Origin of the sequence: Serratia bockelmannii, from assembly GCF_051803255.1 — a bacterium.
Lineage (GTDB): Bacteria > Pseudomonadota > Gammaproteobacteria > Enterobacterales > Enterobacteriaceae > Serratia > Serratia bockelmannii.
This window is the reverse complement of sequence record NZ_CP196512.1, coordinates 1-57671: the sequence shown is the minus strand read 5'-3', so window position 1 is coordinate 57671 and position 57671 is coordinate 1. Positions and strand designations below refer to the sequence as shown.

The 57671-nt window shown below is 61.5% G+C and carries 51 protein-coding genes (1 of these 51 running past the window's edge); 22 read left to right on the top strand and 29 right to left on the bottom strand.

From position 1 onward, the window contains the following. Positions 1-966 carry the 3' portion of an MFS transporter gene (locus ACSJLU_RS00255; RefSeq protein ID WP_049204735.1) on the top strand. The gene continues 282 nt to the left of window position 1, outside the view, so only the last 966 of its 1248 coding nucleotides appear in the window; its start codon lies beyond the left edge, outside the window; it ends in the stop codon at positions 964-966. Positions 967-1020: 54 nt separating this feature from the next. Here the strand turns inward: ACSJLU_RS00255 and ACSJLU_RS00250 are convergent, their stop codons facing one another. Then, positions 1021-1647, bottom strand: coding sequence for a LysE family translocator (locus ACSJLU_RS00250; protein WP_043140788.1), 627 nt, complete (start codon positions 1645-1647; stop codon positions 1021-1023). A gap of 121 nt (positions 1648-1768) precedes the next feature. Between ACSJLU_RS00250 and ACSJLU_RS00245 the strand changes: the two genes are divergently transcribed. Further along, a complete protein-coding gene (locus tag ACSJLU_RS00245) occupies positions 1769-2680 on the top strand; it encodes a LysR family transcriptional regulator (RefSeq protein WP_164068297.1) in 912 nt (303 codons plus the stop codon). Here ACSJLU_RS00245 and selB read toward each other — a convergent pair. The 8 genes from selB to fdnG form a co-directional block, all read right to left on the bottom strand. Continuing rightward, positions 2670-4526 (bottom strand): selenocysteine-specific translation elongation factor, encoded by a 1857-nt coding sequence (selB, locus tag ACSJLU_RS00240; protein WP_043140781.1) that lies wholly within the window; start codon positions 4524-4526, stop codon positions 2670-2672. The genes ACSJLU_RS00245 and selB overlap by 11 nt on opposite strands. Then, positions 4523-5917 carry an L-seryl-tRNA(Sec) selenium transferase gene (selA, locus tag ACSJLU_RS00235; protein WP_173889410.1) on the bottom strand — a complete coding sequence of 465 codons (1395 nt, stop codon included), beginning with the start codon at positions 5915-5917 and terminating at the stop codon, positions 4523-4525. Before selA ends, selB begins: the two co-directional genes overlap by 4 nt. 69 nt (positions 5918-5986) lie before the next feature. Continuing rightward, positions 5987-6592 carry a glutathione S-transferase gene (locus ACSJLU_RS00230; RefSeq protein WP_060434893.1) on the bottom strand — a complete coding sequence of 202 codons (606 nt, stop codon included), beginning with the start codon at positions 6590-6592 and terminating at the stop codon, positions 5987-5989. Positions 6593-6632: 40 nt separating this feature from the next. Further along, positions 6633-7280: a DcrB-related protein gene (locus tag ACSJLU_RS00225; protein WP_025304791.1), complete on the bottom strand. Its 648-nt coding sequence runs from the start codon at positions 7278-7280 to the stop codon at positions 6633-6635. A gap of 114 nt (positions 7281-7394) precedes the next feature. Further along, positions 7395-8324 carry a formate dehydrogenase accessory protein FdhE gene (gene fdhE / locus ACSJLU_RS00220; RefSeq protein WP_043140774.1) on the bottom strand — a complete coding sequence of 310 codons (930 nt, stop codon included), beginning with the start codon at positions 8322-8324 and terminating at the stop codon, positions 7395-7397. Beyond that, on the bottom strand, positions 8324-8959 hold the full coding sequence (gene fdoI / locus ACSJLU_RS00215) for a formate dehydrogenase cytochrome b556 subunit (RefSeq protein ID WP_004934017.1): 636 nt from the start codon (positions 8957-8959) through the stop codon (positions 8324-8326). The genes fdhE and fdoI overlap by 1 nt, the downstream gene beginning before the upstream one ends. Next, complete coding sequence (gene fdxH / locus ACSJLU_RS00210; protein ID WP_004934014.1) at positions 8956-9858, bottom strand: formate dehydrogenase subunit beta; 903 nt, start codon at positions 9856-9858, stop codon at positions 8956-8958. The genes fdoI and fdxH overlap by 4 nt, the downstream gene beginning before the upstream one ends. A gap of 12 nt (positions 9859-9870) precedes the next feature. Then, entirely contained in the window at positions 9871-12918 is a 3048-nt protein-coding gene (gene fdnG / locus ACSJLU_RS00205; protein ID WP_142591322.1) for a formate dehydrogenase-N subunit alpha, read from the bottom strand. Between the two features lie 417 nt (positions 12919-13335). On the opposite strand from fdnG, the gene sodA reads away from it, so the two are divergent. From sodA to ACSJLU_RS00185, 4 genes are all read left to right on the top strand, one after another. Then, the gene (gene sodA / locus ACSJLU_RS00200) at positions 13336-13956 is read left to right on the top strand and encodes a superoxide dismutase [Mn] (RefSeq protein WP_004934003.1); all 621 of its coding nucleotides are present in this window, start codon (positions 13336-13338) and stop codon (positions 13954-13956) included. Between the two features lie 125 nt (positions 13957-14081). Further along, a complete protein-coding gene (locus ACSJLU_RS00195) occupies positions 14082-16010 on the top strand; it encodes a methyl-accepting chemotaxis protein (protein WP_025304788.1) in 1929 nt (642 codons plus the stop codon). 98 nt (positions 16011-16108) lie between these two features. Then, positions 16109-16780: a 6-hydroxyaminopurine reductase gene (yiiM, locus tag ACSJLU_RS00190; protein ID WP_025304787.1), complete on the top strand. Its 672-nt coding sequence runs from the start codon at positions 16109-16111 to the stop codon at positions 16778-16780. A 102-nt stretch (positions 16781-16882) separates the two neighbouring features. After that, a complete protein-coding gene (locus tag ACSJLU_RS00185; RefSeq protein WP_060448332.1) occupies positions 16883-17662 on the top strand; it encodes a class I SAM-dependent methyltransferase in 780 nt (259 codons plus the stop codon). A gap of 11 nt (positions 17663-17673) precedes the next feature. Here the strand turns inward: ACSJLU_RS00185 and ACSJLU_RS00180 are convergent, their stop codons facing one another. Together ACSJLU_RS00180 and ACSJLU_RS00175 are read right to left on the bottom strand one after the other, a co-directional pair. Next, positions 17674-18036, bottom strand: coding sequence for a YibL family ribosome-associated protein (locus tag ACSJLU_RS00180; RefSeq protein WP_025304785.1), 363 nt, complete (start codon positions 18034-18036; stop codon positions 17674-17676). Between the two features lie 73 nt (positions 18037-18109). Then, a complete protein-coding gene (locus ACSJLU_RS00175; RefSeq protein ID WP_025304784.1) occupies positions 18110-19576 on the bottom strand; it encodes a PLP-dependent aminotransferase family protein in 1467 nt (488 codons plus the stop codon). A gap of 142 nt (positions 19577-19718) precedes the next feature. Here ACSJLU_RS00175 and ACSJLU_RS00170 point away from each other — a divergent pair, with 142 nt between their 5' ends. Next, positions 19719-20327: a LysE family translocator gene (locus ACSJLU_RS00170; protein WP_025304783.1), complete on the top strand. Its 609-nt coding sequence runs from the start codon at positions 19719-19721 to the stop codon at positions 20325-20327. Here the strand turns inward: ACSJLU_RS00170 and ACSJLU_RS00165 are convergent. The 7 genes from ACSJLU_RS00165 to ACSJLU_RS00135 form a co-directional block, all read right to left on the bottom strand. Further along, positions 20324-20875 carry an MltR family transcriptional regulator gene (locus tag ACSJLU_RS00165; protein ID WP_016929575.1) on the bottom strand — a complete coding sequence of 184 codons (552 nt, stop codon included), beginning with the start codon at positions 20873-20875 and terminating at the stop codon, positions 20324-20326. The genes ACSJLU_RS00170 and ACSJLU_RS00165 overlap by 4 nt on opposite strands. Before the next feature lie 94 nt (positions 20876-20969). Then, complete coding sequence (locus ACSJLU_RS00160) at positions 20970-22115, bottom strand: mannitol-1-phosphate 5-dehydrogenase (RefSeq protein ID WP_049209024.1); 1146 nt, start codon at positions 22113-22115, stop codon at positions 20970-20972. Positions 22116-22173: 58 nt separating this feature from the next. Then, positions 22174-24093 (bottom strand): PTS mannitol transporter subunit IICBA, encoded by a 1920-nt coding sequence (locus ACSJLU_RS00155; protein ID WP_025304781.1) that lies wholly within the window; start codon positions 24091-24093, stop codon positions 22174-22176. Between the two features lie 542 nt (positions 24094-24635). Continuing rightward, on the bottom strand, positions 24636-25355 hold the full coding sequence (locus ACSJLU_RS00150; protein WP_025304780.1) for a DUF3053 domain-containing protein: 720 nt from the start codon (positions 25353-25355) through the stop codon (positions 24636-24638). 331 nt (positions 25356-25686) lie between these two features. Beyond that, complete coding sequence (glyS, locus tag ACSJLU_RS00145) at positions 25687-27756, bottom strand: glycine--tRNA ligase subunit beta (protein WP_025304779.1); 2070 nt, start codon at positions 27754-27756, stop codon at positions 25687-25689. 9 nt (positions 27757-27765) lie between these two features. Beyond that, positions 27766-28683 (bottom strand): glycine--tRNA ligase subunit alpha, encoded by a 918-nt coding sequence (gene glyQ, locus ACSJLU_RS00140; protein WP_043140757.1) that lies wholly within the window; start codon positions 28681-28683, stop codon positions 27766-27768. A 731-nt stretch (positions 28684-29414) separates the two neighbouring features. Continuing rightward, positions 29415-31403, bottom strand: a complete 1989-nt coding sequence (locus ACSJLU_RS00135) for an autotransporter outer membrane beta-barrel domain-containing protein (RefSeq protein WP_380827256.1) — start codon at positions 31401-31403, stop codon at positions 29415-29417. Positions 31404-31599: 196 nt separating this feature from the next. On the opposite strand from ACSJLU_RS00135, the gene ACSJLU_RS00130 reads away from it, so the two are divergent. The 8 genes from ACSJLU_RS00130 to ghrB all read left to right on the top strand — a co-directional run bounded on the left by ACSJLU_RS00130 (position 31600) and on the right by ghrB (position 39040). Then, positions 31600-32166, top strand: coding sequence for a DNA-3-methyladenine glycosylase I (locus tag ACSJLU_RS00130; RefSeq protein WP_025304776.1), 567 nt, complete (start codon positions 31600-31602; stop codon positions 32164-32166). Further along, positions 32163-32615: an N-acetyltransferase gene (locus tag ACSJLU_RS00125; protein ID WP_025304775.1), complete on the top strand. Its 453-nt coding sequence runs from the start codon at positions 32163-32165 to the stop codon at positions 32613-32615. The genes ACSJLU_RS00130 and ACSJLU_RS00125 overlap by 4 nt, the downstream gene beginning before the upstream one ends. A gap of 246 nt (positions 32616-32861) precedes the next feature. Next, positions 32862-33524, top strand: a complete 663-nt coding sequence (locus ACSJLU_RS00120) for an OmpA family lipoprotein (RefSeq protein WP_016929583.1) — start codon at positions 32862-32864, stop codon at positions 33522-33524. 124 nt (positions 33525-33648) lie between these two features. Further along, entirely contained in the window at positions 33649-34683 is a 1035-nt protein-coding gene (locus tag ACSJLU_RS00115) for a LacI family DNA-binding transcriptional regulator (protein ID WP_025304774.1), read from the top strand. 172 nt (positions 34684-34855) lie between these two features. Next, the gene (locus ACSJLU_RS00110; protein WP_025304773.1) at positions 34856-35608 is read left to right on the top strand and encodes a sugar phosphate isomerase/epimerase family protein; all 753 of its coding nucleotides are present in this window, start codon (positions 34856-34858) and stop codon (positions 35606-35608) included. A gap of 7 nt (positions 35609-35615) precedes the next feature. Next, positions 35616-36581, top strand: coding sequence for a sugar kinase (locus ACSJLU_RS00105; protein ID WP_049207119.1), 966 nt, complete (start codon positions 35616-35618; stop codon positions 36579-36581). 139 nt (positions 36582-36720) lie between these two features. Continuing rightward, entirely contained in the window at positions 36721-37989 is a 1269-nt protein-coding gene (locus ACSJLU_RS00100; protein ID WP_033639091.1) for an MFS transporter, read from the top strand. Between the two features lie 73 nt (positions 37990-38062). Continuing rightward, positions 38063-39040, top strand: a complete 978-nt coding sequence (ghrB, locus tag ACSJLU_RS00095) for a glyoxylate/hydroxypyruvate reductase GhrB (RefSeq protein ID WP_049204664.1) — start codon at positions 38063-38065, stop codon at positions 39038-39040. 1 nt (position 39041) lies between these two features. Here ghrB and ACSJLU_RS00090 read toward each other — a convergent pair whose 3' ends face one another. Then, positions 39042-39194, bottom strand: a complete 153-nt coding sequence (locus ACSJLU_RS00090; protein ID WP_162837931.1) for a hypothetical protein — start codon at positions 39192-39194, stop codon at positions 39042-39044. 196 nt (positions 39195-39390) lie between these two features. Between ACSJLU_RS00090 and ACSJLU_RS00085 the strand changes: the two genes are divergently transcribed. The 4 genes from ACSJLU_RS00085 (at position 39391) to ACSJLU_RS00070 (ending at position 43516) form a co-directional block, all read left to right on the top strand. Then, a complete protein-coding gene (locus tag ACSJLU_RS00085; protein ID WP_380827249.1) occupies positions 39391-41454 on the top strand; it encodes an alpha-amylase in 2064 nt (687 codons plus the stop codon). A 135-nt stretch (positions 41455-41589) separates the two neighbouring features. Then, positions 41590-42840 carry a valine--pyruvate transaminase gene (locus ACSJLU_RS00080; protein ID WP_089181469.1) on the top strand — a complete coding sequence of 417 codons (1251 nt, stop codon included), beginning with the start codon at positions 41590-41592 and terminating at the stop codon, positions 42838-42840. A gap of 74 nt (positions 42841-42914) precedes the next feature. Beyond that, the gene (locus ACSJLU_RS00075; protein WP_273830814.1) at positions 42915-43136 is read left to right on the top strand and encodes a ribbon-helix-helix domain-containing protein; all 222 of its coding nucleotides are present in this window, start codon (positions 42915-42917) and stop codon (positions 43134-43136) included. After that, complete coding sequence (locus ACSJLU_RS00070; RefSeq protein ID WP_025304766.1) at positions 43136-43516, top strand: type II toxin-antitoxin system VapC family toxin; 381 nt, start codon at positions 43136-43138, stop codon at positions 43514-43516. Before ACSJLU_RS00075 ends, ACSJLU_RS00070 begins: the two co-directional genes overlap by 1 nt. Positions 43517-43526: 10 nt before the next feature. Here ACSJLU_RS00070 and ACSJLU_RS00065 read toward each other — a convergent pair whose 3' ends face one another. The 3 genes from ACSJLU_RS00065 to ibpA form a co-directional block, all read right to left on the bottom strand. Beyond that, entirely contained in the window at positions 43527-45185 is a 1659-nt protein-coding gene (locus tag ACSJLU_RS00065; RefSeq protein WP_127146954.1) for a putative transporter, read from the bottom strand. 166 nt (positions 45186-45351) lie between these two features. Continuing rightward, positions 45352-45780 (bottom strand): small heat shock chaperone IbpB, encoded by a 429-nt coding sequence (ibpB, locus tag ACSJLU_RS00060; protein WP_004933922.1) that lies wholly within the window; start codon positions 45778-45780, stop codon positions 45352-45354. Between the two features lie 106 nt (positions 45781-45886). Next, positions 45887-46300: a small heat shock chaperone IbpA gene (ibpA, locus tag ACSJLU_RS00055; RefSeq protein ID WP_004933919.1), complete on the bottom strand. Its 414-nt coding sequence runs from the start codon at positions 46298-46300 to the stop codon at positions 45887-45889. Between the two features lie 309 nt (positions 46301-46609). Between ibpA and ACSJLU_RS00050 the strand changes: the two genes are divergently transcribed. After that, complete coding sequence (locus ACSJLU_RS00050; RefSeq protein ID WP_016929593.1) at positions 46610-46957, top strand: YceK/YidQ family lipoprotein; 348 nt, start codon at positions 46610-46612, stop codon at positions 46955-46957. A gap of 30 nt (positions 46958-46987) precedes the next feature. On the opposite strand, the gene ACSJLU_RS00045 is transcribed toward ACSJLU_RS00050, so the two are convergent. Together ACSJLU_RS00045 and ACSJLU_RS00040 are read right to left on the bottom strand one after the other, a co-directional pair. Next, positions 46988-48268: a DUF3748 domain-containing protein gene (locus ACSJLU_RS00045; RefSeq protein ID WP_049204656.1), complete on the bottom strand. Its 1281-nt coding sequence runs from the start codon at positions 48266-48268 to the stop codon at positions 46988-46990. Between the two features lie 38 nt (positions 48269-48306). Further along, positions 48307-48708 carry a hypothetical protein gene (locus ACSJLU_RS00040; protein ID WP_197828570.1) on the bottom strand — a complete coding sequence of 134 codons (402 nt, stop codon included), beginning with the start codon at positions 48706-48708 and terminating at the stop codon, positions 48307-48309. 36 nt (positions 48709-48744) lie between these two features. Between ACSJLU_RS00040 and ACSJLU_RS00035 the strand changes: the two genes are divergently transcribed. Continuing rightward, entirely contained in the window at positions 48745-49713 is a 969-nt protein-coding gene (locus ACSJLU_RS00035) for a threonine/serine dehydratase (protein ID WP_089181466.1), read from the top strand. Further along, entirely contained in the window at positions 49700-50641 is a 942-nt protein-coding gene (locus tag ACSJLU_RS00030) for an ornithine cyclodeaminase family protein (protein ID WP_025304761.1), read from the top strand. Before ACSJLU_RS00035 ends, ACSJLU_RS00030 begins: the two co-directional genes overlap by 14 nt. A 25-nt stretch (positions 50642-50666) precedes the next feature. On the opposite strand, the gene yidA is transcribed toward ACSJLU_RS00030, so the two are convergent. The 5 genes from yidA to dnaA all read right to left on the bottom strand — a co-directional run bounded on the left by yidA (position 50667) and on the right by dnaA (position 57671). Then, the gene (yidA, locus tag ACSJLU_RS00025; RefSeq protein WP_025304760.1) at positions 50667-51482 is read right to left on the bottom strand and encodes a sugar-phosphatase; all 816 of its coding nucleotides are present in this window, start codon (positions 51480-51482) and stop codon (positions 50667-50669) included. Between the two features lie 125 nt (positions 51483-51607). Continuing rightward, positions 51608-54022 carry a DNA topoisomerase (ATP-hydrolyzing) subunit B gene (gene gyrB / locus ACSJLU_RS00020; protein WP_025304759.1) on the bottom strand — a complete coding sequence of 805 codons (2415 nt, stop codon included), beginning with the start codon at positions 54020-54022 and terminating at the stop codon, positions 51608-51610. 18 nt (positions 54023-54040) lie between these two features. Continuing rightward, positions 54041-55126: a DNA replication/repair protein RecF gene (gene recF / locus ACSJLU_RS00015; RefSeq protein WP_342096740.1), complete on the bottom strand. Its 1086-nt coding sequence runs from the start codon at positions 55124-55126 to the stop codon at positions 54041-54043. 45 nt (positions 55127-55171) lie between these two features. Continuing rightward, positions 55172-56272, bottom strand: a complete 1101-nt coding sequence (dnaN, locus tag ACSJLU_RS00010; RefSeq protein ID WP_004933892.1) for a DNA polymerase III subunit beta — start codon at positions 56270-56272, stop codon at positions 55172-55174. Between the two features lie 4 nt (positions 56273-56276). Then, a complete protein-coding gene (dnaA, locus tag ACSJLU_RS00005; protein ID WP_071826153.1) occupies positions 56277-57671 on the bottom strand; it encodes a chromosomal replication initiator protein DnaA in 1395 nt (464 codons plus the stop codon).

Genomic DNA, 57671 nt, shown 5'->3' with positions numbered 1-57671 from the left:
TCCTGCCTGGCGATCCTGCTGGTCACCACCATCGAGCAGTTCATCGCCATGCGTTTCCTGCAGGGCATCGGCCTGTGCTTTATCGGCGCGGTCGGCTACGCCACCATCCAGGAGTCGTTTGAAGAATCGGTGTGCATCAAAATCACCGCCCTGATGGCCAACGTGGCGCTGATCGCCCCGCTGCTCGGGCCGCTGGCCGGCGCGGCGCTGATCCACGTCGCGCCGTGGCAGAGCATGTTCGTGCTGTTTGCGGCGCTGGCGGCCATCGCCTTCTACGGCCTGTGGAAAGCCATGCCGGAAACCGCCACGCTGCAGGGCGAGGCGTTTTCCGCCGCCAACCTATGGCGCGACTACCGCCAGGTGTTGGGCAACCGCCGCTTCCTGTGCGGCGCCCTGGCGATCGGTTTCGCCAGCCTGCCGCTGCTGGCCTGGATCGCCCAGTCGCCGGTGATCCTGATCAGCGGTGAGTCGCTGTCGACGCTGGACTACGGCCTGCTGCAGATCCCGGTGTTCGGCGCGCTGATCCTCGGTAACCTGACGCTGGCGCGTCTGACCGGCAAAAACAGCGTGGAGCGCCTGATCAAGCTGGGCGCGGGCCCGATGCTGCTGGGGCTGCTGATCGCCGCGCTGGCGACCCAGTTCTCCAGCCACGCCTACCTGTGGATGACCGCCGGCCTGAGCCTGTACGCCTTCGGCATCGGCCTCGCCAACGCCGGGCTGTACCGCCTGACGCTGTTCTCCAGCAACGTCAGCAAAGGCACCGTGTCCGCCACCATGGGCATGCTGAGCATGATGGTATTTACCGTCGGCATCGAGCTGGCCAAGGTCGCCTACGTCTGGGGCGGCAGCGGGCTGTTCAACCTGTTCAACCTCATCAGCGGCCTGTGCTGGCTGACGCTGGTGGCGCTGTTCCTCGGCAAACGCCGCAACGGCGACCCCACACCGCAGCCGACCGGCGCGGTGTAAACGCGACGATAAAACGCCGGTCCGGTTTCCCGACCGGCGTTTTTTTATGCGGCCTCAGCCGAGCAGCTCCCACAGCGCATACCCCGCTCCCACTACCGCCACCCCCAACAACAGCAACGCCGACAGGACAGAGATCGCCCGCCGCGCGCGCTGCAGCGCCGTTCCCGACAGCAGGGTGATATAGGCCAGCAAGATGGCGAAATCAGCCAGCACCCACAGCGCGGTCAGCAGCGTCAGGCTGGCGCCGACCGAAGGGGTGACGGCGATAAACTGCGGAAAAAAGGCGACGAAGAAGATGATGTCCTTGGGATTGGCGATGCCTACCAGAAAACCGTTTGCGATCGCCGAGCGTTTTTGCGACGGTGCAACGGGCTGCGCATCGGGGGTTCGTGCGGATAAATCCTCATACAGCGAGACGATCGCCATGCGGCCGATAAACAGGCAACCCAGCAGGCCTATCCACTGCAGCAAGCGCATATCCACCGCGAACAGCCCGGTGACAACCAGCGCGGCAATACCGATCAGCAACAAAGAGGCCCCATTGCTGCCCAGCGCGGTCAACAGCGCGCGCCGGGCGCCAAAGCGCGCCGCGGTGTTGGCGACCATCATCACCACCGGCCCTGGCGTGGCGATCAGCAAGAAAATGGCGGCGAAATACGCCGCCAGCAACGACAGGTTCATCTTTATTTCACTCACATTCAGGCGGTTGGCGTCGGATCATTATGATGCCGTAGCCCCCGCCTTGAAAAAGGAGTAATCCTGTCGTTTACTGTGAGCCAGACTCATTCTTAGAGACGCCGCGATGGCCAGTTCCCTTCCGCCGCTTTACGCTCTGCGCGCCTTCGAGAGCGCCGCCCGCACCGGCTCGTTCACGCTGGCCGCCGACGAGCTGCATCTCACCCCCAGCGCCGTCAGCAAGCACATCAAAACGCTGGAGCAGCACTTCGGCTGTCGGCTGTTCCAGCGCAACGGCCCACGCATCGAGGTCACCCCGCAGGGAAAAATCTTCGCCGCCGAGCTGCAGCAAGGGTTTGGCCGCATCGAACAAGCCTGCGAGCTGTTCAGAAGCCACCGCGATCTTCTGCGGATGAAGGCGCCCTCCACCCTGACCCTACGCTGGCTGCTGGACTGCCTGAGCCGATTCCGGCAAACGGCGCAGGCGTTCGAGGTGCAGGCAGCCAGCGTGTGGATGGACATCGACAGCGTGGATTTTTTCAGCGAACCCTACGACTGCGCCATCCTGCTCGGCAACGGCCATTTCGGCGCCAATACCGCCGCCGCCAAGCTGTTCGACGAATGGCTGATCCCAATTTGCGCCCCCGCGCTGCTCGCCGACGCGCAGCGCGATCTCGCCACCTGCCCGCTGATCCATCCTTCGCCCGATCGGCGCGACTGGCGGCGCTGGCTGCAAAAAAGCGGCATCGCAGCCCCGATCGATCTCACACGCGGCCAGGTATTTGATTCACTGGAACAGGGCAACGCGGCGGCCATCGCCGGGCACGGCGTTTCGATCGGCGATCTGGCGCTGAGCCTGCGGACGATTGAGGAGGGGTTATTGGCGCTGCCTTGTGACGCCGCCGTGCGTACCGGCGACGGTTACTATCTGGTTTGGCCGGAAGAATCGGCAAAACGGCCGCTGATCGAACGTTTACAGGCGTTTCTCACCGCCCAAACGCCCGACATCAGCCGGGCCGCCGTCAGGTTTATCGGGTAGGGGACTCGCTACCGAACAGCCCGCCGTCGCGCAGCAGATGCTCGTTGCCCTTGCGGCGGGTAAAGCCGCTGCGATCGAAGAACTCCAGCACCTGTATCGCCAGCTTGCGGCCGACGCCGAGCCGATCGCGGAAGTCGGCGGCGTTGGCGCCCCCGCGCTCCGCATCCAGCTCGCGGATCAGCGCCGCGAACTGATCGATGCGCCGGCTGAGGTAGTAGCGATCCACCACCACCGCCGTCACATGGCCCAGTTGAGCCGCCTTGCGCAGCAGCGCCCGTACCCGGCTCTCTTCCTCGCCCAGTTCGCTCGCCAGATCGCGCACCCACCACGGCTCGTCGCCGAACAGCGGTTCGATGCGCGCCCACAGCGGCGCCTCGTCGGCGCTGAACGCCAGGCCGTGTTCCGGCAAGTGCAGCCAGCCGCGCGTATTGCGCAGCGCGCCGGCCTTCAGCAGCCGATCGATCATCATAAACACCAGCGCTTCCGGCTGCTGAGGCAGCGCCATGCGCCGCAGGCGGGCGCGTCCTAAGCCCAGCTGATCGGCGTGCTGTTGGTGATACTCCGCCAGCACCTGCAGCAGGCGGCTTTCCGCCTGCTGCACCTGATCCTGCGCCAGAGCCCGGTCACCGACGATCAGCAGATCGCGGTTCGCCAGCAGTGCCGCCAGGCCGTCGTCGGTCAACTGACGCGCCCAGGCGAACGCCGCCAGAGACAGCGCGCCCTGCGGCAACTCAAGCGCCAGCGCCCGCACGTCGTCTTGCGCCTGCGCCAAGGCCTGCAGCCATGCCAGATAGTCCGGCTGACGCTTGCCGCGCTTGGGCGCATTCAGCCTGAGCACCCGGGCCGCGCCCAGCGTTTGCCGCGCGCCGATATCGCGCAGCACCAGCCGATCGTTTTCCGCCAGCCACAGCGGGCGATCGAGGATCAGTTCCGCCAGTCCGTCGTTCAGCAGCGAAATGCGCCCGGTGATGTGGCTGGCGGCATGGTGCAGATGCAGCGGCTGCCAATGGCGGATCGGCCGATCCGTCTCCAGCGCCACCAGAATGCGTTCCGCCGCTTCGGGCGGACGCTGCGCCAGCAGCCAATCACCGCGCGCGATCCGCTCTTTATCGACATCGCCGCTGATGTTAAGCGCGATGCGTTGCCCGGCCTGCGCCTGTTCCACGGTTTGATTCTGGGCATGCAGGCCGCGCACCCGCACCGGCGCGTCGGCGCCAGTCAGCCACAGCGAATCCCCCACCTTCACCCGGCCGCCGAGCGCGGTGCCGGTCACCACCAGCCCCGCCCCTTTGACGCTGAACGCACGGTCTACCGCCAGGCGAAAACGGCGCGTCAGCGCGTGCTCGCCGGGCGACAACGCCAGCAAATGCGCGCGCAGCGCCTCGATGCCCTCTCCCGCCGCCGCCGCGGTGACAAACAGCGGCGCATCGGGCCAGCCCTGGCGCGCCAGCTCATCACGCACTTGGCGGCGTACCTCGTCAACACGCGCCGCCTCCACCCGGTCGGCCTTGGTCAGCGCCACCGTCAGCGCCGGGCGCCCGCTCAGGCGCAGGATCGCCAAATGCTCGCGGGTCTGCGCCATCACGCCGTCATCGCAGGCCACCACCAGCAACGCATGGTCGATGCCGCCGACGCCCGCCAGCATATTGGCGAGGAATTTTTCGTGGCCGGGCACGTCGATAAAGCCCAACACCCGGCCGTCCGGCTGCGGCCAGTAGGCGTAGCCCAGATCGATGGTCATGCCGCGGCGCTTCTCTTCCGGCAGGCGATCCGCATTGATCCCCGAGATCGCCTGCAGCAGGGTGGTTTTGCCATGATCGACATGGCCGGCGGTGGCGATGATCATGATGCGCTCAACGCGTCGATCAGCGCCCCTTCATGTTCCAGACAGCGCAGATCCAGCCACAGCCGGCCGTCGCCGAGGCGGCCGATCACCGGCTGCGGCAGGCGGCGCCAGCGCTCAGCCAACGCTTCCAGCGTGGCGCCGCGGCCGTCGCGCGGCGTGAAGGTCAGCGCATAGCTGGGCAGGCGATCCACCGGCAGCGAACCGCTGCCAATCTGCGACCAGCACGGTTCGGCGCGCAGGTCGAAATCGGCGGTGAACCGTGGTCTCAGCGCCGCCAGCAGCCGCTCGGCCGCCTGTTGCATCTCCTGCTGCGGGCGGGTCAGCAGCCGCAGCGTCGGCAGCTGCTCAGCCAGTTTTTCCGGCTGCAGATAGAGCCGCAGCGTGGCCTCCAGGGCCGCCAGCGTCAGCTTGCCGACGCGCAGCGCGCGCTTGAGCGGATGCTGCTGCAGGCGAGCGATCAGCGCCTTTTTGCCGACGATGATGCCGGCCTGCGGGCCACCCAGCAGCTTATCGCCGGAGAACGTCACCAGATCGACGCCGGCGGCCAGCAGCCGCTGCGGCATCGGTTCGGCGGGCAGGCCGTACTGCGCCATATCGATCAGTGAGCCGCTGCCCAGATCGGTAGCGGTCGGCACGCCCTGTTCGGCCCCGAGCAGCGCCAGTTCAGCCTCGTCGACCGCCGCGGTAAAGCCCTGAATGCTGTAGTTGCTGGTGTGCACTTTCATCAACAGGCCAGTCTGCTCGCTGATGGCCTGGCGGTAATCTTTCAGATGGGTGCGGTTGGTGGTGCCGACTTCCACCAATTGGCAGCCGGCCTGACGCATCACGTCGGGAATGCGAAACGCGCCGCCGATTTCCACCAGCTCGCCGCGCGACACCACTACCTCTTTGCCGGGGGCGATCGCCGCCAACATCAGCAATACCGCCGCCGCGTTGTTATTGACGATGCAGGCGTCTTCCGCGCCCGTCAGCCGGCACAGCAGATCCGCCACAGCCCGATCGCGATGACCGCGCCCGGCGCCGTCCAGATCGTACTCCAGCGTCACCGCCTCTCCCATCACCGCGCTGACCGCGTCCTTCACCGGCTGCGCCAGCAGGGCGCGCCCGAGGTTGGTGTGCAGCACGGTGCCGCTGAGGTTGAACACCGGCAATAACGCCGGGCGTTGCTGCCGGGCCAGCTCCGCCCGCAGCGCCTGCGGCCAGTCGCCGCACCAGGCCGGTAAACGTTGCTGTTGCTTGATAGCGTCGCGCGCCTGGGCCTGCAGCCGGCGCAACAGTTCGCCGATCAGCGTCTGGCCATGCTGAGCCACCAGCGGTTCAATCGCGGGTTCACGCAGCAGACGGTCGATGGCGGGCAGTTGACTGTAAAGAAGGTGGGATTCAGTGCTCATGGTCGCTCGGTTTTCAATTTAGACGTATCGGCATAGCAAAACCCCGCCGCGGCGGGGAGAAAAGAACGTTCAGGGCGGTGCCGTGCGGGCGAAACTTTCGCGGGCGAACAGGCGTTCGGCCAGCTTGACCAGCGCCGGACGTTGGACGCACCAGTTGGGCAGAATGTGGCGGAAATTGAGGTAGCCCAACGCGCAGCCGGTGGCGATATCCGCCAGCGTCAGCCGCTCGGCATTGAGCCACGTTTTTTCCTGCGCCAGCGCCTCCAATGCGTCCAGGCCCTGCGTCAGCTTGTCACGCTGGCGCAGCATCCAGTTTTCGTCCTGCTTTTCCGGCGCGCGCCGGCTTTCGCGGAACAGCGTCGCCGCCGCTTCAGTCACGCCGTCCGCCAGTGCCGCCACCCGGCGGACGCGCAGCGCGGTGGCGCGATCGGTCGGCAAAAACGCCGGCTCCACCGTCAGCAGTTCGAGGTATTCGGCCACGATCGGCGAGTCGTAAAACACCTCGCCATCATCGGCGATCAGCACCGGTACTTTGCCGAGCGGGTTCAGTTCCTTCACCCGGCTGCCGGGCTCATACGGCGGATCGTTGACGAATTCAAACGCGATCCCCTTCTCCAGCAGCATCACGGAAATCTTGCGCACAAAGGGGCTGGTGTAACTGCCGATAAGCTTCATCCGGTCTCCTCCGCTTCGTCCTGGCCGCGGCGCAATGCCCTTACTTCACCGCCAGAGTATCGATAATCCGCTGCACCAGCGCCTGATGCACTTCCGGCGTTTTGGCCGGCGACAGCATTTGCAGCGTCACTACTCGCTTGTTGAACACCGTCAACACCAGGGTGGAAACCACCTTTTGCCCGTTGACGGTCTGCTCGGTATCCACCCGGCGAAACTTTTGTTTGCCGACGGTGAAATTCTCTTCTTTGGTGGTCTGGATATTCTGATAGCGCTCGGCCAGCACCGTGATGGCGCTCTGCGTCAGCTCTTTCAGCATTTTGTCGCTGGTGTTGATCTTCATGCCGTCCGGCGGGATCACTTCGGACGAAACCGCGCTCTGGCGCGACTTGCCATCGAGGAAGCGCTGGATGGTGGAGGTACTGTCATTGACGATGCCGCTGTTCAGCGTTTGATCGCTAAAGCCTGGCGGCAACTCGAAGGTGATTTTGCCCTTCTGCAGCGACACGTTCAGCCCCGGCGGCGCGGGCGGGGTTTCTACCGGCGCAGGCGGCGGTGGCGCGGGCTGCGTCACGGTCGGTTTGGTATCCGGTGGCGGCACCGCCGGTTTGGTGTCGTCCTTGTTGTCGCAGGCCGCCAGTCCGATCGCCAGCACAGCGACCGCGGTCAGTTTTGCCAGGGTATTTAACATCGTGGTTCCTTTCGCTTGGCGCGTCATGGCCTAAACGTAGCAACTCGCCCGGGCGAATGCCAGAAGCCCGTTCTTAAATTGCGGGTCCGGCCCCGCGCGAACGGGGCCGGGCGGTTACTCCGCCGGGAACAGGAACGGATTGATGCTGCTGCGGCCGAAGCCTTCCTCTTCCATGCGGGCGTCCAGCACCAGCGAAGCCAGATCGTCGGCCACCGCTTCAACCTGCGGGTCTTTTTCCTGATAGAGGATCTTCAGGTAAGTGCCGCAGTCGCCGCAGCTTTCCGCCTTCACCGCCGCCTGTTCGCTGTCCAGCGACCAGTAGTTGAGATCGCGAGTCTGCTCACAGTTGCTGCACTTCACCCGCACCACGTGCCATTCGCTTTCGCACAGGTTGCAGTGCAGGTAGCGCAGGCCGTTGACGGTGCCGATATGCACCATGCTGGAGACCGGAATGCTGCCGCACACCGGGCAGAACTGACGCTGCTCGCCGTATTCGGCGCGCGCCTTACCGGGGATCAGGCTGGCCATCTGCGCCCAATAGAGCGACAGCGCGGCCCAGAGGAACGGCGCCTTCTCGCTGCCCACCTTGCCGAACTCGCGGTTGAGCAAAGCGTCGGCCATCAGCTCCAGCTCGTGCGCCGAGGCTTTCTCCAGGTTGTCCAGCACCGTCAGAATGTGCTCCGGCGCCTGCGGGCGCAGCTCGGCGATCAGCGACGTCAGCAGCTTGCGCCAGTGCTCGCTGCGCGGGAACACGCTCAGATCGAGCGGCGGTTTGCCGCTGGCGGCGCCCTGCGCCAACGCTTCGCTCAGATCGAGCGCCAGCGGATTATCGTGCAGCGCATGCTGCTGCGCCTGCGCCAGTTCGGCGGCGAAGTTAAGGTAGTCGCCCAGCGGGTTGTCGACCGCCAGCTGACGCAGACGGTCGGCGCGGCGGCTGTACAGGCTTTTCAGGTTGGCGAAAAGTAACGGCGGGATGTTCTCCGCCGTTGTGGACTTCTCACGCTGTGCCCCTAACTGCTCTTTAGGAACGATGCGGATACTCATCAGGGTTTATCTTCCTGTCGTTTCTCGCGGACCTCACGGTACCAGCGCGGATGATGTTTCTTGGCCCAGGCCGCCGGCACCCAGCCTTCCACCATCGCGGTAATGGTGCCTTTTACCCACAATGCGGCGTAAATGTGCACCATAATCACGATGATAAGGCCGACCGCGGCCAGCGAATGCACCAGCAGCGCGATGCGGATCAGCGGGATGGAGAACGACGGCGCAAAATACGGCCGCCAGATCACCACGCCACTGGCCAGCAGCAGCACCAGGCTGATAATCGCCGCCCAGAACACGCACTTCTGGCCGAAATTATAGCGCCCAGTGTCACCCACTTCCTCGTTCATGGCGATTTTGTGGATGTTCTTGGCCCAGACGATATCTTCCCGGTTGATCAGGTTATGCTTCCAGTAGCGCAGGAACATCAGCAGGAACGCGGCAAACATGATCACCCCGACAAACGGGTGCAGAATGCGCGCCAGCTGCGGCGTCCCGAAGATGTTCATCAGCCAGTTGAAGGAGGGGAAGAAGAACCCCAGCCCGCTGATGGCGGCGAACACGAAGCAAAACGCCACGATCCAGTGGTTGATGCGCTCCGGTGCGCTGTAACGCTGAATGGGCTTTTCCTTTCTCATTTGCGCGTCTCCTCGTCGTGCGACTCGTCGTGCTCGTCCTCATCCTCGACGCGGTTAGGCCCGACGCCGACATAGTGGAACACGCTGGCCGCGAAGGTGGCGGCAAAACCGATGGCCGCCAGGGGTTTCCACACGCCCTTCCAGAAGGTCACCGCCGGGCTGATGCTCGGGTTGTCCGGCAAACCGTGGTACAGCTGCGGTTTGTCGGCGTGGTGCAACACGTACATCACGTGCGTGCCGCCCACCCCTGCCGGATCGTACAGACCGGCGTTCTGGTAGCCGCGGGTGTTCAGCTCGCTGACGCGATCCGCCGCCACCTGCTTCATCGCTTCCTTGGTACCGAAGTGAATGGCGCCGGTCGGGCAGGTTTTCACGCAGGCCGGTTCCTGGCCGACGTCCACGCGGTCGACGCACAGGGTGCACTTGTACACCCGGTTGTCGTCCTTGTTCATGCGCGGCACGTCGAACGGGCAGCCGGCGATGCAGTAGCCGCAGCCGATGCAGTGCTCGGATTGGAAGTCGACGATGCCGTTGGCGTACTGAATGATCGCGCCTTCCGACGGACAGGCCTTCAGGCAGCCCGGATCGGCGCAGTGCATGCAGCCATCCTTGCGGATCAGCCATTCCAGCTTGCCGTTTTCCTCCACCTCGGAGAAGCGCATCACCGTCCACGACTTGGCGGTCAGATCGGCGGGGTTATCGTACACCCCGACGTTGTGCCCCACTTCGTCGCGGATGTCGTTCCATTCGGAACAGGCCACCTGACAGGCCTTGCAGCCGATACAGGTGGTGACATCGATCAGTTTGGCCACTTCTTCCTGGTGGTCACGGGCGCGCGGCGCCGGCGTGAAACCATTGGTGGCGGATTTACGAATGATGTCTTGAGATTGCATGGCCATGATTCGTCTCCGTTACACCTTTTCCACGTTGACCAGGAACGCCTTGAACTCCGGCGTTTGCGTATTGGCGTCGCCGACGAACGGCGTCAGCGTGTTGGCGATAAAGCCTTTCTTCGCCACCCCTTCGTAACCCCAGTGGATCGGGATGCCGATGGTGTCGACTTCCTGGCCGTGCACCTGCAGCGTGCGAATACGTTTGGTCACCACCGCCTTGGCCTTGATGTAGCCGCGGTTGGAGCTGACCTTCACGGTATCGCCCTGCTTGATGCCCTTCTTCTCCGCCAGCTTTTCGCCGATCTCCACGAACTGCTCCGGCTGCGCGATGGCGTTCAGCCGCGCGTGCTTGGTCCAGTAGTGGAAGTGCTCGGTCAGACGATAGGTGGTGCCGACGTACGGGAACTTGTCGGATTTGCCCATCGCCGCCAGATCGTCCTTGAACACGCGCGCCGCCGGGTTGGACACCACATTCGGGTGCAGCGGGTTGGTGCCGAGCGGCGTTTCGAACGGCTCGTAGTGTTCAGGGAACGGCCCTTCCGCCATCTTGTCGGTGGCGAACAGGCGGCCCATGCCTTCCGGCTGCATGATGAACGGCCCGACGTCGCTGCCCGGCGCGGCGGTGCTGTAGTCCGGGATATCGGCCCCGACCCACTTGGCGCCGTCCCACTCCAGCAGCTGGCGTTTCGGATCCCACGGTTTCCCCTGCGGATCCGCCGAGGCGCGGTTGTACAGAATGCGGCGGTTGAGCGGCCATGCCCAGGCCCAGCCCAGCGTATTGCCGAGGCCGGACGGATCGGCGTTGTCGCGCCGCGCCATCTGGTTGCCGGCCGGCGTCCAGCTGCCGGCGAAGATCCAGCAACCGCTGGCGGTGGTGCCGTCGTCGCGCAGCTGCGCGAACGAGCTGAGCAGCTCGCCTTTTTTCACCAGCACTTTGCCGTCGGCATCCAGCAGATCCGCCAGCGCCTTGCCGTTGTTCTCCTGCGCCACCTCTTCCGGCGCCGGGTTGTCCGGCGTCAGGTAGTCCCAGGTCATGTTCAGCACCTGTTCAGGCACCGCACCGCCGTCGCGCGCATACATCTCGCGCAGGCGGCTGAAGATGCCCGCCAGGATCTCACCGTCGTTCAGCGCTTCGCCCGGGGCGTCCGCGCCTTTCCAGTGCCACTGCAGCCAGCGGCCGGAGTTGACGATCGAACCGTTCTCTTCGGCGAAGCAGGTGGACGGCAGGCGGAACACTTCGGTCTGGATCTGCGAAGGATCCACCTCGTTGAACTCGCCGTGGTTCTGCCAGAAGTTAGAGGTCTCGGTGTTCAACGGATCGATGGTCACCAGGAACTTCAGCTTGGACAGCGAAGCCACTACCTTGTTTTTGTTCGGGAACGACGCCACCGGGTTAAAGCCCTGGCAGAAGTAGCCGTTGACCTTGCCCTGCGACATCATCTCGAAGTACTGCAGCACGTCGTAGCCCTTGTCCCACTTCGGCAACCAGTCAAAGCCCCAGCTGTTGTCCTTCTGCGCCTTGTCACCGTAGAAGGTCTTCATCATGCTGACGAAGAATTTCGGGTAGTTGCCCCAGTAGTTCACCTGGCCCGGCAGCAGCGCCTTCGGCGTGTTGGCCTTCAGGTAGGTCTCGAGATCGGTCTGTTTCTCCGACGGCAGCGTCAGGTAGCCCGGCAGGCTCTGCGACAGCAGGCCGAGATCGGTCAGCCCCTGGATGTTGGAGTGGCCGCGCAGCGCGTTGACGCCGCCGCCCGCCATGCCCATGTTGCCGAGCAGCAGCTGGATCATCGCCATGGTGCGGATGTTCTGCGCGCCGACCGAGTGCTGAGTCCAGCCCAGGGCGTACAGGAACGAAGCGGTCTTATCCGCGACGCAGGTTTCGGCGATGTATTCGCACACCTTGAGGAAATCGTCCTTCGGCGTGCCGCAGATGTTGGTCACCACGTCAGGCGTGTAGCGGCTCACGTGCTGCTTCAGCAGGTTCCACACGCAGCGCGGATCCTGCAGCGTGACGTCGCGCTTGGCGAAGCCGTTCTCGTCGAACTGGTAGTTCCAGGTGGTTTTGTCGTACTTGCGGTTTTCCGCGTCGTAGCCGCTGAACAAGCCGTCTTCGAAGGCAAAGTCTTCCCGCACCAGCAGGCTGGCGTTGGTGTAGGCCTCGACGTACTCGCGATTAAACTTGTTGTTGGTCATCAGATACAGCAACACGCCCGACAGGAAAGCGATGTCGGTCCCGGAGCGGATCGGCGTGTAGAAGTCCGCCACCGATGCGGTTCGGGTAAAGCGCGGATCGATCACGATCAGCTTGGCATTGTTGTGTATTTTGGCTTCCATCGCCCAGCGGAACCCCACCGGATGCGCTTCCGCCGCATTACCGCCCATGACGATAATCAAATTCGCGTTCTTGATATCAACCCAGTGGTTGGTCATCGCACCGCGACCAAATGTTGGAGCAAGACTTGCTACCGTTGGTCCGTGTCAGACACGCGCCTGGTTGTCTACGGCAAGCATGCCGAGAGCGCGACTAAATTTTTGCGACAGAAAACCGGTTTCGTTGCTGGCGGCCGAGGCGCACAGCATGCCGGTGGTCAGCCAACGGTTGACGGTAACGCCCTGGTCGTTGGTTTTGATGAAGTTGGCATCGCGGTCTTCTTTCACCAGCTTGGCGATGCGGGTAAAGGCGTCGTCCCAGCTGATGCGTTGCCATTTGTCCGACCCCGGCGCCCGGTATTCCGGGTACTTGAGGCGGCTTTCACTGTGGATAAAGTCAACCAGGCCGGCGCCTTTCGGGCAAAGCGCGCCGCGGTTTACCGGGTGATCCGGATCCCCTTCGATATGGAAAATGCTTTCTTTGGCGTTCTTGGCGCCATCACCAAGGCTGTACATCAACAGCCCACAGCCGACGGAACAATACGTACAGGTATTACGGGTCTCACGGGCGCGCAGCAGTTTGTACTGCCGGGTTTCCGCCAACGCCACTTCGGGGGCAAAGCCCAGCGCGGCCACCGTCGTTCCTGCCATACCGCCAGCGCAGATCTTAAAGAACTGCCTTCTGCTGACCTGCATGGGGGTCTCCTTTACTCTCGATTGTCACATTGTTCAAATGCGCCTGCCCCGCTAGCGCGGCAAACGCGAATGTCACTGTTGTTATGCTTGCTACGAACGCCGGCCATATTACCACAGCGTGCTTGTGGTTGTTACACACTCGTGCTCATTCAGTGAACGCATTGGCACATTTCGATACATTTCGACCTTGGCGCTCCCTACAGTATAGAGAGTAACCCACGTGCCGGGGCGATGGCTTGATGCGGCCACCCGCCGCCCTCTTCTATCAGTATGTTAGCGCATCGATTTGTTCATTAACCACACACTTCACAGGGCATTGATAATCATTTTCAATATCATTTAATTAACTATAATGATCCGACTGCTTACGCGGTGCTCGCCCTTTGCGCCGCCCATACACCACTGGAGATGATGATTATGAGTTATTCACTGCCATCCCTGCCGTACGCTTACGACGCACTGGAACCGCATTTCGACAAGCAGACGATGGAAATCCATCACACCAAACACCACCAGACCTACGTTAACAACGCCAACACCGTGCTGGAAGCCTACCCTGAGCTGGCCAAATACAGCGTTGAAGAGCTGATCCAGGATCTGGATAAAGTGCCTGCCGACAAACGCACCTTCATGCGCAACAACGCCGGCGGCCACGCCAACCACAGCTTCTTCTGGAAAAACCTGAAAACCGGCACCACGCTGGGCGGCGATCTGAAAGCGGCCATCGAGCGCGATTTCGGCAGCGTTGAGAAATTCCAGGAAGAGTTCGAGAAAGCCGCAGCCACCCGCTTCGGTTCCGGTTGGGCCTGGCTGGTGCTGAAAGACGGCAAGCTGGCCGTGGTGTCTACCGCCAACCAGGACAGCCCGCTGATGGGCGAAGCCGTCGCCGGCGCTTCCGGTTTCCCAATCATCGGCCTGGACGTGTGGGAACACGCTTACTACCTGAAATACCAGAACAAACGCCCTGACTACATCAAGGCGTTCTGGAACGTGGTCAACTGGGACGAAGCCGCCGCACGCTTCGCCGCGAAGAAGTAATTCGCCCCCGTTGATGAAGATGCCCGCCGCCGGCGGGTATTTTTTTGCCTGAAATCCGCTAAAGTTTGACCACTTCTTGCCGATGGTTTGTTCAATTGACGTTCGCCCGGAGAAGGAAAAACGCTATGGCGGCATTGCAAGCATTAGCAGGAAAGTTCACTCATCTCACCGTAGGTAAAAAGCTCGGCCTCGGCTTCGCGCTGTTGCTGCTGTTGGCGGTCGTCATCGCCGGCACCGGGGCGCAATACCTGCACATCATCGAATCCCGCGCCGATCGCATCGACTTCAGCAACCGGCTGAACGAGGAGATCAACCAGGCCAAATACAACCGCGCCATGTACGGCCAGACCTACCAGCCGGAGTATCTGCAGAACAATCGCGCCAATATCGATAACGCCGTCAAACTGATAGACCAGGGCCAGGCGTTGGACTGGGACGCCCAAAGCCGCAAGGATCTGCAGCGTCTGGTGACGCTGATTGGGGAATATCAGCAACAGCAAAAAATCTTTGAGCAGGCGGTCTCGGCGAAAGACGCGGTGCGCCAGAGCTGGAACATGTCGGAAGTGCAGGCCAGCCTGAGCCAGGTGGAGCGCCAGCTCACCAACGGCGATCTGCAGTTGGCCTTCATTCAACTGAACCAGAAGCTGACCCAGGTGCGCTACGGCGCGCGCGGTCTGTTGCTGAGCCTGAACAAAGAAACCGAAGCGCCGCTGATGGCGGCCATCGACGACGCACGCGACGCGGCCAACGCCCTGAGCCGCCGGGTCAGCGACGCGCAGCGCCCGCAGCTGCAACCGCTGCTGGCCGCCCTGGACGATTACAAAAACCGCATCGCGGCCTACCTGCCGGCCTATGAGCACGAACAGCAGATCAGCCGGCAGCTCGGTGAACGCGCGCATGAGATCGGCACGCTGGTGAACGCCTTTATGCAGGACGAACTGGCGCAGACGCGCAGCAACATCAACCTGGCGCAGCTGCAGATGGGCATCACCACCCTGATCGCCATCATCGCCGGGATACTTATCGCCTGGCGTATCACGCTGCAGATCACCCGTCCGCTGCACAGCACGCTGGCGATGGCGGAACGCATCGCCAGCGGCGATCTGCGCCAGGCGCAGACCAGCACCCGCCGCGACGAGCTGGGACAACTGCTGAACGCGGTGGCGGCGATGAGCCAAAATCTGCGCACCATGATTGAGAAGATCCAGATGGGGGTCAGCCAGGTCTCCACCGCCTCCGCGGAAATCGCCGCCGGCAACACCGATCTCTCCTCCCGCACCGAACAGCAGGCGGCGGCGGTCGAAGAAACCGCGGCCAGCATGGAACAGCTGACCGCCACGGTGAAACAAAACGCCGACAATGCCCATCACGCCAATCAGCTGGCCACCGACGCTTCGCAGACCGCGCAACAGGGCGGCAAGCTGGTGGAGAACGTGGTCAGCACCATGCGCGATATCTCCAGCAGTTCGCAGCGTATCGCTGAAATTACCACCCTGATCAACGGTATTGCCTTCCAGACCAACATCCTGGCGCTCAACGCCGCGGTGGAAGCGGCGCGCGCCGGCGAACAGGGACGCGGCTTCTCGGTGGTCGCCAGCGAAGTGCGCAGCCTGGCGAGCCGCAGCGCCCAAGCGGCCAAGGAGATCGAAGGGCTGATCGCCGAGTCGGTCAGCCGGGTGAAAACCGGCACCGAACTGGTGGAAAGCACCGGCAACACCATGGAACAGATCGTCCGCTCGGTCACCCACGTGCGCGACATCATGGCTGAAATCGCCGCCGCCTCCGATGAGCAGACGCGCGGCATCGCCCAGATTGGCCAGGCGATCGTCGAGATGGATCACACCACCCAGCAGAACGCCGCGCTGGTGGAAGAGTCCGCCGCCGCCGCCGATTCGCTGGAAGAACAGGCCGACATGCTGCTGCAGAGCGTTTCGGTGTTCCGTTTGGCGGAGCAGACCGAACCCACCGCCGTGAAAACCGCCGCGCCGAAAGCGCCTGCCGTAAAAACCGCGGCCGCCAACGCCGCAGCGGAGGAGAACTGGACCACCTTCTGACGCCACGCCCCCGCCCGAGGATTTTCGGGCGGGTTGTTATGTCCCCCTGACACAACTCAGGCTATGCTGAGCCCTCGACGCGAGACACGGAGGCGCACATGCATCACCCAGACGTTTACATCGGCAATATTCAACCCTATGAAGGCGGGCGCCCCAGCGCCATCGCCAAACGCCAGGTGGATGGCGCCATCCGGCTCACGCCGCTCGGCCTGGAAGGCGACGAGCAAGCCGAGAAAAGCTACCACGGCGGGCCGGATCGCGCGCTGTGCCACTACCCGCGCGAGCATTATGCCCACTGGCGCGAACAGTTTCCGGCGCAGGCCGAGCAGTTTTGCGCCCCGGCCTTCGGCGAGAATATCTCCACCGAAGGACTGACCGAACACAATGTGTTTATGGGCGACATCTTCCGCTGGGGCGAAGCGCTGATCCAGGTCACCCAGCCGCGCTCGCCGTGCTTCAAGCTCAACTACCACTTCGCCATCGAGGATATTTCGGTGCTGATGCAGCAAAGCGGCCGCTGCGGCTGGCTGTATCGGGTGGTCTCGCCGGGTGCGGTCAGCGGCGATCGTCCGCTGGAGCTGGCGGCGCGCAACAGCGACGTGTCGGTGGCCGAAGCCATCGCCATCGCCTGGCACATGCCGTTCGACGCGGAACAATATCGCCGCCTGTTGGCGGTGGCCGGCCTCTCCGCCAGCTGGAGCAAGACCATGCTCACGCGGCTTGCCGAAGGGCGCCTCGAGGACTTCAACCGTCGCCTGCTCGGCCGTTGAAATCGCTGGCGGAAAAGATGAAAAACGTGCGCCGAATGCCGCGTTAACCCTCTTCTTCCGCCTATACTGTAGCCGCGTGTTTTTCAGCCAGGAGCCAGGTATATGACCACCCCGACCCATTCGATTCATCACGCCGCCGCCGAGGGCTATCAGGCCAACGCCGATCGCTATGTGAAAGGCCGGCCGGATTACCCGCCGGAAATCGCCGCCTGGCTGCGTGAGTCTATCGGCCTGCACGCCGGCATGACGGTCATCGATCTCGGCGCCGGTACCGGCAAGTTCACTCCGCGCCTGCTGGAAACCGGCGCGCAGGTGATCGCCGTCGAACCGGTGCCGCAAATGCTGGAAAAATTGTCGGCGGCGCTGCCGCAGGTGAAAACGCTGGCGGGCACCGCCGACGCGATCCCGCTACCGGACGAGTCGGTCGATGCCGTGGTGTGCGCCCAGTCCTTCCACTGGTTCGCCACGCCGCAGGCGCTGGCGGAAATCCAGCGTATTCTCAAGCCCGGCGGCAAACTCGGTCTGGTGTGGAACATGCGCGATGCGCGCGTCGGTTGGGTGCGTAAACTGAATCAGATCGTCGACAGCCACGAAGGGGATGCGCCGCGTTTCTATACCGGCGAATGGCGCAAATTCTTCCCGTTCAAAGGCTTTGAACCGCTGCAGGAGCAGGTCTTTATGCTGGGCCACCGCGGCGCGGTGGAGGACGTGATCTACAACCGGGTACGTTCAACCAGCTTTATCGCCGCACTGCCACAGGCGCAACAGGAGCAGGTTATCGAGCGGTTGCGCCAGCTGGTGGCGGAAGAAGAGGAACTGCGGGGCCAGGACACGGTCACCGTGCCCTATCAGACCAAGGCGTATTTCACCACCAAGGTCTGACGCCCGGGGGTTCAGAACGCTTTCTTGGCGTAACCGGTGACCGCTTTCAGGCCCATCTCGCGGCCCAGCGCGGTCATCGGGTGCACCACAATCAGCCCGCGCGCGCTTTTCTTCAGCGCGCCCATATCGGCCTGCTCTTTCTTGGTGATCTCGCGGCTGAACGGCAGCTTGCTCAGCTTCTGCGCTTCGGCGCTCAGCTTCTCGCCACGCACGTCTTTCAGGCGCTCGATCTCCGTCGCCAGTTTCTCTTTTTCTTTGGTGTGCTGCGCGATCAACTCAGGGTTGCCCTGTTGGATCACTGTCGCGTCTTTGTGGTTCAAGGCGTCCAGCAGGTCGCTCAGGCGCTTGATCTCTGCCTTTTCTTTCTCTTTCATGGTCTCTGGCCCGTTGTGCCCAAAATGGCACGCTAATCAATGATACCGGCATTGTAGCAAAAGGCGCGCGCCGTTACCCGTCCTGCGCAATACCGGGCGGCAGGCCGCTCATCTCGCAGGCCTTGGCGCCGAGCCGGGCCAACGCCTGGGTGTAGCGCGCGTTGAACGGGTAGCAGCAGGAGAGCCGCAGCGCATTGCGGTAGCGCCCGCTGGGGGAATACAGGGTGCCCGGCGTCAAACAGATCTGCTCCTCCAACAGCTGGTGGAACAGCGCCACGCTGTCCACGCCGGGAGGGAATTCGACCCAGAACACGAAGCCGCCCGCCGGCTGCGTGGCCAGCGTGCCGCGTGGGAAATGCCGGGCGATCAGCGCCCGCGCCTCGTCGACCTGCGCCGCATAGCGCTTGCGCAGGTTGCGCAAATGGTGATCGTAGCCTCCGCTCTCCAGGAAGGTCGCCAGCGTTTCCGACAGCAGCTGCGACTCGGACATCGACGACACCGCCTTCAGCTTGCGCAACGCCTCGTGAAAACGGCCGCCGCAGATCCAGCCGACGCGAAAATCCGGCGCCAGCGTTTTGGTGAAGCTGGAGCAAAACAGCACCCAGCCGTCGCGATCGAACGCCTTCACCGCCGGCGACAGCGCGCCGCCGAACTGGATCTCGGCATACAGCCCGTCTTCAATCAACGGCACCTGATGATCGTTCATCAGCCGCGCCAGCCGCTTTTTCGCCGCCAGCGGCATGGTGCAACCCAGCGGGTTTTGCACCGTCGGCATGGCGATCACCGCGTTCAGCCGCTTCTCGTTCAATAGCAACTCGAGCGCGTCCAGCGACAGCCCCAGCTGCGGATCGGTGGGGATTTCCAGCGCTTTCAGCCCCAGGCTGGCCAGCAGCGGCAGCAGATAGAAATAGGTTGGCGACTCCAGCCCGACGCAGTCACCCGGTTTGGTGGTGACGCGCAGCGCCAGCTGCAGCGCCTCCATGCAGCCATGGGTCAGCACTACGTCGCCCGGCTCCAGCAACATGCCCAGCGTCATCGAGCGGCGGGCGATCTGCTGGCGCAGCCGTAGGCTGCCGGGCGGCAACGGATACTGCCCGATCAGATCCGGCTGGCGGCGCAGCTGAGAAGACAACATACGCCCCAGCTTGCCGCCGGGATAGAAGTCGCTGGTCTGCGGGCAGGCCAGCGCAATGTTAGTGAAGGCCGGATTTTGCTGGGCGGCGAATACCGTATCGATCAGCGCCAGCACGTCGTCCGCCGGCGGCTCGATACGGCCGCTGGGCGCCGAGGCCATCTTCAGCGCCGGCAGCGTGCTGCGGACATAAAACCCCGACTGCGGTCGCGCTTCGATCAGCCCGCGATCCTCCAGCGTGCGGTAAGCCGACACCACGGTATTGATGCTGACGCGGTGCGTTTGCGCACAGCGCCGCACCGAAGGCAAGCGGTCACCGGGCAGCAGCGTGCCGCGTCGAATGGCCTCGGCCAACGTATCCGCCAGCTGCAGGTAACGGGTATCCGGGGTTTCATCGAGCAAGGTCACAGTTTCTCTCCAAGTAATGGGTACAGTTTACATTTTGCACAACTGTAACCATGACAATATCCGATTTGTGGTTCTGTCACCATCCCATTGCAGCGATTATGCTGATCCTCTCGTTATCACCGTCATTTTCAAGGAACCTGCCATGCTGGACTCCGCCTTTGTCAGCTACGTCACCGTCATGTCGATCACCCCCGGCCCCAACAACCTGCTGCTGGCCTCGTCGGGCGTCAACTTCGGCCTGCGCCGCACCCTGCCGATGCTGTTTGGCATCTGTGTCGGTTGTGCGGTACAGCTGGCGATCATTATCCCGCTGCTGGCGCTGGCGTTGAGCTGGGCCGGCGTCATCCGCCTCCCGCTGGCGGTGATCGGCTGCGCCTATCTGCTGTGGCTGTCATGGAAGCTGTTTCAGGCGGCCTCGCCGGACGCCAAAGAGCAGGCGCAGCCGATGAGCCTGCTCAACGGTGCACTGTTTCAGGCGGTCAACCCCAAAGCCTGGCTGATGGTGATCAACGTGGCGATCCTGTTCACCCCGCGCGAAGGCGCCACCTTCGTCCATACGCTGTCGGTCATCGCCGGTTTCGCGCTGCTGAACCTGCCGTGCGTGCTGCTGTGGGCGGTGCTGGGCGACCGGTTGCGCAACGCGCTGCGAGTGACCTGGAAACTGCGCGCCTTCAACGGCGTGATGTCCGGACTGATGGCCGCCACCGCGCTGTGGCTGTTGTTCGACGAGTGGCGCGCGGCCTTTGCTTAGCCGCGGCCGAGAGGAGAGAGTCGGGAAGGTTGTTTGGCGCCGATGCCGGCGATCAGATCGGTAATGGACAGCACCATGGTGGAGCGCACCATCTGCTGATAGCGCTGGCGCTGCATGGCGATCAGCGCTTCATCCGCCTCGCCCGGCTGCAGGAAGGTCGGCACCGGCGGCAGCGCGGCCACGCAGTGCAGCTCGCCGAACGGCCCGAGAATTTCGTCATCGACGAAGCGGTATTCCGACCCGTCGTGGTTCAGCTCTTCGCGCATCGCCATCAGCAGCTCGGCGTCTTCATATTCGTGGCGGGAAATCACCCCCAGGCCGTACATCAGCTTCAGGCGCACCGACAGCTCCCCCAGCGGGCCGCTGCCGGACAATAGCGGTTCGACGGCATATTTCACCGCGTAGTCATCCTTGCGGAATACCTGCACCACCAGCACGTTGAGCGCTTCCGCCAGCAGCTCTACCGCTGCGATCAGGAAGCTGCGCACCGTTTTGCCCGCGTTCAGCTTTTCCAGAACCTGGTTTTCAAATGCCTGTGCTTCTTCCATCGTCGCTTTTCGAAAGGCGTGGGGAGGGCCGTCGATGCCGAACTCGGGTTGCAGGAGCGCAGCAAGCTGCGCTCGGGTGTTCATCATCACGATTCTACTTGTGCATGGCGTTATACACAGCAACGGCCTCTTCTACAACCTCGCTTTCCGCCGGCAGGCCGGAAATTTGCGCCAGCGCGGCTTTCGGCCCGAGCGTGTTCAGCAGTTCCGCCAACTCCAGCGCCTGCGGATCCTGTTCGCTACGGTAGCTCATGGCGGCGGCGATGCCCTGGATCAGGTTGGCATGCGGCAGGCCGTATTCCAGCGTACCCAGCAGCGGTTTGATCAGGCGATCGCCAGCGCTCAGTTTGCGCAGCGGCTGACGGCCCACGCGCTCGACGTCGTCGTGCAGATACGGGTTTTCGAAGCGGCCGAGGATTTTGTTGATGTAGGCGGCGTGCTTGTCGGCGTCGAAGCCGTAGCGTTTGATCAGCACCGCGCCGCTCTCTTCCATCGCCCCTTTCACCACGCGGCGGATCGCCGGGTCGAGAATGGCGTCACGAATGGTTTGCAGCCCGGCCTGTTGGCCGAGGTAGGCGGTGATGGCGTGACCGGTGTTGAGGGTGAACAGCTTGCGCTCGACGAACGCCATCAGGTTATCGGTCAGCTCCATACCGGCGATCGCCGGAGGCTGGCCTTTGAACTGGGTCTGATCGACGATCCATTCGCTGAAGGTTTCCACCGTCACTTCCAACGGGTCGTTGCTGTCCGCCGGCGGCACAATGCGATCGACCGCCGAATCGACGAAGCCGACATGCTGCTCAGCCCATGCCTGCTCATCCTGCGGCAGCGCGGCGAACACATGCTGTTTCAGCTGGCTGGTGCCGCGCACCATGTTCTCGCAGGCGATGATGTTCAGCGGTTGCACATTGCCCTGCTGATGACGCAGCACCAGCCCTTTGGCGATCGTGCCGGCGATTTTGGCGAGAATTTGCGGGCCAACGGCGGTGGTCACCAGATCCGCTTCGGCGATCAGCGCCACCGCCGCCTCACTGCCGCTGTTGACGGCGCTAACGTTGTTGACGCGCTCCACGCGTTCTTGCTCGCCCACCACGTGCACCGCGTAGCTTTTACGGCTGTTCAGCAGATCCAGCACCGTTTGATTGACGTCGGCGAAGGTCAGTTCAACCCCGGCGTCCGCCAGCAGCTTGCCGATAAAACCGCGGCCGATATTCCCTGCGCCAAAATGTAATGCTTTCATAACTCTACCTTCTTAATGTCGAAGGGTGCAGCAAGCTGCACCCTTTAAAATGATTCTGTTATCCAGCTTTTTTGCCGCCGAGCAGGTCCAGCACTTCCTGGACGCTGGTGGTATTCGCCAGCCGCTCAATCACGCTCTCGTCATCCAGCGCGTTGGTCAGGCTGGTGATCACCTGAATATGCTCGTTGTTGCGCGCGGCGATGCCGATCACCAGGCGAGCCACTTCATCCTCTTCATCGCCGAAGCGCACGCCCTGCGGGTACTGGCAGAACACCACGCCGGTGCGCAGCACCCGGTCTTTGGCCTCGATGGTGCCGTGCGGCACGGCGATCGACTCGCCCAGGTAGGTGGAGGTGAGCTTTTCGCGCTCCAGCATCGCCGGCACGTACTCCGCCTCGACGTAGCCGCCTTTCACCAGCTGCTCGCCGGCGAAACGGATCGCCTGCTCTTTGTCGCTAGCCTGCAGGTTGAGGAACACATTGCTTTCGCTCAGCTTGAACAGGTTCGGTTCCCCGGCTTCGAAGCTGTCGTCCAGCGCGCCCAGCACCTTCTGCTGGTTGTCGGTGGTTTTGTTGACCGCTACCAAACGGTCGACCAGATCGCTGTACAGCTTGCTGTCGAGGAAGTTGGTCAGCGAGATGTGCTGGGCCTGCGGCGCGTGGCGCATCGCGCGCTCGGTCAGATCGCGGTGCGTGATGACCAAATCCACATCGTCCGGCAGGCTGTTGATGGCGCTGTTAGTCACCGAGATGTTCTTCAGCCCGGCGTCCGCCACTTTCTTGCGCAACACCCCGGCGCCCATGGCGCTGGAACCCATGCCCGCATCGCAGGCGACGATGATTTTGCGCACGGTGCTCAGATCGCCGTCGACCGACGCTGGCGCCGCTGCGCCGCCTTTGGACTGCGATTTCATCTCTTGCATGCGGCGGGTCGCGGCTTCCAGATCGTCATCCTCTTTCACTTTGGAGGTTTTCAGCAGGAAAGCGGACACCACGAAGGAGACGGCAAAGGCTGCGCACACCGCCGCAATGTTGGCGAAGTAGGCGCCTTTCGGCGTCATCGCCAGCACCGCCAGGATCGAACCCGGGGAAGCTGGAGAAACCAGGCCGCCGTTCAGCATCGTCAGGGTGAATACGCCGGTCATGCCGCCCAGGATCACCGCCAGCAGCAGACGTGGATTCATCAGCACGTAAGGGAAGTAGATTTCGTGGATGCCGCCCAGGAAGTGAATGATCGCCGCACCGCCGGCGGATTGCTTGGCGCTGCCGCGGCCGAAGAACATGTAGGCCATCAGCACGCCCATGCCCGGGCCTGGGTTGGCTTCAATCAGGAAGAACACCGACTTGCCGGCTTCCGTGGCCTGCTGGATACCCAGCGGCGAGAAGATGCCGTGGTTGATGGCGTTGTTCAGGAACAGGATTTTCGCCGGTTCAACGAAGATGGACGCCAGTGGCAGCAGGTTGTTCTTCACCATCACGTGCACGCCCGCCGCCAGCAGCTTGGAGAGCACCTCCACCAGCGGCCCGATGCCCAGGAAGGCCAGGATCGCCAGCAGCATGCCGATGATGCCGGCGGAGAAGTTGTTCACCAGCATTTCAAAGCCGCTTTTGATCTTGCCGTCCACCCAGCGGTCGAAATGCTTGATAGCCCAGCCACCCAGCGGGCCGGCGATCATCGAGCCGAGGAACATCGGCATGTCGGCACCGACGATGACGCCCATGGTGGTGATGGCACCCACGACGCCGCCGCGATCGCCGCCCACCAGCCGCCCGCCGGTATAACCGATCAGCAGCGGCAGCAGGTAGGTGATCATCGGGCCGACCAGCTTGGCTAAGGTTTCATTCGGCAGCCAGCCGGTTGGAATGAATAGCGCGGTGATAATCCCCCAGGCGATAAAGGCGCCGATGTTGGGCATCACCATGTTGCTCAGGAAGCGGCCAAAGTTTTGCACTTTAACCTTGATGTCTGGTGAAAACATAAAACACACCCCTATTGTTACGCGCTGACAATAGAGCGCGTGATTATTGTTGTGACGATCCAGCCGTGTTGCCGCTGTATGCGAAACGGACTCTATCACGCTGTTTTTGTCACGCGAACTTCACGAATTTTTTGTGATACAAGTCACACACAACACCCCAGCAAACCCTCATTTATAGTGATAAAGATCACATTTATGACGTGTAAAAAAAGCACAGTGAGAAAAAAGTCGCCACAAAACCCCCAATAAAGTGACTATGATCACATTTTTAAATTGGCGTTTTGTTTTTGAATTGTGACATTAGTCACAATTTATTTTTAGCTGCAGCGCCGATCGCAACGCTCTGTTTGATCTTCCCTGTGAGCACTCATCCCGCCGGGAACTAGCGAAGTGATGAATGAAAGAAAACTACATTGCCTAATGAATGGATTAATTGAAGTGTAGTACAGAAGCCTGCGCAATAAACCAGCAAGCTATTGGAAACGCTGAGGGGAAATAAAACAGGCCGGCAATGCCGGCCTGTTTCGCGCCTGGACGCGTTATTATTGCGTCACGCTTTGAATGGTCTTCTGCGCATTCATCAGGTTCTGCTGTTTGGCCACCAGATTCGACATCATGGTGTTGTACTGCGCCACCTGCTGCGCGGTGCGGAACTGCACGCCGTTGTTGTTGAAGCTGACCTGATTGCCCTGGCTCTGCAGGAAATCGCCGACCTGCACCAGATCCTGCACAAAGCTGGCGGTGGTCGGGATCGCCGGCATCAAGGCGTTGGCCGGTGCGGTGACGATTTTGTCATAGGCCTGGTTGTACACCGCCTTCAGATCGTCAGGCTGTTTCAGCGCCGCGTGGGCGGTATCCGCCTGCGATTTGGCCGACTGGATCTGCTGGCCCAGCAGGTTCAACGCCCCGACCGATTGCTGCAGCGCATCGCGTTTGTTCAGATAGTCCTGCGCGGTGCGGATCTGGTTAATCTGATCCAACGCCGGGGTCAGGCTGGCGCCGACCGACTTGGACAGCTGCTGTGAAAAGCCGACCAAAATCGCGTAATCGCCGGCATAGTTGCCGAACTTCTGCTTCTGGTCTTCGCTCAGCGTGGGGATATTCGCCCCGCTGCGCATCACGGTATTCTGTAAGTAATCGATAAATGCTTTGCGCTGTTCCGGCTCTTTATCGCCGCAGGCGGTCAATTGCATGACCACCAACAATGCCAATACCGGTGCCAACCAACGCGCGAAACCTCTGCTCTGGATCCCTACCGCCATGTGACATAACTCCTGTTATAAACCTGCTTTTTCATTGGACTCCGCCCCTTTTTGCGCACTCCGTGCGCCTATAAGAATAGATCAACTGGCGGCGTTCCGATACGCGATTCCGTTTGCGGTGAACATTGTCTCGGCCGGAGGCGGTTGAACATCGTGCGCAAAACGCACTGAGGTTCATTGCCGTCGGCGACCGGACGCTTCAATTTCCCCAAGTCGCCCCCCAAGTCGCCCCCCAAGTCGCCCCCCAAGTCGCCAGGCGACCTTGCCTTCGCACCCAGGAAACGGAAATAAAAAAGGCGCCCGCAGGCGCCTTTTCACAGCACAGAGCCGTTTACTGCAGTACGGAGATATCCGCCACCTGCAGGAACAGTTCACGCAATTTGCTCAGCAGCGTCAGGCGGTTTACGCGCACTTCCGCATCGTCCGCCATTACCATCACGTTGTCGAAGAACGCATCCACCGGCTCACGCAGCGCGGCCAGTTCCACCAGCGCTTCCTGGTAGTTGCCCGCCGCGAAGTACGGCTGCAGCTTGTCGCGCAGCACCACCAGGTGAGTCGCCAGCTGGATCTCCGCCGCGTCCTTCAGCACCGAGGCGCGCACGGTGTCGTTCAGCGTTTCGGTAGACTTCGCCAGAATGTTGGAGACGCGTTTGTTGGCCGCAGCCAGCGCCGCCGCCTCGTCCAGCGTGCGGAAGTGGGATACCGCCTTGACGCGCGCGTCGAAGTCGGCCGGCTTGGTCGGACGGCGCGCCAACACCGCCTGAATGGTATCGACCGCGTGGCCTTCTTCCTGATACCAGGCGCGGAAGCGGCCCAGCATGAATTCCACCACCTCGTCGACCACCTTGGCATTGGTCAGCTTGCTGCCGTACAGGCGCACGGCCTCTTCGGTCAGTGTCTGCAGATCCAGCGGCAGGTTTTTCTCGACGATGATACGCAACACGCCCAGCGCGGCACGGCGCAGCGCAAACGGGTCTTTATCGCCCTTCGGATGCTGACCGATGCCGAAGATGCCGGCCAGGGTGTCCATCTTGTCGGCGATCGCCAGGGAACAGGCCACCAGCGACTGCGGCAGCGCATCGCCGGCGTAGCGCGGCTGATACTGCTCGTTCAGCGCAACGGCGACGTCTTCCGCCTCACCGTCGTGGCGCGCGTAGTGCATGCCCATCACGCCCTGGGTGTCGGTGAATTCGAACACCATGTTGGTCATCAGGTCGCACTTCGACAGCAGGCCCGCGCGGGTGGCGTGGTTGACGTCAGCGCCGATCTGGCCGGCAACCCAGCCCGCCAGCGCCTGAATGCGGTCGGTCTTGTCGCGCAGGGTGCCCAGCTGCTGTTGGAACAGCACGGTTTCCAGGCGCGGCAGGTTGTCTTCCAGACGCTTCTTGCGGTCGGTGTTGAAGAAGAACTCGGCGTCGGCCAGACGCGGACGCACCACCTTCTCGTTACCGGAGATGATCTGCTGCGGGTCTTTCGACTCGATGTTGGCTACGAAGATAAAGTTCGGCAGCAGTTTGCCCGCGGCGTCGTACACCGGGAAATACTTCTGGTCGCCCTTCATGGTGTACACCAGCGCTTCCGCCGGCACCGCCAGGAATTTCTCTTCGAATTTGGCGGTCAGCACCACCGGCCATTCCACCAGCGAAGCCACTTCTTCCAGCAGGCTTTCACTCAGATCGGCCTTGCCGCCAATCTTCTGCGCCGCCAGTTCGGCATCGCGCTTGATGAGGGCTTTACGCGCTTCGTAGTCGGCGACCACTTTGCCGCGCTCCAGCAGGATCTGCGGGTATTGGTCGGCATTGTCGAGGGTGAACTCGGCTTCGCCCATGAAGCGGTGGCCGCGCACGGTGCGCGCGGATTCGATGCCCAGCACGGTGCCTGGGATCAGATCGGCGCCCAGCAGCATCGTGACGGTATGTACCGGACGCACGAACTGCACGTCGGAGTCGCCCCAACGCATCAGTTTCGGGATCGGCAGCTTGCCGAGCGCGGTGCTGACCATGCCGGCCAGCAGTTGTTGCGCCGACTGGCCTTTAACGTGGGCGCGGTACATCAACCACTCGCCCTTGTCGGTCACCAGGCGTTCAGCCTGATCGACGGTGATGCCGCAGCCGCGCGCCCAGCCTTCGGCCGCTTTGCTCGGTTTACCTTCGGCGTCGAACGCCTGGGCGATCGCCGGGCCGCGTTTTTCAATTTCGCGATCGGCCTGTGCCGCGCTCAGGTTGGCCACTTTCAGCGCCAGGCGGCGCGGTGCGGCGAACCAGCTCACGTCACCGTGTTCCAGGCCGGCGTTGTCCAGCTCGGCGGTGAAGTTGGCGGCGAAAGATTCCGCCAGGGAACGAAGCGCCTTCGGCGGCAGCTCTTCCGTGCCGATTTCCACCAGGAAAGTCTGTTGAGTCATGGCTGCCTCTTAGTTCTCGTTCTTCTTGTTGCACATCGGGAAGCCCAGCGCTTCGCGGGAAGCGTAGTAGGCTTCGGCAACGGCTTTGGTCAGCGTGCGGATGCGCAGAATGTAGCGTTGACGCTCGGTCACCGAAATCGCCTTGCGCGCGTCCAGCAGGTTAAAGGTATGGCCCGCCTTCAGGATGCGTTCGTAGGCCGGCAGCGGCAGCGGTTTTTCCAGCGCCAGCAGCGATTGGGCTTCTTTCTCGTACTGCTCGAAGCAGGAGAACAGGAAGTCGACGTCGGCGTATTCGAAGTTGTAGGTGGATTGCTCCACTTCGTTCTGGTGGAACACGTCGCCGTAGGTGGTGACACCCAGCGGGCCGTTGCTCCACACCAGATCGTATACGCTGTCCACGCCCTGGATGTACATCGCCAGACGCTCCAGACCATAGGTGATCTCGCCGGTCACCGGCTTGCACTCCAGGCCGCCGACCTGCTGGAAGTAGGTGAACTGCGTCACTTCCATGCCGTTCAGCCACACTTCCCAACCCAGGCCCCAGGCGCCGAGCGTCGGGTTTTCCCAGTTGTCTTCCACGAAGCGAATGTCGTGGATGGTCGGATCCAGACCCAGCTCTTTCAGCGAGCCCAGGTAGAGTTCCTGAATGTTGTCCGGCGATGGCTTAATCACCACCTGGAACTGGTAGTAGTGCTGCAGACGGTTCGGGTTTTCGCCGTAGCGGCCGTCGGTCGGGCGACGGGATGGCTGCACATAGGCGGTCGCCATCGGCTCCGGCCCCAGTGCGCGCAGGCACGTCATCGGGTGTGAGGTTCCCGCGCCGACTTCCATGTCCAATGGTTGAACGATGGTGCAGCCCTGGCGCGCCCAATAATCCTGCAGTGTCAGGATCAGGCCCTGGAAGGTCTTGGTATCAAACTTTTGCATGTTGAATTCGCACGCGATACAAGTGGATTTAGATGGAATGCGCCAGTATACCCTTTGACCGTAAGATATACAGCCAGAATCCGGCAACAAGTGCGAATCGGGGCGAGAAGCGCTGGATTTTCACGCGGCGGACACCGAGGGAAGGACAACGCGCCGGCCGGTCGCCTCGCCGTCCAGAAAGACACACCCGGCAAAAACATTAGAGTATCTAAACAAAAATATCACTCACCGCCGTTTAAATAGTCAATTAGCTGAACGCTATTTCTCCCCTCGCCGGTCAAATTCAGGCTGATTTCCGTGCGTGTATCTTTATATTTGCCACGAGATAAAGTTGCGACAATGTTATTTTTGTTAATTTTATCAACTAAAAAACTCCCCTCATCGAGAGATAATGTGATCAAGTGCCAGATTATTTCTTATTATCGTGAACAATAAGGCGATATCACGCGGCGTGCCGACGGTCGGGGCATGGGAGGAACGGCCAGGGATGAAAGACGGCGCTAACGGGCCACAGAAACAAATTGACAGTTAATCTTTGGTTATACAATAATAAATAAAATTTTCCCTGGTGTTGGCCAAGTGGCTACCTGATCCTTTCATAGGATCAGTTTTTTTTTGTATTTCCGCCAACGTCATTGCGGCCCGCATAATTCACCCCAGGCCGCCTTCCTCATAAATCCCTTATCAGACCTTATGACTATCCTGCGCCCTTGAGCGCGCCGATGGCCAATTCAAAAACGCGCGCTGACGCCGACGTTATACATAAACTGCTCGCCGCTGCTCAGCCCGCCGGTTTGCGAAACGGTGGCGAAGGCCGATACCCTGTCCGTCAACGGCATGTTGGCCCCCAGCGTCACATCCACCCAGTTTTTATCCTGGCCCGCACTGTCGCGGGTAAACGAGGTTTGCGTCGATTTCAGGCCGCCGCCGGCGCGGTAGACGTCATCGCCGAACTGATGCTGATAACTCACTTCCGCATAGGGGTTAAACACGCCGAATTGCGTATCCAGCCGCCAGCCCAGCGCGCCGATCTGCGAGTGATAGGTTTGATCGTTGAAGCGCATGGCGGTGCTGTCATCGCCATCTTCGCTGTAGCCGGAAACGCGGCTGTAGTCCCAGGCGAACTGCGCCACCGGCCCGGTGGTCAGGTAAGAGGCGATCGGGAAGTCATAGCCGGCGGTCACGCGCGCGCCCCACTGCTTGCCGGTGGTCGACCCGGTTTCGGTACGCGTCAGCGGCCCCAGCCGCATGCTGCGGCGGATGTCGTCATAGTCCATCGTCGCATAGTGCAGATCGGCGTTGACCCAGCCATGCTCGAATAGTGCCAGCGAACTGAAGGCTGACAGCAGCAGCCCGCGCGCCTTGTAATCAAAACGGCTGGAAGGATGCTGATCGTCGTTGGAACCGGCGATCAACGCACCGATCAACCAGCTGTCGGTCAGTTGATAGTCCACGCCGACGGTCAGGTTGTGGGTGGTGGCGTTGCCGTCCCCCGCCGCCCGATTATCGGCATAGTCGTAGTGCTGGCCGGCGTAGCCGCCGAACACGCCCAGCGAGCCCTGCGGGTTGTCGCCGTTGCGCAGCTGCTGGAAACGGCTGTCGAGCGTGGCGCGGCTGTCACGCGCCATCGCCGCCGTCGCCTGATTCAGCGCCACCACCTGCGCCGGGCCATCCAACACCGCCTGAATATAATCCGTAATCAGCAGGTGCGCCTGCGGGCTGGGGTGGAAATGGTCGGAGAACAGATAGGACTGGCCAGCGTCGAAGCCGGGCATGTCGGAACGGCAAACCGCCGAGGAAACGCCCGCCGGGCAAGCCATGCCGGCCGTGTTGGCGAAGCCGAACTGCGCCGGATTGGCGATCGCTTCGGCGAACAGCTTGTTGACGTCCACCCGCACGATATTGCCGCCCCCCTGCGCCAGCAGACGGTCTTCACTTTGATTATAGAAATCGGTCAGCTGAGCGGCCTGCGCGCTCAGGCTGTCATACGCCGCGATAAGCTGCGCGGCGATCGCCTGCTGCACCTGAGGAATGGCGCTGCCCTGCTTCGCCGCGGCGGCCAACGCCGCGTGGATCGCCTGCGTGCGCGAAGCGTTGTCCGGGGTAGCCACCGAATTAAGCGTGGCATAGGCCGCCTGGATCGCCGCCCCCTGTACCGGCGGCAGCGCCTGCTGAATGATCAGTTCCATCAGCTGCGGCGTGGAGCCGATGTTCGGCACCGTCGGCACGATCACCGTGCCGGCACCGGCGTTCAGTAGCGAATGCACCTGCGCGGCGGCGGCCGCGGCACTGTTATAGGCCACGCCGGGCGCGGTAGCGGCATTCAGCGCCGCCGCCGCCAAATCGTTACCGCCGATCCAGTGAATATACAAACCGTCGCCATCGGCCTGGCCGTTAACCCGATTCAGGTAGCGCTGCACCTGATCCTGGGTGTTGTCGACCGGGTTCAGGCCCGGCACCGCCACGGCGCCGCCGGCGGCGTAGTTTTCACCGCCGTTGTCCGAGGCCACCAGCGCCGCGCCGATGCGTTGCGCCAACGCTTCGTCGTACAGCAGGTGCTGACTGCCGTCATAGGTGAACCGGCCGTTGTTGCCGGTATCGCTCAGGCTATCGCCAAAGACGTACAGTTGATCGTACGCCTGAGCCGGAAGGGTCATACTGCAAAGCAACGCCACTGCAAGCGCCGCCGGGCGGGGCATGCACGTTATTTTTAGAGGCATGAATCGACTCCTGAGAGCCTGCAAATGAAGGCAATGTCGTTTTTATCGTTGGCCGGTTTTCCACCGGCCATGTAGTAACTATTGTCGGCTTTTTCACCACGTCAAGCGGGCTGATGACAAAACAATCAGAGGCTTGCCAAGTTCGGCGCTTCGAGCGATGATTACTGTTCATAAACACAGCATAAGGACAGTCAGGATGGCAGACGAACGTTGCGGTTGGGTGACGGCCGATCCGTTGTATCTCGAGTATCACGACAAGGAATGGGGCGCGCCCACCACCGACGCGCGCGAGCTGTTTGAAATGCTGTGCCTGGAGGGGCAGCAGGCCGGCCTTTCCTGGATCACCGTCCTGAAAAAGCGCGAGAATTACCGGCGTGCTTTCCATGGTTTCGATCCGCAGCGGGTCGCCGCCATGACCGAGCAGGACGTGGAAAACCTGCTGCAGGACAGCGGCATCATCCGCCACCGCGGCAAGATAGAAGCCATCATCACCAACGCCAAAGCCTATCTGGCGATGGAGGCGTCCGGCGAGAATTTCGTTACCTTCATCTGGGACTTCGTCGGCGGCCGGCCGCAGCTCAACCGCTGGCAGGCGCTGAGCCAGGTGCCGGCTAAAACCGAGCAGTCCGACGCCATGTCCAAAGCGTTGAAAAAGCGCGGCTTCAAGTTTATCGGCTCCACGATCTGTTACGCCTTCATGCAGGCCAGCGGGCTGGTGAACGATCATCTCACGGGGTGCATGTGCTACCCAAAGCCACGGTGATCCGCCCCTGTGGCCCGGAGGATATCGAACGGCTGATGGCGCTGTGGCTGCCCAGCACCATCGCCGCCCATCCGTTCGTGGCGGAAAAATACTGGCATGAGAGCGCCGCACTGGTGCGGGAAAACTACCTGCCGCGCGCGCAAAGCTGGGCCTGCTGGCATAACGACGAGATCGTCGGCTTTATCAGCGTGCTGGACGAGCAGTTCATCGGCGCGCTGTTCGTCGATCGGGCGTATCACGGCCGCGGCGTCGCCCAGGCGCTGATGACGCACGTGCAGCAGCGCTACCGCCGGCTCAGCCTGGAGGTGTATCAGCAGAACCTGCGAGCCTGCGCGTTCTACCACAAGCACGGTTTTCAGGTGACGCAACGCCTGTTTAACGACGAAACCCAAGCCTATACGCTGATCATGAGCTGGCCGGCAATCGAGAATTCAACCGGTTACGGTTAAAAAAGGCGCATTCGCGCCCTGGCGGCGCGCAATTAGGAATCCGCTGCATAGCGCCGCCCGGCGTTTTATCGCATAACTCCCCCAGCACTTACCCGCGCTCATCATTTGTCACGTTTTTCTCCGGAACTGCCGGCGAGCCAACGCGTCATAGTAGCGCGGTGATGCGGGCCCCACCTGCGTCGCCTACTTTTTGCGCCCCCGTGTTGGGCCGGCGCGTACAGAATTGATGCCATTAAGGACAAGAACATGAAAAAACGCATTGCAATTATTGCCGGCGCAGTGAGCGTCGCGCTCACGCTGTCGGCCTGTACCACCAACCCTTACACCGGCGAATCCGAAGTCGGTAAATCCGGCATCGGCGCGGGCCTCGGTGCCGCACTGGGCGCCGGCGTCGGCGTGCTGTCCTCTTCCAAGAAAGATCGCGGCAAGGGCGCGCTGATCGGCGCAGCGGCCGGTGCAGCCCTCGGCGGCGGCGCAGGCTATTACATGGACGTGCAGGAAGCCAAACTGCGCGACAAGATGAAAGGTACCGGCGTCAGCGTCACCCGCCAGGGCGACAACATCGTGCTGAACATGCCGAATAATGTGACCTTCGACAGCAGCAGCGCCACGCTCAAACCGGCGGGCGCCAACACCCTGACCGGCGTCGCCATGGTGCTGAAAGAGTATCCGAAAACCGCGGTCAACGTGGTCGGCTACACCGACAGCACCGGCTCCCGCTCGCTCAACATGAACCTGTCGCAGCAGCGCGCCGACGGCGTAGCCAGCGCGCTGATCACCCAGGGCGTGGCGGCGAACCGTATCCGCACCACCGGTGCCGGCCCGGACAACCCGATCGCCTCCAACAGCACCGCGGAAGGCAAGGCGCAAAACCGCCGCGTCGAGATCACCCTCAGCCCGCTGCAGTAATCCCGTGCGGGGCGCCACCGGTGCCCCGCCGCTTCCTCCCGACTTTCTCCTTATCCTTCAATATTCCCGCTCGCACATCGGGTATGGTAGTCTCCTTGGCAATTAACCGCAGGAGGGATCGGCTGTGAGCACAGGCAAGGCAACGCGCACCTCAGGACGCGCTACCATCAGCGATGTGGCCAGCATCGCCAAAACCGGCAAGACCAGCGTGTCGCGCTATCTGAATGGTGAACAGCACCTGCTTTCCGACGATCTCAAACAGCGCATCGAACAGGCTATCCAGCAGCTCGACTACCGGCCAAGCCAGATGGCGCGCAGCCTGAAGGGCGGCCAGACCCGCCTGATCGGCCTGATCCTCGCCGATATCACCAACCCCTATTCGGTGGACGTGATGCGCGGCATCGAGGCCGCCTGCCGTCAACACGGTTTTACCCTGCTGGTGTGTAACACCAACAACGAAGTCAATCAGGAACAGCACTACCTGCAGCTGCTCAGCAGTTACCGGGTAGAAGGCATCGTGGTCAACGCGGTCGGCATGCGCGAGGAAGCATTATCCACGCTGCAACAGTCGATGCTGCCCATGGTGCTGATCGATCGAAAAATCCCCGACTTCGCCTGCGACGTGGTGGGCCTGAACAACCGCGAAGCCGCCACCGTCGCCACCGAACACCTGCTGCAACAAGGTTTCGAAGCGATCCTGTTCCTCAGCGAGCCGCTCGGTACGGTTAATACCCGTCTCGAACGCCTGCACGCTTTCAGACATACCATGGCACAGCACCCCGCGCTGTTGGCGGAGCAGGCCGAAACGCCGCTCAACGATCGGCAGAAGCTGGAGCAGGTGCTGAGCGATTTCAGCGGCCGCCATCGCGGCATGCGCAAAGCGGTGATCTCCGCCAACGGCGCCCTGACGCTGCAGGTAGCGCGCGCCATGCGTCGGCTCGGCATCCAGTGGGGCAACGACATCGGCCTGCTGGGCTTCGACGAGCTGGAGTGGGCGGAACTGGCGGGCGTCGGCATCACCACGCTGAAACAACCCACCTACCAAATGGGACACGCGGCGCTGGAGCGGCTGGTGCAGCGCATTCAGGGCCTGGCCACCCCCAGCGGCGAGCAGATGTTCTCCGGCGAGCTGATCGTCCGCGGCTCCACCACCCGCTAATCCACCTTCTCCGGGGCCGTTGACCGCCCCGCCTCTATCTGAGTCGGCTGTTTTTTGCTCAGCTTCGTGATTGCGATCATATTTTTACACTCTGTCGCTTTTCGCTGGAACCGGTTCCATTTAACGTACCGGTAACAGCAGCGGCGGCGACAATGCCGCCTCAGGAGTCAAAATGAAAACAGAAATCATCGTGGTCACCGGCGCCTACGGCACCGATACCGTCAAACAACACGGCGGCCAGCGCGCGCTGTTGCCCATCATCGCCGGCGCGGGCGCCGACGGAGTGGAGATCCGCCGCGAACTGTTCACCGCCGGTGAACTGGACAGCCTGCCGGCGCTGGCGCAAGAGATCGATCGCCAGCAGCTGTTCGCCGTCTATTCCGCCCCTGAGGCGCTGTTCACACCGCAACATACGCTGAACCCCAACCTGTCGGCGCTGCTGGCGGAAGCGCAGGCGCTGAACGCGCGCCAGCTGAAGCTCTCCCTCGGCCATTTCCGCCCCGGCTTTGATTTTACCGAGTTGAAAGTGGCGCTGGAGCAACACCCGGTCAAGCTGGTGGTCGAGAACGACCAAACGCCGGACTGCGGCATTTTGTCGATGCTGAACGCCTTTTTCCACGCCGCGGAAGATAGCCACCTGCCGGTCAGCATGACCTTCGATATGGCCAACTGGCTGTGGGTGGGGCAAGACGCCTTCGCCGCCGCCGAACGCCTGGCCCGCCACGTCGGTTACGTGCACGTCAAAGCCGCCACCCAAGGCCCGCGCGGCTGGCGCGCCATCGCGCTGGACGAGACCGACGGCAGCTGGCGCGACCTGTTGGCCCGTCTGCCGCACGATGCGCCGCGCGGTATCGAATTCCCGTTGCAGGGCGATGACCTGGAAGCCGTCACCCGCCATTACGTCAATATCTTGCGTGCGGAGTAACCCCATGATGACAACGTTAACGGCAACGACGGCGCAGCAGGCGCCCCTGGATGTGGTCACGCTGGGTGAAGCCATGGCGATGTTCGTGGCGGCACAAACCGGCGATCTGGCGGAGGTGGAAACCTTCACCAAACGCATCGCCGGCGCCGAACTGAACGTGGCGATCGGCCTGGCGCGTCTGGGTATGAACGTCGGCTGGGTCAGCCGCGTCGGCAACGATTCGTTCGGGCGCTTCACCCTGCAGCAGTTGAAAAAAGAAGGCATCAATTACCGGCAGGTGACGGTCGACGGCCACTACCCCACCGGTTTTCAGGTGAAATCCAAAACCACCGATGGTACCGATCCCAGTGTGGAGTATTTCCGCAAGGGCTCGGCGGCCAGCCACCTGTCGATTGCCGATTTCAACCGCGAGTATTTCGGTTCCGCGCGCCACCTGCACCTGAGCGGCGTGGCGGCGGCGCTGTCCAGCGAGTCGCTGGCGCTGTGCCACCATGCGGCGCGCGAGATGCGTGCCATGGGTAAAACCATTTCGTTCGATCCCAATCTGCGCCCGGTGCTGTGGCCCAGCCGCGAGGTGATGATCGAGCAGCTGAACCAGCTGGCGTTCGCCGCCGACTGGGTTCTGCCGGGGTTGAAAGAGGGACAGATCCTCACCGGCCAGTCGACGCCGGAAGGCATCGCCGATTTCTATCTGGAGCGCGGCGTGCAGGCGGTGATCATCAAAACCGGCCCGGACGGCGCCTGGTTTAAAACCGCCGCCGGCGATAAGGCGACAGTGGCCGCGGTCAAGGTCGACAACGTAGTGGATACCGTCGGTGCCGGGGACGGCTTTGCCGTCGGCACCCTCAGCGCCCTGCTGGAAGGCAAAACGCTAATACAGGCGGTGCAGCGCGGCAACAAAATCGGCTCGCTGGCGATCCAGGCCATCGGCGACAGCGAAGGCCTGCCGACCCGTGCGGCGCTGGCCGAATAACAATAAAAAAACGACTTCTCCGCATGACGTCAGCCTCTGGCCCTACAACCGGGACGCGTCGGGAGAGCATCTGCCCCTTCGTCTTTCACGCCCAGCGTGCCGGGCGAAGGGGATGCAACACCACTGAAGGATACTGAACATGAACAAAGCGACTGTCGCGGCCAAACGCTGGTGGTACATCATGCCCATCGTGTTTATCACCTACAGCCTGGCCTATCTCGATCGCGCCAACTTCAGCTTCGCCTCTGCCGCCGGCATCAATGAAGATCTCGGCATCACCAAAGGCATGGCCTCGCTGCTGGGCGCGCTGTTTTTCCTCGGTTATTTCTTCTTCCAAATTCCCGGCGCCATCTACGCCGAACGTCGCAGCGTCAAAAAACTGATCTTCTGGTGCCTGATCCTGTGGGGCGGCTGCGCCTCGCTGACCGGCGTGGTCAGCAATATTCCGATGCTGGCCGCCATCCGCTTTATCCTCGGCGTGGTGGAAGCGGCGGTGATGCCGGCGATGCTGATCTACATCAGCAACTGGTTCACCAAATCGGAGCGGTCACGCGCCAATACCTTCCTGATCCTCGGCAACCCGGTGACGGTGCTGTGGATGTCGGTGGTATCCGGTTACCTGATCCACGCCTTCGGCTGGCGTGAAATGTTCATCATCGAGGGCATTCCGGCGGTTATCTGGGCGTTCTGCTGGTGGGTGCTGGCGAAAGACAAACCGGCGCAGGCCGGCTGGCTGAGCGCCGATGAGAAACAGGCGCTGCAGCAGCAACTGGACGAAGAGCAAAAAGGCATCAAGGCCGTGCGCAACTACGGCGAAGCTTTCCGCTCACGCAACGTGATCCTGCTGTGCGTGCAGTACTTCGCCTGGAGCATCGGCGTGTACGGCTTCGTGCTGTGGCTGCCTTCCATCCTGCGCAGCGGCATGCAGATGGGCATGGTGGAAGCCGGCTGGCTGTCGGCGGTGCCTTACCTGGCGGCAACCATCGCCATGATCGTGGTCTCCTGGGCGTCGGACAAAATGCAAAACCGCAAGCTGTTCGTCTGGCCGCTGCTGCTGATCGGCGCGCTGGCGTTCTTCGGTTCTTACGCCGTCGGCGCCAACCACTTCTGGATCTCCTACGGCCTGCTGGTGGTCGCCGGCGCCGCGATGTACGCCCCCTACGGGCCGTTCTTCGCCATCATTCCGGAAATGCTGCCGAAAAACGTTGCCGGGGGCGCCATGGCGCTGATCAACAGCATGGGCGCGCTGGGTTCGTTCTTCGGTTCGTGGTTCGTCGGCTATCTGAATGGCGCCACCGGCAGCCCGGCGGCTTCCTACATGTTCATGGCCATCGCACTGGTGGTGGCGGTGGTGCTGACGCTGATCGTCAAGCCCGCCCGCAACGAGATCCAGCCGCAATTGGCTTGATCCAGTTATACTTTTTATCTGTTAACCCAACCGGGGGGGCACCATGCCCCCTTTGGCCCAGCTGGAGTTCGTGATGAAGCCTTCTATCGTATTGTACAAAAGCCTGCCCGCCGATCTGCTTGAACGTCTGGAACAGCACTTCACCGTGCACGCCTTCAACGGCCTGCAGCCGGAGAACCGCGACGAACTGCGCCAGGCGTTGCAGCAGGCCGAAGGGATCATCGGTTCCGGCGGTAAAATTGACGAAGCCTTCCTGCAGCAGGCGCCCAAACTGCGCGCGGCCTCGACCGTTTCCGTCGGCTACGACAACTTCGACGTCGAGGCGCTCAACGCCCATAACGTGCTGTTGATGCACACCCCGACGGTGTTGACCGAAACCGTCGCCGACACCATCATGAGCCTGGTGCTGGCGACCGCGCGCCGGGTGGTGGAAGTGGCGGAGCGGGTGAAGGCCGGCGAATGGCGCGGCAGCATCGGGCCGGACTGGTTCGGCGTCGACGTGCACCACAAAACCATCGGCATCCTCGGCATGGGCCGCATCGGCCTGGCGCTGGCGCAGCGCGCGCACTTCGGCTTCGGCATGCCGGTGCTCTACAACGCCCGCCGCACGCACGAAGAGGCGGAGCAACGCTTCAACGCCCGTCGCTGCGATCTGGATACCCTGCTGGCCGAGTCGGATTTCGTTTGCATCACGCTGCCGCTGACCGAACAAACCTTCCACATGATCGGCCGCGAACAGCTGGCGAAAATGAAGAAAAGCGGCATTCTGATCAACGCCGGCCGCGGGCCGGTAGTGGATGAGCAGGCGCTGATCGAAGCGCTGCAAAACGGCGTGATCCACGCCGCCGGGTTGGATGTGTTCGAGAAAGAGCCGCTGCCGGCCAACTCGCCGCTGCTCAGCATGCCGAACGTGGTGGCGTTGCCGCACATCGGCTCCGCCACCCATGAAACGCGCTACGGCATGGCCGCCTGCGCGGTGGATAATTTGATCGCCGCGTTGACCGGCACGGTGAAAGAAAACTGCGTCAACCCGCAGCTGTTGCGGAAATAACTCAGCGCGGCCGGTGGTCTGAGGATAACCGGCCGTGTTGCTCTTCCTGCTGCGGCGCGAACAGCGCCTGCAGCTGATGTTCTTCGGCGAAGTGCTGCAATTCGGCATCCTGAATTGCCTGAACGATCTCTTCTCGCCAGTTTTTGTCCGTCATCGCTAACCTCCTTTGATGTTCACCGTTTAATCTGCCGCAGCGCGCGCACAAAGCCAAGCCGAATCAATCCGAAAACGCTCCGCCCTTCCTCTCCTCCTCGAAAAACCCTCGCAGGGAGGAGGCCATTTTTCCGTCGTTTGCCACACTGGGCGCTACCCTGCGAGAAAAACGCTTCCTGCCGCGCGTAAGGAGAGCCATGAAACTGTTACCCCTGCCCTTATTGATGCTGCTGTCGCCTTCGGCGCTGGCCAGCTGGACACTGCCGGGTTTCCCGGCCTTCGACGAAACGGCCGCCGGGCTGTTCACCAGCCAGGCCACGCTGCCCAAAGGCCAGCTGCCGCTGCGCCTGTATCAGGATAACCGCTGCTGGCAACCGGCGGAGGCGGTAAAACTTAACCAGACGCTGTCGCTGCACCCCTGCGACGCCAACCCGCCGGTCAGCTGGCGGCAGTTCCGCGCCGGCGACTATCAGGTGCGCGTCGATACGCGCAGCGGCACGCCGACGCTGCAGCTCAGCCTGGGCAGCGTGCCGGAAAGCGCCGCCGTTGCCGTCCGCAGCTGCCCGCGCTGGGACGGTAAGCCGGTCACGGTCGACGTCACCTCCACCTTCACCGAAGGCGAAACGCTGCGCGATTTCTATTCCGGCCAAACGGCGCAGGTGAGCCAGGGAAAAATCACGCTGCAGCCCGCCCCCGCCAGCGGCGGCCTGTTGCTGCTGGAATCCGCCGCCACGGCGAAACCGGCGGCGTTCAGCTGGCATAACGCCACGGTCTACTTCGTGCTGACCGATCGCTTTGAGAACGGCAATCCGGCCAATGACCACAGCTACGGGCGCCGCAGCGACGGCCTGCAGGAAATAGGCACCTTTCACGGCGGCGATCTGGCCGGCCTGACGCAGAAGCTGGATTATCTGCAGCAGCTCGGCGTCAACGCCTTGTGGATCAGCTCGCCGCTGGAGCAGATCCACGGCTGGGTCGGCGGCGGCACCCAAGGTGATTTCCCGCATTACGCCTATCACGGCTATTACGCGCTGGACTGGACTCGCCTCGACGCCAACATGGGCACCGAACAGGAGCTGCGCACGCTGGTCGAGCAGGCGCATCGCCGCGGCATTCGCATTCTGTTCGACGTGGTGGTGAACCACGTCGGCTACGCCACGCTGGCGGATATGCAGACGTTCCACTTCGGCTCGCTGTATCTGCAAGGCGCAGAGGTGGAGAAAACCCTGGGGAAAAACTGGAACGACTGGCGCCCCGGGCCAGGGCAAAACTGGCACAGCTTCAACGACTACATCAACTTCAGCGACAAGGCGGGCTGGCGCCCATGGTGGGGGAAAAATTGGATCCGCACCGACATCGGCGACTATGACGCGCCGGGCTATGACGATCTGACGATGTCGCTGGCCTTCCTGCCGGACATCAAAACCGAAGCGCCCGGCGCCAGCGGCCTGCCGCTGTTCTATCGCCACAAACCCGACACCGCCGCGCGCGACATGCTCGGCGCCACCACTCGCGATTACCTGACCGTCTGGCTCAGCCAGTGGGTGCGCGATTACGGCATCGACGGTTTTCGCGTCGATACCGCCAAGCACGTGGAAAAACCGACGCTGGCGCTGTTGAAACAGCGCGCCACGGCGGCATTGGCGGCGTGGAAAGCGGAGCATCCGCAGCAGGCGTTGGATGATGCGCCGTTTTGGATGACTGGCGAGGCCTGGGGCCACGGGGTGATGAAAAGCGACTATTACCAAAACGGCTTCGACGCGATGATCAACTTCGACTTCCAGGACCAGGCGGCGCAGGCATTGGGCTGCTTCGCCGACATCGACGCCACCTACCGGCAGATGGCCGAGCGGCTGCAGGATTTCAACGTGCTGAGCTACCTCTCTTCGCACGACACCCGGCTGTTCTTCGCCAGCGACGCCAAAGGCTCGCTGCCGCTGCAACAGCGGGCGGCGAACCTGCTGTTGCTGGCGCCGGGCGCGGTGCAGATTTACTACGGCGATGAAAGCGGCCGCCCGCTCGGCCCAACCGGTTCCGATCCGCTGCAGGGTACCCGCTCCGACATGAACTGGCGTGAGCTACAGGGGGAAAAAGCCCCGCTGCTGGCCCACTGGCAACGGTTGGGGCAGTTCCGCGCTCGCCACCCGGCGATCGGCGGCGGCGTGCAAACCCCGCAGGCGCACGCCGCCTATTACGCCTTCAGCCGCCGGCTCGGCGACGATAAGGTGATGGTGGTGTGGGCCGGCGAACGGTCACAATAATCCAGCGTAATATGCTGCTAATCGGCCAATGAGCGAAGTTTGTGCCCATTGGCCGATTTGTCGGCCGCATTGCAGCGGGATTTGTCTGGCGGTATGGTGGGTGATTACCTGCTAAGAAACAGTACTGCTGCACCTATGACTTTCTCACTTTTCGGCGAAAAATTTACCCGTTATGCGGGCATTACCCGTTTGATGGACGACCTGAACGAAGGCCTGCGCACCCCCGGTGCCATCATGCTCGGCGGCGGCAATCCGGCGCAGATCCCAGAGATGGAAGCCTACTTCACACAGCTGTGCCAGGAGATGCTCGACCAGGGCAAACTGACCGAGGCGCTGTGCAACTACGACGGCCCGCAAGGCAAGGACGCGCTGCTGAAAGCGCTGGCCAATCTGCTGCGCGACGAGCTCGGCTGGGAGATTTCGCCACAGAATATTGCACTGACTAACGGCAGCCAAAGCGCGTTTTTCTACTTGTTCAACCTGTTCGCCGGCCGCTACGCCGACGGTTCGCGCCGCCGCGTGCTGTTCCCATTGGCGCCGGAATATATCGGCTATGCCGACGCCGGGCTGGACGAAGGGCTGTTCGTCTCCGCCAAACCGAACATCGAGCTGCTGCCGGACGGCCAGTTCAAGTATCACGTCGATTTCGAACATCTCACCATCGGCGATGACATCGGCATGATCTGCGTTTCACGGCCGACCAACCCGACCGGCAACGTGATCACCGACGAAGAGCTGATGAAGCTCGACCTGCTGGCGCAGCAGCGTGATATTCCGCTGGTGATCGACAACGCCTACGGCGTGCCGTTCCCCGGTATCATCTTCAGCGACGCCACGCCGCTGTGGAACCCGAACACCATCCTGTGCATGAGCCTGTCCAAGCTCGGCCTGCCGGGCTCGCGCTGCGGCATCGTGATCGCCGACGAGAAGGTGATCACCGCGCTAACCAACATGAACGGCATCATCAGCCTGTCGCCAGGCAGCATGGGGCCGGCGATGGCGACGGAAATGATCGCGCGCGGCGATCTGCTGCGCCTGTCGAACGAGGTAATTCGCCCGTTCTACAAACAGCGCGTCGAGCACACCATCGAGATTATTCGCCGCTACCTGTCGCCGGAGCGCTGCCTGATCCACAAACCGGAAGGTGCTATCTTCCTCTGGCTGTGGTTCAAAGATCTGCCGATCACCACCGAAGTGCTGTATCAGCGCCTGAAAAAGCGCGGCGTGCTGATGGTGCCGGGCCACTACTTCTTCCCAGGGCTGGAGCATGAATGGCCGCACACCCACCAGTGCATGCGCATGAACTACGTGCCCGATCCGGAGAAAATCGAGCGCGGCGTGGCTATTCTGGCGGAAGAGATCGAGCGCGCACATCAGAAAGGCTAACGCCGACTGATTGAAAATTGACCGACAAAGATATACGATGCATATATCGTATATCTTTTTTTGGAGGGCCAACGATGACTCGCATCGTGATCGATTTACCTGAAGAAGACCTGCGGCAGCTCGATAATCTGAAAAATATCCGCCACGTTCCGCGGGCCGAGATCATTCGTCAAGCAGTCTCCCGCTATCTGACGGAGAACCACGTGGAAGATCCCAGCAACGCTTTCGGGCTCTGGTCCGGGGCGATGGGAGATGGCGTGGAGTACGAAAATCGTCAGCGCGAGGATTGGGAATAATGGTGGCTCAACGGGCGTTATTTGACACCAATATCCTGATCGATTATCTCAACGGCATTCCTCAAGCCAGGGACGTTCTGGTCGAGTATCACATCAATCCGGCCATCAGCGCCATCACCTGGATGGAAGTGATGGTAGGTGCTAAAAAACAGGGTCCGGCACTGGAGCTGAAAACACGTCAGTTTTTAGGGCAATTTCTGCTGCTGCCTATTACCGATGAAGTCGCTGAACGCGCCGTAGAACTGCGCCACTCACAGCATGTGAAACTGCCAGACGCCATTATCTGGGCCACAGCGCAGGTGGGATTCCGGATGCTCATCTCCCGCAACCCCAAAGATTTCGGCACTGACAATGGCGTGTTGATGCCTTATCGGCTGTAGACGATCCGCACTACAGCGTCCAGAACAGCACCGCCAGCAGCTGCGGCGACATGATGCGCAGGAACATCGCCAACGGATACACGGTGGCGTAAGACAGCGCGGCGGCGCCGCTGGTGGGATGCAGACCGTTGGCGAAGGCCAGCGCCGGCGGATCGGTCATCGATCCCGCCAGCATGCCGGACAGCGTCAGGTAGTTCATCTTGCCCACCGTGCGTGCCAGAATACCGACGCTCAGCAGCGGAATGGCGGTGATTAACGCGCCATAACCAATCCATGTCAGCCCCTCGCCGTGCAGCAACGTATCGATAAAATTGCCGCCCGATTTCAAACCGACCACCGCCAGAAACAGCACGATGCCCAGTTCGCGCAGCGCCAGGTTGGCGCTCGGCGGCATAAACCAATACAGCTTGCCGATACTGCCGATGCGCCCCAGGATCAGCGCCGCCACCAACGGCCCGCCGGCCAGCCCCAGCCGCAATGCCGCCGGGAAGCCGGGCACGAACAGCGGAATGGAGCCCAGCAGCACCCCGAGACCGATGCCGATAAAGACCGGCAGCATCTGCACCTGCTGCAGTTTTTGTTGGGCGTTGCCGACGATTGCCGTCACCGCGTCGATGGCCTCCGGCCGGCCGACCAGGTTGAGAATGTCGCCAAACTGCAGCGTCACGTTGCTGCCGGCCACCAGCTCGACGCCGGCGCGGTTGAGGCGTGAAATTACCACGTCATACTTCTGCTTCAGGTTCAGATCGCGGATTTTCTTGCCCAGCACCTGCTCGTTGGTCACCACTGCCCTCACCACCTGCAGCGCGGTGCCGCGCGTCGACAGCGAGGCGTCCACCTCTTCGCCTATCACCAGCCGGGCGTTCTCCAGATCTTCACGCTTGCCCACCAGATGCAGGTAGTCGCCAAGTTCCAGCCGCTCGTGCGGCGCCGGCACCATCAGCAGCTCTCCGCGCTTGAGGCGCGAACAGACGATCGCTTCACCGTTGAGCAACGGCACCTGCTTAATCGCCATGCCCTGCAGGTTGGGATTGCGCACCGCCACGTTGATGGTGTGCAGCAGCTCACGCTGATTGCCCAGGCTGTTTTCAAACGCCTGCGCCTCGCGCTCGATGTTGATGCGGAAAACCAATCGGATCAGCCACATCACCAGCAAGATGCCGCAAATGCCGAACGGGTAGGCCATGGCGTAGCCCATCCCCATGCCGTCCACCAACGCCGGATCGGAACCGAGATCGGTCAGGATTTGTTGACCGGCGCCCAGCGCCGGGGTGTTGGTGACCGCGCCGGAGAACACGCCGAGGATGATCGGCAGCGGCACGTCGAACAGCTTGTGCACCGCCGCCGCCACTGCGCCGCCGGTCAGTACCAGCAGCACCGCGAAGGCGTTGAGGCGCAGACCAGAGACGCGCAGCGAAGAGAAGAAACCGGGACCGACCTGGATGCCGATGGTGTAAACGAACAGGATCAGGCCAAACTCCTGGATAAAGTGCAGCATGTCACCATTCAGGCTGATTTGCCCGCTCTGGGCAAAGTGGCCGACCAGAATGCCGCCGAACAGCACGCCGCCGATGCCCAGCCCGACGCCGTACAGCTTCCAGTTCCCCATCCACAGCCCAATGACGGCCGCCAGCGCCAACATGCTGACGGTCAGGGCGATATCGCTCATAGGTCACATCCTTGCCAAAATTGAAGAGGGAATTTGCGGCCAAAGACACACAATTAATAAGGATTATGACATCGGACTGTCGGGGGGACTGTGGCGTGCGCCACATAACGCAACGGGGGAGATCCGTCTGGATCTCCCCGCATGATGATGACCGTTTTTCAGTCGGTTATTTGGCTTCCAGCTCCGGCGTCGCACCGATGGCGATGCGCTGCGGCTGTAAGGCTTCCGGCACCTGACGCACCAGATCGATGTGCAGCAGGCCATTTTCAAATTTGGCCTCGGACACCTGCAGATGTTCCGCCAGGGTAAAGGTCAACTGGAACTCTTTGCACACCAGCCCCTGATGCAGGTACTCGACCTGTTTTTCCGGCGGCGTGGGTTTACCGCTGACGGTCAGCCGCGGCCCTTCCACTTCGATATTCAGTTCGCTCTGCCGGAAACCGGCCAGCGCCAGAGAAATACGGTAGTGATTGTCATCGCTTTTCTCGATGTTATACGGCGGGAACCCCTGGGGTTCCTGGCCGCCCATTGAACTGGCCAATTTATCAAAACCAATCCATTGACGCAGAAGCGGGGATAGATCGTAATTACGCATAGGAACAACTCCTTTCATTAAGCGAGATGTGTTTATTCAGCCCCCTGACGGCAGGCGGATTATTACTGCATATTTGCCGACAGCGCTCCTGCCGGCGAAAACGGAATTATTTAATTTCGATACGGCGCGGTTTTAATGTTTCCGGCACGATGCGCTGCATATCGATATACAGCAGGCCGTTTTCCAGTTTGGCGCCTTTAATTTGAATATGTTCGGCCAGCTGGAATTTACGCTCGAAATTACGCTCAGCGATGCCCTGATATAAATAGGTTTTTTCTGCCGGTTCGTTATTGTGCGCACCGCGCACGATCAGCAGATTATCTTGCGTGGTGATTTCCAGCTCCTGCTCGGCAAACCCGGCTACCGCAATGGCGATGCGATAATGATTTTCGTCCACCAGCTCGACATTATAAGGGGGATAACCGCCGTTGCCCTGGCTCTGGCCGGCCTCCAGCGCGTTGAACAGGCGATCGAAACCAATGGCGGAACGGTATAGTGGAGAAAGATCGAAATTACGCATAAAACAGCCTCCTAAGGCACTTCAGCGAGGTTGAAATAAATACGCCTTCCATTCTGGACAGGCTAATTAAGCCAGAATTCCCTTACGGCAAATTCTCAATCCGGCTCTGATGATAAAATGGGGGTTGATTTCATCAATTCAACGGGCGAGGATCAAAAAAAGCGCTTTTCGGTTAGGTGAAAGTTTTTTTACCACTTACACTAAAGTGAGAGAGCCGCCACAGAGCGGGATTTTGCTTCTTTTAAAGCAGCAACAGGATGTTATAAATCAGCTTAATTTAGGGGCACAGCAACCCTGCAGGATGGATTAATGACGACGATGAAAGCGATAGCGACGGGCTGCATGTTGTTGGCGACCAGCGGTTGCTCCAGCGTGATGAGCCATACCGGCCCGAATCAGGGTTACTATCCCGGCACCCGCGCCAGCGTGGACATGCTGAAGGACGACAACACCAGCTGGGCGATGATGCCGCTGGTGGCGCTGGATCTGCCGTTCTCCGCAGTGATGGATACCGTGCTGCTGCCTTACGACTATCTGCGTTCAGGCAATGACGCCACCGCAGACTCGCCAAAAGCGCGCATCCTGCGCAGCGAGCAACAGAATCTGGCGGCAACCGGCAACCCCGGCGAGGGCAACGACAGCACCGCCACACACTAATCACGCACGCAGCGGGCCATCAGGCCCGCCTTACGCCTCAACCACAAAGATCTGGTTGAATCCGGCAATCTCGCGCATAAACGCCACTTTCTTGCCATCCGGCGAAAACACCACGGCATCCCCCGACGGCGGCTGCAGGCTGCGCTGCGTTAAACGCTGCAGGCGGCCGCTGGCGACCTCACACAGCATCACGCTGTTGTCACACACCAGGGCTATCGCCCCGCCCTGCGGGTGCCAGCTGAACGCCGACTGGATGTCATGCTCGGCGCGGCTGACCTGGCGCGGCTCACCGCCGTTCGGCGACACCGTCCACAGCTGTACCACGCCGCCGTCATCCTTCATCAAAAATGCGATTTGGCTGCCGTCCGGCGAGCTGCGCAGCCAATGGCGCGGCGCACCGGCGACGCCCGGAAAACGACGCTCCCCGGTAAAGGTTACCCGCCGCTGCCTGACGCCAAGCGGCGGCGCCGGCAGCTCGCTTTCCGTCCCCTGCAGCGGCAGAGCACCCGCCCTGGCGTAGTCGGCGTCGTTCTCCGGCAGATCGACGATAAACACCTCCGGCAGCTTCTCACCGGCGGCGGACAGCGTATCGCCGATAAATGCCAGCGCCCAGCGCTGCCGGCGGCCGTCGGCCTTACGGTAACCTTCGCGGCCAATCCAGCCCTCTTCGTAGGCGCGATTGATCTGATCGCTGCCCGGCTGCGGCTGCGGCACGGTCTCGCTGACCAGCACGCAATAGTGGCTGCCGTCATACTCACGGGGATGCTGTTTCGGCGGATTGACCCCGTGCAGCGGCACAGCCACGCCGACGTTGCGCAGATCGCGCGCCGGATCGCATTCATGCATCACGTGATCGTTGTAGGTAAAGCTGAGGCGGCTGCCGTCCGGGCTGAAAACGTGCACATGGCTGCCGCCGCGCAGCGCACCGGGCGTGTAGGGCGCCGTGATATCCAGCGCGTCGAGGGTAATGGCCAACTCGCGATCCGGTTCGCTGACGATCACCCCGCGGCGGTGGTGAAAATCATACTGCCAGGCGCTGTCCGGGTGCTCCGGGCCGTGGATGAAGACGTAACGTGCCGGCGCATCGGGGCTGACCGTAACCACACCGACGTGGGCACCGTGCTGGGCGCGATAAACCACCTCCACCGCGCCGCTGGTGACGTTGACCCGCTCGATGCTAAGGCCGGTGAAAGAGGCGCCGCGCGGGCGCACGTCATAAGCCAGCCATTGGCTATCCGGCGTCCAGACGTTGATATTGGTTAACTGATGCCCGCGTGGGTCGAAAGTCAGTTGTTTTTCCCGATGGCTCATGGCGGCTCTCCTGCGCATGCTGGCACTGAACGGCCATCTTACCGGATCGGCGGCAGCGTTTCATATGGCCAGCGAGAGGCGCTCGGGGGCATTTTGGCGCAATTATTTTTCAGCGTCTTATCATTTAAGCCGCTCGGCGGCGCCGGCAGGAAATAAACGCCCGGGTAGGCGGCCGTATTCCAGGCAGTGAAACTCAGCGGTGCCCATGCCGTATAGGCAGATGCCGCGAGCGCTATTTTTTCATTCTCATTTACTTGATCAAAATAATTCAGCGGCAGCGCCTTTCTTAACGCAAATAAATAAAAAATCGTGTCGCTAAACGACAGGTTAATGATTACTTTCACCGCCAACCCGATGCTCTTCTCCGGCCATTGCCGTTTGCTGGCCGGCTTACCCGCCGGTCGGATGGCAGGGTTTACAATCAATACAAAAAAGTACAAACTGGATTTTTAAGTCCAATACATTCTGGAGCCGGTATGAATCCCCTCTTCGATGCCATTGTTTCTGCCCATCAGCAACTGCGCCCTCAGGTGCGGGTCACGCCATTGGAGCGCAGCGTACTGCTTTCTCAGCAATTGGGCTGCGAGCTGTATTTGAAATGCGATCACCTGCAGCACACCGGTTCCTTTAAATTTCGCGGCGCCAGCAACAAGCTGCGGCTGCTGGATAACGAGCAACGCCGGCGCGGCGTGATCGCCGCCTCAACCGGCAACCACGGCCAAGCGGTCGCCCTGGCGGGGTACCTGATGGGGGTTGGCGTCACGGTTTATGCGCCAGAGACGGCCGCGAGCATCAAGCTCGACACCATTCGTGCACTGGGCGGCACCGTGGAATTGGTGCCGGGCGATGCGCTGAACGCCGAACTGGCGGGGGAACAGGCCGCACGCGAACAGGGAAAAACCTATATCTCGCCGTATAACGACGAACAGGTGATCGCCGGCCAGGGCACCTGCGGCATGGAGCTGGTTGAACAACTCACCGATCTGGACGCGGTGTTCGTGGCGGTGGGCGGCGGTGGCTATATCGCCGGCATCGGCACCGTTCTGCGGCAACTGTCGCCGAACACGCAGCTTATCGCCTGCTGGCCGGAAAACGCCACCAGCCTGTACAGCGCGTTGGAAGCGGGCCATATCTTCCCGGTGGAAGAGCAAGAAACCCTGTCCGACGGCACCGCCGGCGGCGTCGAGCCGGGCGCCGTGACCTTTCCGCTGTGCCAACAGCTGATCGACCGCAAAGTGCTGGTTAGCGAGGCAGAGATCAAACACGCGATGCGCCGGATCGCCGCCAGCGATCGCTGGATTATCGAAGGCGCGGCCGGCGTGGCGCTGGCGGCGGCGATCAAACTGGCGCCGGAATACCAGGGTAAAAAGGTAGCGGTGGTACTGTGCGGCAAGAACATCGTGCTGGAGAAATACCTCAAGGCCATCGCCGATGCACATCCTTAATCGGCAGCAAATCCTCGCCGCGTTCGACGCCGAGACCATAACGCCGCTGCTGAAGCAGGGTTTTATCGCCTACTCGCAACAGCGAGTGCAACAACCGCCGGTGCAGCATTTCCTGTTCGAGCGTGCCGCCGGCGACTGCTGCATCAAATCCGCCTGGCTGGAAGGTGACGAACTGTTCGTGGTCAAGATCTCCGCCGGTTTCTATCGCAACGCCGAACACGGCCTGCCGAGCAATCAAGGGCTGGTGATGGCGTTTTCCGCCCAGACCGGCGAACCACAGGCGCTGCTGCAAGATGAAGGCTGGCTGACCGCGCTGCGCACCGCCCTGGCCGGCCGCATCGCCGCCGAGCTGTGCGCGCCGCCGCATATTCAGGCGATCGGCATGGTCGGCACGGGTCTGCAGGCGCGGCTGCAGCTGCAATGCCTGAAACCGGTGACCGATTGCCGAGACGTATGGGTGTGGGGACGAGACGAACAGGCGCTGGCGGCGTATCGGCGCGATGCCGAAGCCGAGGGTTTTCGGGTGCGGGTTACGCAGAATGCGGCGGAACTGGCAGCGCACTGTCGGCTGATCGTGACTACCACGCCCAGCCGCGAACCGATATTGCAGGCGGCGGATATTCGGCCCGGCACGCACATCACCGCCGTGGGCGCCGACGCGCCCGGCAAGCAGGAACTGGCGACCGATTTGGTGGCCAACGCAGACGCGCTGCTGGTCGATGCCCTGACGCAGTGCGCGGACTATGGCGAGATCGCGACGGCTTATCGGCAAAACAGGCTGATTTCAACGCCAATCGTCGAAATGGGCGCCGTCTTGGCGCAGGGAGGGCGGGTACGACGCGAGCCGCAGCACATCACCATCGCCGATCTCACCGGCTTGGCGATTCAGGATCTGCAGATCGCCAAAGGGGTGTTGGCGAAAGTATAAAGGGGCGCCGCAGCGCCCCGCGTTATCAGGCGTTGAGCACGAACTTCTCGATAGCGCGCGCCACGCCGTCCTCTGTATTGGCGCTGGTGACAAACTGCGCCACCGCTTTCAGTTCGGGAATGGCGTTGCCCATCGCTACGCCGACGCCGGCATATTCGATCATCGCCGTATCGTTGGCCTGATCCCCCAGCGTCATGATGTTTTCCCGCGCCACGCCCAAATGCTCGGCCAGCATTCTCACCCCGGCGCCCTTATCGACGTTCTTGTGCAGGATCTCGAGGAAATAAGGCGCGCTTTTCAGGATGGTATAACGCTCGCGCGTTTCCGCCGGGATGCGCGCGATAGCGCGGTCCAACAGCTCCGGCTCGTCGATCATCATCACTTTAGGGAACCGCATCTGGCGATCCATCTCTTCCACGCTGCGGTATTTCAGCGGAATACCGGTCATTTCCGCCTCGTGTATGGTGTACTTGCCGATATCCTTGTTCGGGGTATACAGGGTATCGAAATCAAACGCCTGGTAGTGAACGCCGAACTCGCGCGCCATCTGCTCAAAGTGCAGATAATCCTCAAAGCCCAGCGTTTCTTGCAGAATGCAGGCGCCGTCAACCGCACGCAGCACCAGCGCGCCGTTATAGGTGATACAGAAATCGCCGGGGCCCTGAATGTCCAACTGGCGCAGATAATCCTGCACGCCGACATAAGGCCGCCCGGTGGCCAACACCACGTGCACCCCTTTGCGCCGCGCCGCCGCGATAGCCTGCTTTACCGCCGGCGTGATTTGGTGCTGCGGATCCAGCAACGTGCCGTCCATGTCGATCGCAATCAGTTCAATAGCCATTCAACGCTTCTCCCAGTGGTTTTTTCCCATGCTAACGCGTTTCAGCCTCGGCTGTCAGCGCCAAAAAAGGCGCAAAAAAAATCCGCGCGGGTCGCCCGGCGCGGATTTTCACAGCCATTAACGCATCAGATATCGATGTTCGCCGCTTTCAGGGCGTTTTCTTCGATAAAGGCGCGGCGCGGTTCAACCGCATCGCCCATCAGCGTGGTGAACAGCTGATCGGCAGCGATGGCATCCTTGACGGTCACGCGCAGCATACGGCGGCTTTCAGGATCCATGGTGGTTTCCCACAGCTGCTCCGGGTTCATCTCGCCCAGACCTTTATAACGCTGCACCGACAGGCCGCGGCGCGACTCTTTCACCAGCCACTCCAACGCCTGCTCGAAGCTGTCTACCGGCTGACGGCGTTCGCCGCGCTCGATGAACGCGCCCTCTTCGACCAGCCCGCGCAGCTTCTCGCCCAGCTGACAGATCTTGCGGTATTCGCCGCCGTGGATGAAGTCGAAGTCCAGCTTATAGTCGGTATCCACGCCGTGGGTGCGGATGCGCAGTGCCGGCTCGAACATCTGGCGCTCGCGGTTCTCGAAGATAACGAAGTCATAGCTGCTGCCGTGCTGCTCTTTGTCGTTCAGCGCCTGCACCAGCGAAGCAATCCAGGTTTTCACCTTGGCTTCATCGCTGAGATCGCCTTCGTTCAGCGTCGGCTGATAGATCAGGCTGTTCAGCAGCGCGCGCGGGTAGCGGCGCTCCATGCGGCCGATCAGCTTCTGCACGCCGTAGTGCTCGGCCACCAGTTTTTCCAGCTGTTCGCCACCCAGCGCCGGTGCGCTGGCATTGGTGTGCAGCGTAGCGCCGTCCATCGCAATAGCGATCTGGTACTGATCCATCGCCTCGTCATCTTTGATGTACTGCTCTTGCTTACCTTTCTTCACCTTGTACAGCGGCGGCTGTGCGATGAACACGTGGCCACGCTCGATGATTTCCGGCATCTGGCGATAGAAGAAGGTCAACAGCAGCGTACGGATGTGCGAACCGTCGACATCGGCATCGGTCATGATAATGATGCTGTGATAACGCAGCTTGTCCGGGCTGTACTCGTCGCGGCCGATGCCGCAACCCAGCGCGGTGATCAGCGTCGCCACTTCCTGCGAGGAGAGCATTTTGTCGAAACGCGCTTTCTCGACGTTGAGGATTTTCCCCTTCAGCGGCAAGATAGCCTGGTTCTTGCGGTTGCGCCCCTGCTTGGCAGAGCCGCCCGCGGAGTCCCCTTCCACCAGGTACAGTTCGGACAACGCCGGGTCGCGTTCCTGGCAGTCCGCCAGCTTGCCCGGCAGGCCGGCCAGATCCAGTGCGCCTTTGCGGCGGGTCATCTCACGCGCTTTACGCGCCGCTTCGCGCGCGCGCGCCGCGTCGATGATTTTGCCGACCACGATTTTCGCGTCGCCTGGATTCTCCATCAGGTAATCCACCAGCTTCTCGTTCATCAGCGTTTCAACCGCGGTTTTCACCTCGGAAGAGACCAGCTTGTCCTTGGTCTGAGAAGAGAACTTCGGATCCGGCACCTTCACCGAGACCACGGCGATCAGGCCTTCACGTGCGTCATCGCCGGTGGCACTGACCTTGGCCTTCTTGCTGTAGCCTTCCTTCTCCATGTAGCTGTTCAGCGTACGGGTCATCGCGGTACGGAAACCGACCAGGTGCGTGCCGCCGTCGCGCTGCGGGATGTTGTTGGTGAAGCAGTAGATGTTTTCCTGGAAACCGTCGTTCCACTGCAGCGCCACTTCCACGCCGATGTCGTCTTTCACGGTCGAGAAGTAGAACACGTTCGGGTGGATCGGGGTTTTGTTCTTGTTCAGGTACTCGACAAACGCCTTGATGCCGCCTTCGTAATGGAAGTGGTCTTCACGGTCGGTACGCTTGTCCTTCAGGCGGATAGACACGCCGGAGTTGAGGAAGGACAGCTCGCGCAGACGCTTGGCCAGAATGTCATACTCGAACTCGGTCACATTGGTGAAGGTCTGGTGGCTCGGCCAGAAGCGCACCATGGTGCCGGTCTGCTCGGTTTCGCCCACCACGTTCAGCGGCGCCTGCGGCTCGCCGTGGCTGTAAGTTTGTTCGTGCACTTTGCCTTCGCGGCGGATCACCAGCTCCAGTTTCTCCGACAGGGCGTTAACCACCGAGACGCCCACGCCGTGCAGGCCGCCGGAAACTTTATAGGAGTTGTCGTCGAATTTACCGCCGGCGTGCAGCACGGTCATGATGACCTCTGCGGCTGAAACCCCTTCTTCCGGGTGAATGCCGGTCGGAATGCCGCGGCCGTCATCCTGCACCGATACCGAGTTGTCGGCATGGATGGTGACCTGAATGTCACTACAGTGGCCCGCGAGCGCTTCGTCGATAGCGTTGTCCACAACCTCGAATACCATGTGGTGCAGACCGGTGCCGTCATCGGTATCGCCGATATACATGCCCGGGCGCTTGCGCACCGCATCCAGCCCTTTTAATACCTTGATACTTGAGGAGTCATAAGAATTCGACATCAACGTTTCTCGCTCATTTTAGTCCTGTGGTTGAACCTCTATTTTACCCTGTTCCACGCGGAACATCTTGCCCTTTTCACCGGCCATGTCGGTCACTTGTTCAGCGCTGACTGCGCTGACAAAAACCTGGGCCTGGGTGGCTTTCAGGCGATCGGCCAGCAACCGGCGACGGCCGGTGTCCAGCTCGGAGGCAAAATCATCAATCAGATACAGGCAACGCCGCCCGCTCTGCCGGGTGAGAAACTCACCCTGCGCCAAGCGCAACGCGCACATCAGCAGCTTAAGCTGACCGCGCGATAACAAATCCTCTACCGGCGTGCCGTCGGCACGAATGCGAAAGTCCGCTTTATGCGGCCCCACCGCGGTATAGGTCAACGCCCTGTCGCGCTCAAACTGGCGCTCCAGCAGCTCGCCGTAGTCGCTCTCTTTGTCCCAGCCGCGTTGGAAGGAGAAGCTCAGGCCGAATTCAGGCAGAAACTGCGCACAGGTCGCGGTGATATCCGCGGCGATCGCGTCGCTGTATTCCGCCCGCCATTCGCTGATGCGCTCCGCGAGCGGGATCAGTTCCTGATCCCAAGCGCGGATCTGCGCATAGCGACTCACCTGGCGCAGCGCGGCATTGCGCTGCTTCAGTAACCGTTTCAGGTTGCTCCAGGCGGTGAAAAAACCGGGTTCGTTATGAAAACAGCCCCAGTCCAGGAAGGCGCGCCGGAATTTCGGCCCGCCGTTCAGCAGGGTAAAACCTTCGGGGGTGATCAGCTGCATGGGCAGCAGCTGCGCCAGCTCGGCCACCTTGTGGCCGTCGCTGCCATCGATGCGTACTTTGCTGTCACCCTGACGGCTCTTACTCAATCCTACCGACAGCTCGCGCTCCGCACCTTCGATGCGGCCATGCAACACGAACTCCGGTTGGTCGTGGCGAATCACCCGACCAGCCTGCAGGCTGCGAAAGGCGCGGCCGTGGCCGAGCGTATACACCGCTTCCAGCACGCTGGTCTTGCCGCTGCCGTTGGCGCCAACCAGGAAGTTGAATCCCGGCACTAGCGCCAAATCCGCCGCCTCGATATTGCGGAAGTCTTTAATCAATAAACGCGTCAGAGCCATGCAATCTCTTTACCGATGACGGTGCTGTAATTCAAGGTAACGAGACTACAACCGCATCGGCATGACAACGTAGGCCGCCGCCTGGCTGGCGCCGTCTTCGATCTGCACGCTGGAGACCGAGTCGGTCAACAGCAGGCGCACGTCTTCACACTTGAGCGCGTTCAACACGTCCAGCACGTAGCTGACGTTGAAACCGATCTCCATCTCCGCGCCGTCGTAGCTGACGTCGAGGATCTCTTCCGCCTCTTCCTGCTCCGGGTTGTTGGCGGTGATCTTCAGCTGGTTCTGGCTGACGTACAGCCGCACGCCGCGGAATTTCTCGTTCGAGAGAATAGCCGCGCGGGCAAACGCCTGCTTGAGCAGATCGCAGCCGGCTTCCAGCGTTTTATCCGGGTTCTTCGGCAAGACGCGACGATAGTCCGGGAAACGGCCGTCAACCAGCTTGGACGTGAAGATGAAATCGCCGACGTGGGCGCGGATGTTGTTGCTGCCGATCTGCAACTGCAGCAGCGAATCGCCGCCGTCCAGCAGGCGCACCAGCTCCATCACCCCTTTACGCGGCACGATCACCGAATGCGACGGCAGCTGCTGGCCGATCGGCATCGAGCACACCGCCAGGCGGTGGCCGTCGGTCGCGACGGTGCGCAGCTCTTCGCCTTCGGTTTCAAACAGCATGCCGTTCAGGTAGTAACGCACGTCCTGATGGGCCATCGAGAACTGGGTAGCTTCGATCAGGCGCTTCAGCGTCGCCTGCGGCAAGGTAAATTCCACCTCGCTCTGCCAGTCATCCAGGTTCGGAAAATCCGCCGCGGGCAGCGTAGACAGTGAGAAACGGCTGCGGCCGGACCGCACCAGCATGCGCTCGCTCTCCAGCGTGACGGCGATCTCCGCCCCTTCCGGCAGGCCACGGCAGATATCAAAGAATTTGCGCGCAGGCACGGTGGTCGCGCCCGGCTCATGCGGTTGGGACAGGGCGACGCGCGCCACCATCTCCATCTCCAGATCGGTGCCAGTCAGCAGCAGGGAGCCTTCCGTCACCTGCAACAGCAGGTTGCCCAGGATCGGCAAGGTCGGGCGGCCGCCCAGCGGGCTGCTCACCTGTTGCAGCGGTTTTAGCAGATGCTCACGTTCAACGATAAATTTCATAGCGCTATGAAGATAATGTTCTGATTAAATTGGAGAAATCTTCTTTGATGTCGTGACTTTCCTCACGCAGCTGCTCGATCTTCCGGCAGGCGTGCAACACCGTGGTATGGTCGCGGCCACCAAACGCATCGCCGATTTCCGGCAGACTGTGGTTGGTGAGTTCCTTCGCCAGCGCCATCGCCATCTGGCGCGGGCGGGCAACGGATCGCGAACGCCGCTTGGACAGCAAATCCGCGACTTTAATCTTGTAATACTCCGCCACCGTCTTTTGGATATTGTCGATGGTGACCAGCTTTTCCTGCAGCGCCAGCAGATCGCGCAGCGCTTCGCGCACGAAATCAATGGTGATAGCCCGGCCGGTAAAGTTGGCGTTGGCGATCACGCGGTTCAATGCCCCTTCGAGCTCACGCACGTTGGAACGCAGGCGCTTGGCGATGAAGAACGCCACTTCGCCCGGCAGGCGAATGTCGTTTTCGTCGGCCTTTTTCATCAGGATCGCCACGCGGGTTTCCAGCTCCGGCGGCTCGATCGCCACCGTCAGCCCCCAACCGAAGCGGGACTTCAAGCGATCTTCCACCCCGTTGATCTCTTTAGGGTAGCGATCCGAGGTCAGGATGATCTGCTGATTGCCTTCCAACAGGGCGTTAAAGGTATGGAAGAACTCTTCCTGCGAACGCTCCTTGTTGGCGAAAAATTGGATGTCATCGATAAGTAAGGCGTCGACCGAACGGTAGTAGCGCTTAAACTCTTCGATGGCATTATTTTGCAACGCTTTGACCATGTCCTGCACGAAGCGTTCCGAGTGCATGTAGACCACTTTGGCGTTGGCCTTGCGCGCCATGATGCCGTTGCCGACCGCGTGCAGCAGGTGAGTTTTACCCAGGCCGGTACCGCCATACAGGAACAAAGGGTTGTAGGCGCCGCCCGGATTGTCCGCCACCTGGCGAGCCGCCGCGCGCGCCAGCTGGTTGGACTTACCCTCGACGAAATTGTCGAAGGTGTGTTTAGGATTGACGTTGGAGCGGTAAGAGAGCTCGGGCTGCGCCGCCGCGTTGTCCCAGCTCGGGCGCAAAGGTGCAGCCGTACGCGCCGCCGGGGCCGCAGGGGCGCTGCTGACGCTGGCGGTCACGGTCTGGCTGATCACCTGCGTGATCGGCTTGCTGCCGACTTCAAAACGCAGCAAAGGCGCATCCGTGCCGCAGAAATCATTCAGCAGACCATTGATGTTGTTTAAGTACTTATCGCGAACCCAATCCAGCACAAAACGGTTAGGCGCGTACAGCGCCAGGGTGTTGTCACTCAGTTCCGCCTGCAATGGGCGAATCCACATACTAAATTCTGTGGCAGGTAACTCATCCTGCAATCGGGCAAGACACTGCTGCCAAAGCGAAAGTGACAC

Bases quoted from the DNA above. Each gene is read 5' to 3' on its own strand.
- sodA (WP_004934003.1), top strand. From the start codon at position 13,336: ATGAGTTATTCACTGCCATCCCTGCCGTACGCTTACGACGCACTGGAA.
- recF (WP_342096740.1), bottom strand. From the start codon at position 55,126: ATGGCTCTGACGCGTTTATTGATTAAAGACTTCCGCAATATCGAGGCG.
- glyQ (WP_043140757.1), bottom strand. From the start codon at position 28,683: ATGCAAAAGTTTGATACCAAGACCTTCCAGGGCCTGATCCTGACACTG.
- selB (WP_043140781.1), bottom strand. From the start codon at position 4,526: ATGATCATCGCCACCGCCGGCCATGTCGATCATGGCAAAACCACCCTG.
- ACSJLU_RS00120 (WP_016929583.1), top strand. From the start codon at position 32,862: ATGAAAAAACGCATTGCAATTATTGCCGGCGCAGTGAGCGTCGCGCTC.
- ACSJLU_RS00110 (WP_025304773.1), top strand. From the start codon at position 34,856: ATGAAAACAGAAATCATCGTGGTCACCGGCGCCTACGGCACCGATACC.
- ACSJLU_RS00030 (WP_025304761.1), top strand. From the start codon at position 49,700: ATGCACATCCTTAATCGGCAGCAAATCCTCGCCGCGTTCGACGCCGAG.
- yidA (WP_025304760.1), bottom strand. From the start codon at position 51,482: ATGGCTATTGAACTGATTGCGATCGACATGGACGGCACGTTGCTGGAT.
- ACSJLU_RS00155 (WP_025304781.1), bottom strand. From the start codon at position 24,093: ATGTTTTCACCAGACATCAAGGTTAAAGTGCAAAACTTTGGCCGCTTC.
- ACSJLU_RS00080 (WP_089181469.1), top strand. From the start codon at position 41,590: ATGACTTTCTCACTTTTCGGCGAAAAATTTACCCGTTATGCGGGCATT.
- dnaN (WP_004933892.1), bottom strand. From the start codon at position 56,272: ATGAAATTTATCGTTGAACGTGAGCATCTGCTAAAACCGCTGCAACAG.
- ACSJLU_RS00160 (WP_049209024.1), bottom strand. From the start codon at position 22,115: ATGAAAGCATTACATTTTGGCGCAGGGAATATCGGCCGCGGTTTTATC.
- ACSJLU_RS00165 (WP_016929575.1), bottom strand. From the start codon at position 20,875: ATGGAAGAAGCACAGGCATTTGAAAACCAGGTTCTGGAAAAGCTGAAC.
- glyS (WP_025304779.1), bottom strand. From the start codon at position 27,756: ATGACTCAACAGACTTTCCTGGTGGAAATCGGCACGGAAGAGCTGCCG.
- ACSJLU_RS00230 (WP_060434893.1), bottom strand. From the start codon at position 6,592: ATGAAGCTTATCGGCAGTTACACCAGCCCCTTTGTGCGCAAGATTTCC.
- ACSJLU_RS00090 (WP_162837931.1), bottom strand. From the start codon at position 39,194: ATGACGGACAAAAACTGGCGAGAAGAGATCGTTCAGGCAATTCAGGAT.
- ACSJLU_RS00045 (WP_049204656.1), bottom strand. From the start codon at position 48,268: ATGAGCCATCGGGAAAAACAACTGACTTTCGACCCACGCGGGCATCAG.
- ACSJLU_RS00070 (WP_025304766.1), top strand. From the start codon at position 43,136: ATGGTGGCTCAACGGGCGTTATTTGACACCAATATCCTGATCGATTAT.
- ibpB (WP_004933922.1), bottom strand. From the start codon at position 45,780: ATGCGTAATTACGATCTATCCCCGCTTCTGCGTCAATGGATTGGTTTT.
- fdxH (WP_004934014.1), bottom strand. From the start codon at position 9,858: ATGGCCATGCAATCTCAAGACATCATTCGTAAATCCGCCACCAATGGT.
- ACSJLU_RS00170 (WP_025304783.1), top strand. From the start codon at position 19,719: ATGCTGGACTCCGCCTTTGTCAGCTACGTCACCGTCATGTCGATCACC.
- gyrB (WP_025304759.1), bottom strand. From the start codon at position 54,022: ATGTCGAATTCTTATGACTCCTCAAGTATCAAGGTATTAAAAGGGCTG.
- ACSJLU_RS00085 (WP_380827249.1), top strand. From the start codon at position 39,391: ATGAAACTGTTACCCCTGCCCTTATTGATGCTGCTGTCGCCTTCGGCG.
- ACSJLU_RS00050 (WP_016929593.1), top strand. From the start codon at position 46,610: ATGACGACGATGAAAGCGATAGCGACGGGCTGCATGTTGTTGGCGACC.
- fdoI (WP_004934017.1), bottom strand. From the start codon at position 8,959: ATGAGAAAGGAAAAGCCCATTCAGCGTTACAGCGCACCGGAGCGCATC.
- ACSJLU_RS00150 (WP_025304780.1), bottom strand. From the start codon at position 25,355: ATGGCGGTAGGGATCCAGAGCAGAGGTTTCGCGCGTTGGTTGGCACCG.
- ACSJLU_RS00250 (WP_043140788.1), bottom strand. From the start codon at position 1,647: ATGAACCTGTCGTTGCTGGCGGCGTATTTCGCCGCCATTTTCTTGCTG.
- ACSJLU_RS00035 (WP_089181466.1), top strand. From the start codon at position 48,745: ATGAATCCCCTCTTCGATGCCATTGTTTCTGCCCATCAGCAACTGCGC.
- ACSJLU_RS00075 (WP_273830814.1), top strand. From the start codon at position 42,915: ATGACTCGCATCGTGATCGATTTACCTGAAGAAGACCTGCGGCAGCTC.
- ACSJLU_RS00130 (WP_025304776.1), top strand. From the start codon at position 31,600: ATGGCAGACGAACGTTGCGGTTGGGTGACGGCCGATCCGTTGTATCTC.
- ACSJLU_RS00105 (WP_049207119.1), top strand. From the start codon at position 35,616: ATGACAACGTTAACGGCAACGACGGCGCAGCAGGCGCCCCTGGATGTG.
- fdhE (WP_043140774.1), bottom strand. From the start codon at position 8,324: ATGAGTATCCGCATCGTTCCTAAAGAGCAGTTAGGGGCACAGCGTGAG.
- ibpA (WP_004933919.1), bottom strand. From the start codon at position 46,300: ATGCGTAATTTCGATCTTTCTCCACTATACCGTTCCGCCATTGGTTTC.
- ACSJLU_RS00100 (WP_033639091.1), top strand. From the start codon at position 36,721: ATGAACAAAGCGACTGTCGCGGCCAAACGCTGGTGGTACATCATGCCC.
- ACSJLU_RS00195 (WP_025304788.1), top strand. From the start codon at position 14,082: ATGGCGGCATTGCAAGCATTAGCAGGAAAGTTCACTCATCTCACCGTA.
- ACSJLU_RS00135 (WP_380827256.1), bottom strand. From the start codon at position 31,403: ATGCCTCTAAAAATAACGTGCATGCCCCGCCCGGCGGCGCTTGCAGTG.
- ACSJLU_RS00180 (WP_025304785.1), bottom strand. From the start codon at position 18,036: ATGAAAGAGAAAGAAAAGGCAGAGATCAAGCGCCTGAGCGACCTGCTG.
- ACSJLU_RS00185 (WP_060448332.1), top strand. From the start codon at position 16,883: ATGACCACCCCGACCCATTCGATTCATCACGCCGCCGCCGAGGGCTAT.
- yiiM (WP_025304787.1), top strand. From the start codon at position 16,109: ATGCATCACCCAGACGTTTACATCGGCAATATTCAACCCTATGAAGGC.
- ACSJLU_RS00065 (WP_127146954.1), bottom strand. From the start codon at position 45,185: ATGAGCGATATCGCCCTGACCGTCAGCATGTTGGCGCTGGCGGCCGTC.
- ACSJLU_RS00225 (WP_025304791.1), bottom strand. From the start codon at position 7,280: ATGTTAAATACCCTGGCAAAACTGACCGCGGTCGCTGTGCTGGCGATC.
- ACSJLU_RS00245 (WP_164068297.1), top strand. From the start codon at position 1,769: ATGGCCAGTTCCCTTCCGCCGCTTTACGCTCTGCGCGCCTTCGAGAGC.
- ghrB (WP_049204664.1), top strand. From the start codon at position 38,063: ATGAAGCCTTCTATCGTATTGTACAAAAGCCTGCCCGCCGATCTGCTT.
- selA (WP_173889410.1), bottom strand. From the start codon at position 5,917: ATGAGCACTGAATCCCACCTTCTTTACAGTCAACTGCCCGCCATCGAC.